This window comes from Aquirufa sp. TARAVU-A1A, from assembly GCF_054558675.1.
Genome location: NZ_JBPXKP010000003.1, coordinates 1 through 57,671, shown reverse-complemented (window position 1 = coordinate 57,671; position 57,671 = coordinate 1). Strand labels below are relative to the sequence as shown.

Here is a 57,671-nt window from a genome sequence, read left to right as displayed (position 1 = left end):
CCGCATGATTTCTGCTTCTTTAGCGGCAGGCGCATTGGGTGCGAAAATCAATGGTTCTGGAGGTGGTGGATGTATGTTTGCGTATGCGCCTTCAAATCCAGAGGCAGTCGTGGAGGCAATTGAGAAGGAAGGAGGAAAAGCCTATATCATCCGAGTGGATGTGGGGACCCAACAAGAAAAAGCAAGTTTATTTTATTAAGATATGAAAAAGAGATTATTGATTTTGGCGGGCGGAATGGCATCGCGTATGAAGAAAGCGATGGCGGAAGGAGCGAGTGATTTAGATCCTAATTTAGTTGCGCAAGCGAATTCGGTAACAAAGGGGATGATTCAAGTAGGGAAGAATGGAAAAACCCTGATTGACTATCAATTATACAATGCGCATTTGGCGGGGATTGAGGAAGTGATGCTCTTGCTGCATCCTACGGATACCGTTTCGCAAGAATATTGTGAGGAATTAATGGCCAAAGATGCTTGTTGGGGCATGAAGATTGTATTTGCACGCCAACAAATCGCAGCGGATCGCGAGAAACCAGCAGGAACTGCAGATGCGGTTTATCAAGCTTTGATGCAACATGCCGACTGGCAAAAAGGACGCGTTATTGTATGTAACTCGGATAATTTGTACAGCGTGAATGCCTTGAAAACTTTGTGGAATTCTCCGGAACCCAATGCGTTAATCTCGTATCACCGAGATAGTTTATTGTATCCTGCGGAGCGTATTTCGGCATTTGCCTTGATTCGTACGGATGAGGCTGGATATTTGTTGGAGATCATCGAAAAGCCCACGGCGGAGCAGGCGGCGGAATTGATGGCTAAGATTGGTCGTTTAGGAGTAAGTATGAATGTCTTTGTGTTTGAGGCATCGACTTTCTTGCCTTATTTAGCGAAGACGCCATTTCACCCTGTTCGTAATGAGAAGGAGTTGCCTACTTCGGTTGTCATGTTTGGAGAAGGTGAGGGGCGTGGTTTTTATGCGATTCCATTGGCGGAAAATGTGCCTGATTTGACTTCGAAAGAGGATATCATGGTGATGCAACAATATTTGGAAGAGACCTATGGGGATTTTTAATTTAGACGCTAGACGCTAGACGTTGGACATTAGTCATATATGCTTGTTTTTGTAGAGACGTAATATTTGCGATAATTTATTTAAGACGCGAAGTATCGCGTCTCTACGTTTTATTAACTCGTAATGAAATATCGTCTAACGTCCAATGTCTAACGTCTAACGTCCAAGGTCTTTTGTTATCTAGGAATTATTTGTACTTTGGTGCAAAACCTATTTAATAAGATGTCCATTGCAATCGTAATCCTGTGTATAGGCCTTTTGGTCTTTCTGATTACCTATTTAAAGGTAAATTCATTTATTGCATTTTTATTAGTCAGTATCTTCAGCGGCATCATGTTAGGTTTACCCTTGCCTGATTTAGCCAAATCGATTCAAAAAGGTTTGGGGGATACGCTGGGTTCTTTGGTGACCATCATCGTATTGGGGGCCATGTTGGGTAAATTAGTGGCTGCGAGTGGAGCGGCCCAACAAATTTCTTCGTCTTTGATTCGCTTATTTGGCGAGAAGCATATCAGTTGGGGCCTCATGGTCACCGGATTTGTAATTGGTATTCCATTGTTCTATAATGTGGGATTTGTTTTGATGATTCCATTAATCTTCGCACTCGTTCAGCGTTATAAGCTAAATCCCTTAATGGCGGGTGTTCCTATGATGGCATCTTTATCGGTGGCACATGGCTATTTGCCTCCTCATCCATCTCCAGCGGCTTTGGTTGCTCAATTTGATGCCAACATGGGCTTGACCTTGACATATGGCATTCTTGTGTCGATCCCGGCGATTATTTTGGCGGGTCCTATTTTTGCGAAGACCTTGGGACATATTCAGCCCCAAATAGCGAAATCGTTTGTATCCCAAGAATTACCAGCTGAAGAGCTTCCGAGTATATCATCTAGTTTTTTGACAGCACTATTGCCTGTATTCCTATTAGTATGTACAACCGCATTGAATTTACAATTAGGAAATGAATCGTCCGCATCGCCGATTTTACATTTTGTAGCAGACCCCGCGATGGTGATGTTGATTGCGATTTGTTTTGCGACTTACACGTTGGGGATTCGTATGGGGAAATCCGTAGAGTCCATCATGAGTATCTATACAGATGCGGTGAAAGATGTGGCCATGATTCTGTTGATTATTGCTGGGGCCGGAACTTTTAAGGAAGTATTGTTGGCCTCAGGTGTTAGCAATGAAATTGCAAATTACCTAGGAACACTCCCGATTCCCCCGTTGGTTTTAGGTTGGTTAATGGCTGCGATCATTCGTGTATGTATCGGGTCTGCCACAATTGCTGGCTTGACGGCTGCCGGAATGATCTTACCTTTAGTTGTAGCAGGAGGGGTAAATCCCAATTTGATGGTATTAAGTATTGGAGCCGGCAGTTTGATGTTTTCTCATGTCAATGATACAGGATTCTGGATGTTTAAAGAGTATTTTAATTTGTCCGTCAAACAAACGATACGTTCTTGGTCATTGATGGAGACAATCGTGTCGATTACAGGATTGTTGGGAGTGCTAGCTTTGAATCAAATACTCTGATTTCTTGGAATAATTAAATTTATTCAAAAATGGATTCTTTTCGATTCCTACGAAAAGTGAAACTATTTTTCCGAATCATAAGTAAATAAGGTTTGATTTGCCCTATTTTCATACGAAAATTCTGAGTTTGGTCAATTTTGCCGTTAATAATTTGGTCAAAAGTTGACTGTTTATTAATATTTCTATAAATTTCCTGCAGATTGATTATTTATCAACAAATTTTTCAACCCTAACTAACAAGTACATGAAAAAAAATTTACTCATGACTTTTTTGTTGGCTTTCTTCTCGCTTACTAGTTTAGTAGCGCAGGATAGAAAGGTAACAGGAAAGGTGACCTCAGCTGAGGACGGCTCAGGTTTACCCGGTGTAACAGTTTCCATTAAAGGAACTGGAAAAGGAACTCAAACAAATGTGGACGGAGAATATACCGTTGCAGTTCCTAATGGTGCTACATTAGTATTTTCTTTTGTAGGATTAAATGCTCAAAGTGTTCAGGTAGGAAGTCAATCGGTTATCAACGTGAAGTTGACGACAGATGCACGCCAATTATCTGAAGTAGTTGTAACGGGTACTGGTACGGCGATCGACAAGCGTTCGACGGCGATTGATGTACAAGCGATTACAGCTAAAAATTTACCTTCTGTTCCATCGGCTTCGATTGATCAGGCGTTGGTAGGTAAAATTGCCGGAGCGCAGATTTCTGCGGTGAACGGTATGCCAGGCCAGCCGGTAAATATCGTTTTACGTGGTATCAACACAATCAACCGTGGTACCAGCCCAATGATTTTATTGGATGGGGTTGAATTAGGAGCTACAGATTTAGGTTCTATTGACTTAAATATCGTTGAGCGTGTGGAGGTTATCCAAGGAGCTGCGGCTGCAACGATTTACGGTGCACAAGGAGCGAACGGGGTTATCCAATTGTTCTCGAAAAAAGGTAAAGCAGGAAAAGTTAACATTGATATTAACTCTTCAGTGATTAACTCGACTCCATTAAACGTGGGAGGTTTGCACAAAGCAACGATGCACGGTTTCAAAACGAATGCGAATAACGAGGTTATTGGTGGTTCAGGAAATCCGTTGACATTGGATCCTACGTATGGTTCTTATTCTGAGAACGTAATTTTTGCAAGTACTGATCCTACGGTATTGATTAACAAGCCTTATGATAAAAACTTGAAATATTATGATCACTTTGGAATGTTCTTTGTTCCAACGACAAACTACACGAACTCACTTGCGATTTCGGGTGGTGCTGATAAAAGTGATTATAGCTTGACATTGTCAAATGCTGATAACGCGGGTCCATTCAAAAATGTGGGTGGTTTAAATCGTACGAACTTGACAGCCAACTTAGGTTTTGAGTTAGCGAAAGGTTTGAAATTGCGTTCAATTACTCAATTAGTATATACGAAGAATACAATCAATGATGGAACGGGTCGTTCAATCATTTATTCAGTATTTAACTCACGTCCATTTGCAAACTATGATTTCAAAGATACTGATGGAAATTATCCTGCGTATTTTGGTGATGCTGTGGGTGTGAATGGTTACAACCCAAATGCGGTTAATACTTATTCTACGACAGATTCAAAGCGTATTGATATTAACCAAAGCTTGAACTTGAACTATGAAGTGAACAAGTTCTTGACATTGGATGCGAAATACGGTATCAACTATCAAACAGAAAATCGTGTTTATACTTACTTGAATCAAACAGGTAACAAGAACATCATGGATCAACAATACTGGATCTACAATTACAATGGTAATGATGCAACAGGTGAGTTGAATAAATATGAGTACACGAAATCATTCCAAAACTTCTTAGCATCTGCTTACATCAAAACAGACTTAGAGAAAGATTTTGGTTTGAACATTCCTTTGCGCACGACGACTCAAGTAGCATTTGACTACCGTAATCGTGAAAACAAAGAGTATGTATCTTATGGTATTGGTTTACCAAACTATACACCATTTAATACTTCGCAAGCAGCTGCAACGTATGTAGCACGTGATTACCGTGAGCCATTCATTACGTATGGTTACTTAGCAACGCAGCGTTTGGATTACGGAACATTAGGTGGTATCTCAGGTGGTTTCCGTACGGACTTCTCGTCTGCGTTTGGAGCGGCATCAACGCCACAAACATTCCCTCGTGGAGATGCTTACTTGCGTATTTCTGAATTAGGTTTCTTCAAGAATTCTAAAATCTCAACTACATTAGAAGATTTCAAAATTCGTGCAGCATATGGTGAGGCAGGTATTCAGCCAAACGCATTTGATCGTTACATCACGTTGAATACGGGTGTTATTGGTTCTGGTAACGCATTCTATTTCCCATTAACACAATCAAATCCTAATTTGAATGTGGAGATTTCTAAAGAATTAGAAATTGGTACAGATATCGGTTTGAATTTAGGTAAGTCTTCTGCTTGGTTGAATTCATTGAACTTCTCAGGATCTTATTGGAAGCGTTCTACGGATAATGCGATCTTTAACGTAGATGCAGCACCTTCAACAGGTATTGGTACGGTAAAAGATAATGCATTCTCATTAGCTTCTTCAGGTATCCAAGCTAGCTTAAATGCTCAAATCTATAAGGATGCGGATTGGACTTGGAACTTCACAACAAACTTTGGTAAGCAAACTTCTGAAATCACAGCTGTTCGTGGTAATGCGGAGGTTGTTGTATTGTCTGCTGCAGGTTCTTCAGGATACGTATTACGTGCAGGCGAGAAAATCGGTCAATTATATGGTTTCATGGGAGTTCATAGCTTAGATGCTAAATTGCCAGATGGAACGGATGCAATTTCAGCTGATAAGCGTTCAGCATATGAAGTAGCTTCAAATGGCTGGGTAGTAAACAAAGCAACTAAGGCGCCATATTTCTCTACGAAAATGTTCAGCTTTGGAGATCCAAACCCTGCATTCAATGCATCGTTTATCAATGAATTATCTTACAAAGGAATTGTAACATTCAACTTACAAGTTGATTTAGTTCAAGGAGCTCACTTGTACAACCAAACAAAAGAGTGGATGTACCGTGATGGTATTCACTCGGATTACCAAGAGCCTATTACAATCAACGGACAAACTGGTGCATGGTCTGCATTCTACCGTGGAGTGTACGCAGAGGTATCACGTAATGGTACTAAGAACTACTTCTATGAAGATGCTTCATTTGCTCGTTTACGTAACCTTTCTATCGGTGTAGATTTAGTGAAAGCTTTAGGTATCAAAGGATTCCGTAAGTTACAATTAGTAGCTTCTGGACGTAATTTGTACACATTGACAAACTACACAGGTATGGATCCTGAAATTTCTTCTGGTGGTAGTAACTCGGCTTGGGATCGCGGTGTGGATCACAACACGATGCCAAACTTACGTTCATACCAAGTACAGTTGAACATTGGTTTCTAATTTCAGAATAGAAAAAGGTATTATTTAAATTTGAAGAACATGAAAAATATAAAAATAACCGCGCTTTCCTTTCTGCTTTTAGGTGGAACGGTGATGTCGTGTAAGGATCAATTGGATATTCAAAATCCAAACCAACCAACGCCAGCTACTGCAGCTTCTGAAGCGGGTATCGTCGCGTTAGCGCAAGGATCTGTTTACAAAAACGGATTTACTTCTGCAGGTAATAAATACTATGATGGAGTTGTAGGAGCATTCTACAACGGTGTTGTGGGTATTCATGAATTAATGGGAGATATCGTTTCTGCGGAAGCGGCTAATACCTACATGAATAACTTGTCGGCACCTGACATGGTTATCTTGGACAATGGAGCACAAGTTCCTAATCCAAACAACCCTGCACAACAAAAAGTATTGTTACGTGCTGTGAATACAAATGCCCAACAAGGTGGTAACCCAGGTTTCCATGAGTGGGCGATGATGTATCAATTGAACAATGCTTGTAATACAATTCTTGAGGCGGTAGATAAGACTACATTCACAGGAGATGCAGCTGCGAAGAAAAATGCGATTAAAGCTTGGGCGTATTTCTGGAAGGGAATCGCTTATTCACGTATTGGTTCATTGTACTATGCTGGTTTGATTGTTAATACAGCGTCTATAACAAACAATACGTATGTTTCGAAAGAAAAAATCATTGAAGAGGCAAATGCAAACTTTGATAAAGCGGCTTCTGCAGCAACTTCATCAGGTTCAAATGCTGATTTTCAAGCGGTATTAACTTCGTTGATTCCAGATTTTTTCCAAAATGATTTAGGTGGTGTACCTTCAGGAGCTCAATGGGTTAAGAATATCAATACCTTGAAAGCACGTAATATCTTGGTAAATACACCTACAGCAACAATGACTGCTGCGCAGTGGGGACAAATTTTGTCTTTAGCTAATGCGGGTGTTGGAGCATCTGATCCGGTATTTGCGGGAACTACGAATGCAAACGGTGATATCTTCTCACCATCGAACTATAACGTGGCAGCACGTGCGGTAGGTTCTAACGCATCAGGTAACACATACAAAATCTCGGAACGTTTGATTCAAGATTTTAATGCAGGTGACCAACGTTTAGCAAACAACTTCAAGCAATATCCAATCTGGATTGGTAATGCTGACCGTGGCAACGCATTCAATACGCGTTGGGCGATTGTTGATAAAGGAGCTGGCTTAGCAGGTGTGATGGTTTATTCAAACCGTACAGCAGGAGCTGGTGTACTTTATTTAGCGGGTAGCTACGAAGAAAACGAATTGATGAAAGCAGAAGCGAAATTGTGGACAGGTGATGTAGCTGGTGCAGCTGCAAGCATCAACGCAGTTCGTGCTTATCAAGGAGCGGGTATTGCTGCAATCACGTCAACTGACGCTGCGACAGTAAAAGAAGAATTACGTAAAGAGCGTCGTGTGGCGTTAGCTTTCCGTGGTTTATCATTCTACGATGCACGCCGTTGGGGTGTTTTAGAAAATGGTCGTACGGGTGCGGTTGTCATTTCAAAAGACGGATCTTCTATCTCAAAAAATGCAACAATCAAGTATAACTACTTAGATTATTGGGATGTACCAGATAATGAGTTGGCAAACAACCCAGCGGGAGCTGGCAGTGCGCCTTTAAAGAATCCAAAATAAGATTCTGCTCTGAACTGATTTATAGGGGTTTCCAAATAGGGAACCCCTATTTTTTTGGTATTTTCTTTGGGCTTTAACGGAAAATTCCTAATTTGCCGGACTAAATGTTTTATTTTTTCATTAATTAAACTAATCAACATGAAAAAACTCTTACTCATTTGGGTTTTAACAATGACTGTTTTCAGTTCATTATTAGCTCAAACAAGGCAAGTAACTGGTAAGGTTACTTCTTCAGAGGATGGTTCTGCTCTACCCGGAGTTAGTGTCAGCCTAAAAGGTACCTCTCGTGGTACAACAACAGGTGCCGATGGTTCTTACAAAATCTCAGTAGGAGATGGAGCTGTTTTGGTATACTCTTTTGTTGGATACAAACAACAAACTATTTCAGTAGCAAGCCAGTCGGCGATCAACGTAGTTTTAGCTTCAGATGCATCTGAGTTAAACGAAGTTGTGGTAACTGCCTTAGGTTTGACTCGTACGAAAAACTCATTACCTTATGCTGCTCAACAAGTAAAAGGAGATGAATTAACTCGCGTGCGTACTGGTAATGCATTCCAAGCACTTTCTGGTAAAGTAGCTGGTTTGCAAATTACACAAGGTAACGCTGTGGGTGGTTCAACCAACGTAGTTATTCGTGGTAACAAATCATTAACAGGTAATAACCAAGCGTTATTCGTTGTGGATGGTGTGCCTATTGATAACACGAACAAGAACTCATCTAACCAGGTAACTGGTCGTGGTGGTTACGATTACGGTAATGCTGCTTCTGATATCAACCCAGACGATATTGAGTCAATGACAGTATTGAAAGGTGCTGCGGCAACTGCTCTTTACGGTTCACGTGCATCGAATGGTGTGATCATGATCCAAACGAAGAAAGCGAAAAAAGGATTAGGATTGTCGATCAACGCTGGTTTAACAGTAGGAACGATTGATAAGACTACATTCCCAACATACCAAAACCAATATGGTGCGGGTTATTCTGATCCATACCAAAAAGATGGTTTCTTGTATTTTGATGCGAATGGTGATGGCGTAAAGGATTACGTTGTTCCTACGGCAGAAGATGCTTCTTATGGTGTGAAATTTGATAATCGTCCAGTTTATACTTGGGATTCATTTGATCCAGCAGGTCCAAACTACATGAAGACTAGCCCTTGGGCAGCTGCTAAAAATACGCCTGTTACTTTCTATGAAACAGCTATTTCTAACAACACAGCGATTCAATTAGACGGTGCTAACGATAAAGGTACTTTCAAATTAGGATTTACGCGTAACGAAGAGCGTGGTACTTTGCCAAACTCATTAGTTTCTAAAAATATTATCAACTTGGGTGGTTCGTATAATATTAATAACAAGTTGACAGCATCAGCAACAGCTAACTTCTCTACTGTAGATGGTTTAGGTCGTTATGGTTCTGGTTACAATGGATTGAACGTGAACCAAAATTTCCGTCAATGGTATCAAACGAACGTTGATATTCAAGATCAAAAAGCTGCTTATTTCCGTAACAATCAAAACGTTACATGGAACTGGGGTGATCCATCAACTCCTGCTGGTTTGAAACCAATCTACACAGATAACTACTACTGGACTCGTTACCAAAACTACCAAAACGATACACGTTCTCGTATTTTTGGAAATGCAATGTTGAACTACAAGGCTACAGATTATTTGAATTTGATGGGTCGTGTAACATTGGATACTTATAATGAATTCCAAGAGGAGCGTACTGCGGTAGGTTCTCAAGCTGCTGCTGGTTATAGCCGTTTAGATCGTACGTTTAACGAAACTAACTATGATTTATTGGCGAACTTCGATAAGACGTTCTTTACTGATTTCAACGTAAAAGCCTTAGCTGGTTTGAACTTACGTAAATCATATGCACGTGCAATTTCAGCTGCTACTAACGGGGGATTAATTGTTCCAGGTTTATATTCAGTAGCTAACTCAAAAGGAACAGTTGCTGCTCCATCTGAGTCTTATACTCCACGTGAAGTATTTGGTTTATTTGGTGGTGTGACATTGTCTTACAAAAACTTCTTGACTTTAGATGGAACTATCCGTCAAGACAAGTCGTCTACATTGCCAGTGGCTAACAATGCATACTTGTATTATTCAGGTGCTGCTAGCTGGAATTTCTCTGAGCACTTCAAGGATTTACCTTGGTTAACTTCAGGAAAATTACGTGTTAACTACGCAACAGTAGGTAACGATGCTCCTTGGGGGGCAATCAGAAACGTATATGATCAACCAGCTCCGTTTGGTTCGACTATTTTGTTCTCTGCACCAAGTACGCAAAACAATCCATTCTTGAAACCAGAGCAAACACAATCACGTGAGATCGGTTTAGAGATGGCATTTATGCAAAACCGTTTAGGATTTGATTTGACTTACTATCAAACAAATACCTTGGATCAAATCATGCCAGCTTCTGTTTCAACAGCAACAGGTTTCTCTTCTACGTATGTAAATGCGGGTAACATTGAAAACCAAGGTGTTGAATTAAGCTTGTTTGCTAACCCAATCAAAACAGCTGATTTCTCTTGGAATGTTAACGTGAACTTCACGAAAAACAATTCATTGGTATTGAGTCTATATAACGGAAGCCAAAACTTACAACTTGCTACTTTCCAAGGTGGTGTGAGTTTCAACGCAACAGTTGGTCAACCTTACGGTATCATCCAAGGAAAAACTTGGAACTTGAAGGATGGTCAAAAGTTGGTTAAGGCAAATGGACGTTATGATATCACAACTACAACGACTAACAACATTGGTAATGTAAATCCGAACTGGATTGGTGGTGTGAACAACTCATTCCGTTACAAAAACTTGACTTTCAACTTCTTGATCGATATCAAGCAAGGTGGTAACGTATTCTCATTGGATCAATATTACGGAGCTGCAACAGGTGTGTTAGCTGAGTCTGCAGGATTGAATGATAAAGGGAATCCTTCTCGTAACTCAATCGCTGATGGTGGTGGGGTAATTATGCCAGGTGTTAAAGCTGATGGTACTCCAAATGATATCCGTGTAGAAAACGAATACGGAACATATGGTTACGCTTACAACCCAGCTGCAGCATTCGTTTATGATGCGAGCTACATTAAATTACGTGAGGCTAACATCGTTTACTCGTTGCCAAGCTCTATCGTTCGTAAATTAGGTGGTGTTAAAGGAGTTGATTTATCGGTATTCGGTAGAAACCTTTGGATCATCCAGAAATTTGTTCCTTATTCAGATCCGGAAGAAAACTTATCTTCAGGAAACATCCAAGGATACCAATCTGGTGCTTATCCAACAACTCGTTCTATCGGATTTAACGTTAAGTTGTTATTTTAATCATCCTAAAATTATATAATGATGAAAAGAATATTAATCGTTTTTGTACCGCTGTTGGTTTTATTTGCAGCTTGTACAAGTGACATCTCTCAATTGAACATTGAGACTAAAAGGCCTGCTGCAGTTCCTGCACCGACCTTGTTTTCGAATGCCGTTAAGACCCTTGCTGGATCTTTGGCATCTGCGAGTGTGAATACAAACGTATTCCGTTTTACAGTTTCGCATTGGGCGATGGCTGTATACCAAGATGAAGCACAATATGATTTCAATACTCGTGCGATTCCAAATGGTTGGTGGACAACAATGTACCGTGACGTTATCGCGGATTTGCGTGAATCAGCTCGTTTGATCAATGCGGATGCTTCTTTGGCACCTGCTGAGAAAGCAAACAAATTGGCGATCTTGGACATTATGGAAGTTTACACATACAGTATTTTAGTTAATACATATGGTAACATTCCATACTCTGAATCAATCAATTCATCTATATTGTTCCCTAAATACGATGATGCAAAAACAGTTACGGCTGATTTGATGACTCGTTTGAACAATGATATCGCGAAAATCAATCCTTCTGCTTCCGCTTTTGCTGCTGGTGAAGATTTAGTTTACAAAGGATCTGCTGCTAAGTGGGTTAAATTTGCAAACACATTGCGTTTCAAATTAGGTATGGTATTAGCTGATGTTGATGCTGCAACAGCGAAAACAGCTGCTGAATCTTCTGATGCTGGTGCAATCTCTGCTGCTGCTGACAATGGATTGTTTACTTTCCTTTCAGCATCTCCTAATCAAAACCCATTATATGTTGATATCGTAACTGGTGGTCGTCAAGATTACATCGCTGCGAAAGACTTAATGGATAAATTGTTAGGTTGGAATGATCCTCGTACATCTGCTTTCTTCTCGAAGAACAATTCAGGTGCTTATGCTGGTGGTATCGTAGGTAAAGCAAATACATTCGTTGATTTCTCTCGTGCTGGCGCGAAAGTTATTGATGCTGCTGCTCCTTACGTATTAGCGGATTATGTAGAAACTGAATTCTTACGTGCTGAAGCAAAAGAAAGAGGATTCTCTGTAGCAGGTACTGCTGAATCTCACTACAATAATGCAATTACTGCATCAATCTTGTATTGGGGTGGAACAGCTGCTGATGCTGCTGCTTATTTAGCTCAACCTGAGGTTGCTTATGCTACTGCTGCTGGAGATTGGAAGCAAAAAATTGGTACTCAAAAATGGATCGCTCTTTACAACCGTCCTTACGAAGGTTGGGTTGAGATTCGTCGTTTGGATCAACCAATTATTTCAAAACCAGTTAACGCTAAGTTGACAAGCTTCCCTACACGTTTCTCATATCCTTCAACTGAGCAAACATTGAATGGTGCAAACTATACAGCTGCTGCTTCTGCAGTAGGTGGTGACTTGTACACGACAAAATTGTTCTGGGATAAGAACTAATCAATTAGTAATTGGTTTATTAAAGGGCGATCCATTGGGTCGCCCTTTTTTATTGCCAAATTTTATTTCGATTTATATGAATAATAACAAATTTTTATAAACAATTCGCTTCTTTTTGAGTTTTAACCTTTAATTTTCGAATTCAAATTCATTAAACTAAACAACATGAAAAAACTAGTACTATCCTGGGTTTTAATGATGGCTGTAGTTAGCACATTATTCGCCCAAACAAGGCAAGTTACCGGTAAAGTCACTTCTTCAGAAGATGGGAGTGGTATGCCGGGCGTTAGTGTCAGTGCCAAAGGTTCCGCGAAAGGAACAAGTACTGCTGCTGACGGTACCTATAAAATCGCAATTGCAGATGGAGCAAGTCTTGTATTCTCTTTTGTAGGTTTTAATTCCCAAACTGTAGCTGTAGGCTCTCGCAGTGTGATTGATGTGCAGTTACAAGCGGATAACCAACAACTTTCTGAAGTAGTTGTGGTTGGTTACGGTACCAAAAAACGCCAAGAATTTACGGGTGCTGCCTCAACAGTAAAAGCTGCAACAATCGCAGAGCGTCCCGTTCAATCTTTCTCACAAGGATTGACAGGTCAAGCTGCCGGTGTAAACATTACGCAGCCCAATGGTTTGTTGAATAACCCTCCGGTAATTCGTGTGCGTGGTTTGAGCTCACTTTCGTTAAGTTCATTTCCTTTGGTTGTTATTGATGGTATACCTATTTCTACGGATAACGTATCGGCCAACTCGACTACGAATAACCCATTAGCTGATATTAACCCTTCAGATATTGAGTCGATTGACGTATTGAAAGATGCCGCTTCAGCAGCTATTTACGGTTCTCGTGCTGGTGCTGGGGTTTTGTTAATTACGACAAAACGCGGTAAATCAGGAAAAGCAAAAGTTTCGATTGATTCTTGGGCAGGTATCTCAGAGGCAGTTCGTTTACCGGATGTCTTGAACGCGCAACAATACATGGATCACAAAAATGGAGCGATTGCAAATGCTTTAGCCATGAACCCAAATGCCATTACAGCATCACAACGTAATGCAGAAAATAAATCTTTCTTGCCGGCATACAACCCTGATGGCTCGTTAATCGATACGGATTGGTACAAAGAAGTTTACCAAACCGCTGTTTCTCAGAATCATAACTTGACAATCAATGGTGGAACTGATAAAACGAATTACTATTTCTCTGCTGGATATTCTGATCAAGATGGTTTCTTGCGTAGCAATAGCTTCCAACGTCGTTCTGGTCGTTTCAATATGGATCACCAAGCTACGAAATGGTTGAAGTTAACAGCTAATTTCAACTACTCGAATACATTCAACAAAGCACCTATGTCGGGTTCAAATGCAGGTGGTGCATTTAATACTTCTGGTTTAGGTCGTATTGCTGTGGCTCAAGTACCTAACTTGCCAGCTTACCTTCCTGATGGTTCATATAACTTAGAGAATAACACATTAGGTCGTTTGAATAACTTATTGCCAGCTCAATTCCCTAACCCAGCTGTAGTTCGTGATTTGGATAAAATTACATCTGAAAACACGCGTTTAATTGCCAATTTAGGGGCTGAATTCCGATTAATGGAAGGATTAACTGCGAAGACAAGTTATTCTTGGGATCGTCGTAACACGGAAAACATTCGTTTCTTCAATCCATACAATGGTGACGGATGGTCTGCTGGTGGTGATGCATATAACAACACCGCTCGTTCGGATAACTGGAACTGGATCAATACCTTACAGTATAACTTGACTTTAGCAGAAAAACATAATTTCTCTGTGATTGCAGGTTCTGATGTGCAAAAGACACGTGTACTAAACTGGGGAGCGCAACGCCAAACATTGGCAGATTACTTCTTCACAGACTTCCAAGGTAACTTTGGAACCAATTTAGCTGCAGGTAATGGTATCTACCAAGTAGCTTATGAAGCATATTTAGGTAGTTTCTCGTATAACTATGCGGGCAAGTATTTCTTGAGTGCCAACTATCGTCGTGATGGTAACTCGGCTTTATCTTCGGAAAACCGTTGGGGTGATTTCGGAGGTGCATCTTTGGGATGGACTGTATCAGAAGAAAAATTCTTCAAGGACTTGAATTTGGGTAACAAAATTACTAACCTACGTTTAAAAGCTAGTTATGGTAAAGTAGGTAATGGTAACGTTCCAAATGCTTACGGTTCTTATTCGACTTTTGGATCAGGTCTTTACGGTGCGGCGCCAACATTGGCATTTAACCAAGCGGGTAACAAGGATTTGAAATGGGAAACTTCAGCACAAACCAACGTTGGTTTAGATATCAGTTTCTTAAATGATCGTATTCAAGTGGAGGCGAACTATTATTACAAGGATATCAACAACTTGATTTTGAACGTACCTCAAGCACCTTCAAAAGGTATTCCCGGAAATACGATTTTAGCAAACGTAGGTTCCATGTATAACAAAGGTTATGAATTAGCTGTTACGGCAACTCCAATTAATAACAATGGATTTGTATGGACAACGAACTTGAACTTTGCTACCAACGAAAACATGGTTACATCGTTAGTTGACGCAAACACGCCAATCTTAACAGCTACTTCGGGTTTAGAGGTTACTTCTATTACGAAAGTAGGTTATTCAGCAGCACAGATTTACGGTGTAAAAACAGCAGGAGTTAACCCAGAAAATGGTCGACGTATCTACATCAAGCGTGATGGAACGAAGGTTCAATATCAGCACTTAGGTGGAGCTTTGGCTTGGACAACATTGGATGGTAAGGCTACAACGTCTCCTTCTTCTGAGCAACAAATTTTAGGAAATACATTACCTACTTTCTACGGAGGTTTCAATAATACATTCCGTTACAAAGGTTTTGATCTAGGTGTGAATTTTACATTCTCAGGAGGTAACTATATCTACAATGGTTCACAAGCAGGTTTGCGTGACCAACGTGTTTGGAATAACTCGGTTGAAGTGTTGACATCTTGGAAGACTCCAGGTCAAGTGACTGAAATTCCAAAGGCTGTATACGGTGACAACGTTTCGAATGGTTCTTCATTCTTAATTGATGCCAATGTTCAAAAGGGTGATTTCTTACGTTTGCAAACAGCAACCTTAGGTTATAAAGTTCCTACGAACTTAGCCTCAATCGGAATCTCAAGCATCCGTGTTTATGCACAAGCAAATAACTTATGGTTATTAACAGCATATACTGGCGTAGACCCTGAAATTTCTTCAAATGGAGATTCTAACCTTGCATCTGGTATTGAGCGTAACTCAATTCCTCAAGGTCGTTCATTTACATTTGGTATTAATATTGGTTTGTAATTTTAACAGATATAGAAAATGAAATTATTCATAAATAAAATTGGAATCTTGTCTATTGCACTTGCGATGACTGTTTCCTCTTGCAATAAGGAATTCCTTAATGCAGTTCCGGAATTGGATTTGTCTGATGCAACGGTATTTAATACACCTGCTCGTGTCCTTTCCCAAGTAAATGGTTTGTATGGTTCTGCCAAAAATGGTAGTTTGTTCGGAGGTCGTTATTTAATTTATAATGATATCCGTGGAGAGGATTGGGTTAACCGTACTACAAACTCGGTTACAGGTTACTCAACTTATCAAGGCAACCAAGATCCATCAGATTCATATTTAGCTGGTTTTTGGATACAAGGTTACTTGACAATTAACCGAGTAAATTTGTTTTTAGAAGGATTGGCAGCTAATCCAAATGCAGTTTCATCTACATTGGCAGCTAATTATCGTGGAGAGGCTAAGTTTTTGCGTGCATTGACTTATTTCTCATTAGTTCAATACTTTGCTAAACCTTATATCTTGGATAAAGGTGCTTCTGCTGGTTTGCCATTACGTTTGAAGGGCTCTGTATCTTCAGCAGATAATGACATGCCTCGTAGTACTGTTGCTCAAGTTTATGCGCAGATCTTACAAGATTTGAATGATGCGGAAACGGAGTTGCCAGATTCATATGGTACTGCTTTGTTGAATACAACACGTGCACACAAAAATGCGGCAATCGCATTGAAAACGCGTGTTAAGTTAGCGATGGGTGATTATGCTGGTGTGATTGCAGATGCGAATAAAATTGTTTCAGCTGCTGCTCCGTTTAAGTCATCTGTTCGTGTTGCACATGCTTTACAAGCGGATGTATCGGCAGTATTTAAAGCTCCGTATACAACGACTGAGTCTATTTTCTCATTCCCAATGGATGCAACAAACGCTCCGGGAACGCAGAATCAATTGGGATACTATTTCAACGCAGGTAATGTGGAATATTATTTAAATACCGGTTCAATTGGTATTTATAACAATCCACAATTTGCAGCAACGGATGATCGTAAAACAAAATTGACTGTCGCTACGACTGCAGTTGCTAAGTTCCCATCATCTACGAAGTTTAGTGGTGTATCTCCTTACGTAGATTTTGTGCCTAATATTCGTTATGCTGAAGTATTGTTAAACCTTGCTGAAGCTGAAGCTGAAACAGGTAACTTAACACGTGCTGTCGCTTTGTTGAAAGCTGTTCACGGTCGTTCAGATGCTTCTTATGTATTCCCAGCATTGGATACAAAAGCTGACGTAATCAAAGCTATCTTAACAGAACGCCGTATTGAATTTTTAGCGGAAGGTTTCCGTGCAAATGATGTAACACGTCGTGGAGAACCTATGGTATCTTTTGGTGCAGGTGCAACCATTCAGCCATCAGATCCTCGTTATATCTACGGTATTCCATTAGTTGAGGTTCAAACGAATCCTAGCATTGGAAAATAATTAATTTAGCGGAGGCGCGATTCTTTGCGTTTTCAAATCAAAAGCCCAAGGATATTTCCTTGGGCTTTTTTGTTTTTATTCATCTCCAGGAGGGTTATCATCAGGTTTAGAGACGCGAAGTATCGCGTCTCTACTTTGAGATAGGGTAAAAAGAAACCCAGCGATTGCTTGCTGGGTTCTCCTGGGTAGACGCGAAGTATCGCGCCTCTACATGTGTATTGAAAAAAAGAAACCCAGCGATTGCTCGCTGGGTTCTTAAGGGTAGACGCGAAGTATCGCGTCTCTACAAACTAACGTCTAAAGTCCAAGGTCTAATGTCTATTCTTACCAAATCTTAATCCGCTCTTCTGGTTTCTTATACAACTTATCTCCTGGCTTCACATCAAATGCCTTGTACCAAGCATCCATGTTGACCGGTGCCCCGATAGCACGAAATTGGGCCGGTGAATGTGGATCCGTTTGAATCATATTAGCAGCTGTTTCGGGTAACGATGAACTTCTCCACACTTGTGCAAATCCTAGAAAAAACCGTTGGTCAGGCGTAAATCCATCAATTTTCGCTTTTGATTTTCCTTGTTTAGTCATTTTGAATGCTTCATAAGCCATATTCAAACCTCCCAAATCGCCAATGTTTTCACCCATAGTTAATTTGCCATTCACATGTAAGGTATCCAAAATGGTATAGGCATCGAATTGTTTACCTAATAGTTCTGTTTTGGCCTTGAATTTCGCCAAATCATCTTTCGTCCACCAATTTCTCAAAGCTCCATCTTTGTCATATTGACTCCCTGAATCGTCAAATCCATGTGACATTTCATGGCCAATTACAGCACCGATACCTCCATAGTTAATGGCATCATCCGCCTTCGCGTCAAAGAATGGGAATTGTAAAATGCCTGCAGGGAACACAATTTCATTCATCACCGGGCTGTAATAAGCGTTTACTGTTGGAGGTGTCATACCCCATTTAGTTCGGTCAACGGGCTTACCGATTTGACTAATGTTCTCTTGGAAGCTCCACGCACTTGCATTTCGCAAGTTTTGGTAAAATGATGACGGATTGATTTCTAATCCTTCATATGTTTTCCAAGTATCGGGATAGCCAATTTTAGGGGTAAATGCATACAATTTTGCCAGCGCTTTTTGTTTGGTTTCATCGCTCATCCAATCTAATTTTTTGATCCGGATTTCAAATGCTTTACGCAAGTTGCTGACTAATTCTGCCATACGAACTTTCGCTTCAGGCTTGAAATATTTCGCTACATATAATTGGCCTAGTAATTCTCCGATGACTCCATCCGTGAGGGATGACATGCGTTGCCAACGTGGCGTTTGAACCTTTTGCCCGCTAATGACTTGGTTAAAAGTAAAGTTTGCTTTCACGAAAGGAGAGCTCAAATAACTAGCTGATCCTTTCAGGACGTTCCAAGTCAAATACGTTTTCCAAGTTTCTAAAGGTGTTTCAATCAATAACTTATTCGCTACTTCGAAGAATTTGGGTGCGGAAACCAACATAGAATCAGGAGCCGTAGTGCCAAAATCTTGGAATGTCATCGCCCAATTAAACGCGGGTGATTTTTGATTGAATTCCGCAAATGAAAACTTATTGTAGGTTTTGTATGGGTCACGCATTTCCACACGTGACATTTGCGCTTCCGCTAATTTTTTTTCCAATTGAAAAATCGATTCAGCATTTGCCTTTGCTTGTACTTCATTCGTGCCTATCAATTGGAATAATGTGCTCACATAACTTTTGAAAGCTTCCTGGATTTTAAGGCTTCGAGCGTCAGATTTTAAATAATAGTCGCGGTCAGGTAAGGACGTACCCCCTTGGCCTAATTGAGGGACCATTTTGTCTACTTGCTTACGATCCTGACCCACATAAAAACTAAATAGGGGCGATGCGGCTCCTGTTTTGCGCAGTCGGGCAATTTCTGTCACAACTTGAGACTTGAATTGAATTGCGTTGATTTGATTCAAATCTGCTTGAATAGGAGTGAAGCCCAGTTTTTCAATGGATAAACTATCCATCGCCGCGGAGTAGAAGTCTGCAACCCGGCGTTCCACCGAGCCAGCCGGAGCATTAGTACTCAGGGTTCCTTCTAGGATTGTTTTAACCGCATTAATGTTGAAATCACGTAATTGATTGAAGGTCCCCCATCGTGTTTCTTTGGCCGGGATGGGATTATTTTTAATCCAATTCCCATTTGCATATTCTGCAAAATCATCGCCCGGTTTAACATTCAGATTCATGTTAGCCCGATCAATAAATTTCGTGGTATTTTGTGCTTCTAATGAAAAAGCACCTAGCATAAACGCTAGGACGAGCATTGCGTATTTTTTTCTCATAAGTTTATAATAGATGAAGTTTTAATAACTAATTTACGAAGCTAAATGTTTTTTATGAAAAAAATCTTACTCTTTGTCTTGCTTGTTTGGGGGCATGCAAGTATCGCTCAGAAACCCGCCATGTCACATGAAAGCATGTGGATGTTGAAGAAAATAGGTACTCCCGCATTAAGCCCTTCTGGGAAATGGGTAGTTTATAGTAGAACGGAAACATCCTATAATACGGAAGAGCAAACAACAGACTTGTGGCTTGCAGCAACGGATGGGTCTTCAGAGCCTCGTAAAATCACGAATTCCAAAGGGGGAGAAGACAATTATTTTTGGCATCCAATTTTACATCAAATCTTTTTTACAGCGAAACGAGAGGGAGATGAAGTAGCTCAATTATATCGTTTGAATTTGGATTTAGGGGGTGAAGCCCAACGATTGACTAGTTTGTCTACAGGAATTGCGACACCTAAAATAAGTTCTGACGGTCGTTTGATTGCGTTCACTTCGCGCGTTTTTGCAACCGCATTTACGGATTCAACCAGTAAGAAATTAGCGGAAGAAAAGAAGAAAATTAAAACCAAAGCACGTGTTTATACCTCTTTCCCCATTCGCTATTGGGACAGCTGGTTGGATGAAAAACAATCACACATTTATGTCATGGATTTATCTGTTGAAAAACCGAATCCTGTTAATGTGTTTTCCAAAATAAGTTTAGTCGAATCCAAAGGATTCCAATTAGGTTCTTTTGCCATTAGTCCAGATTCTAAGCAAATTATCTTTACGGCAACAACCGAATATAATACCACCGCCTACCAGTCTGCGAACTCACATCTATATGCTGTTTCTATTTCTGGTGGTCCCGAAAAACGATTGAGTCAAGATCCTACAGATTATTCTCAAGTTCAATTTGCTGAAGACGGTAAGTATCTGATTGCCGCTGGGCATATGAATGGAAATAAGATCTATTATCTCGAGCATTTGTATCGTTTCGCTTGGCCTTCCATGGAAAATCGCACCGAATTAGCGACGGGTCTTGATCGACCGATTAATGATTGGGAAGTGTCAGGTAATTCTATTTTTGCGAGCATTGAAGATCAAGGAGTTGATCGCGCAATTCAAATTTCGATCGAAAATGGAAATTATGCCAACTTAATTGGTGGTGAAACTGGATCCGTTACAGGTTTATCGGTGGCAGGAAATTCGATAGCTTATACATATCAGCACCTCGCTGCACCAGCAGAAGTGTATGTTTGGAATGCAGGCAAATCAGTTGCCATTTCAAAGGCCAACGATGCTTCGTTAGCAAAATTGGATTTGCCTAAACCAGAGGTTTTTTGGACCAAATCGTCTCGAGGCAAAATGATTCGCAGTGTTATCTTGCGCCCTGCAGGTTTTGATGCCTCCAAGAAATATCCTTTGTTTGTCTTGATGCATGGAGGTCCTGCGAGTTCATTTAAAGATGTATTTGGGTATCGTTGGAATCCTTACGTGTTAGGCGCTCCGGGATACGTGATTGTGATGACAGATTATACAGGTTCCGTTGGTTATGGTGAAAAATTCGCGCAAGACATTCAGTTGGATCCATTCAAAGGACCCGGAAATGAAATTTTAGAAGCGGCTGCCGATGCGATGAAACGTTTTTCATTTATCGATGCGTCACGTCAGGCGGCAGGTGGGGCGTCTTATGGGGGACATTTGGCCAACTGGATGCAGGCGACAACTTCGCATTTCAAATGCTTGATTTCGCATGCGGGTTTGGTGAATTCAGAATCGCAATGGGGTACTTCCGATGTGATTTGGGGTAGAGAATTGATGAATGGGGGAGCACCGTGGGTGCCTACCAAAACTTGGAAAGAACAGAATCCAATGCGCTTTGCAGCTAATTTCAAGACGCCTATGTTATTGACGGTAGGAGAGAATGACTTCCGCGTACCGATCAACAATACCTTGGAAAACTGGAGCATTCATCAGCGATTACAAATCCCAAGTAAATTGATTGTATTTCCTGGTGAGAATCACTGGATCTTAAATCCGGATAATTCGAAGTTTCATTATCAGGAAGTTGGGAATTGGTTAGCGAATTATTTGAAGTGAAATAGTCCGGAGGAAAAGAGTCCGGAGTCCGGAGGGGAAAAGTCCGGAGGGAAATAGTCCGAAGTCCGGAGGGAAAGAGTCCGGAGTACTTAGGGAATGAGTAATAAGCTTATCGCTAGAACATACTCCTATAGACTTCGGACTAATTCCTTTCGGACTTCGGACTATTTCCCTCCGGACTATTCACCTTTCGGACTTCGGACTATTTCCCTCCGGACTATTCACCTTTCGGACTTCGGACTATTTCCCTCCGGACTATTCACCTTCGGACTTCGGACTAATTCCCTTCGGACTAATTCCCTTCGGACTTACAGTTCCACCATCTTTCCCGTTCTCACCGATTCATCACAAGCGAAGGCGATTCTCAAACTGTTCACCGCGTCTTCTACGTGATCTGTTAGATCAACATCCACCTGAATGGCATGTAGGAAATAAGCCTGCTCTCGGTCACATAAACCTTGATGATCGGGTTCATCTGTTAGGTTAATCCATTCATCTGGACGTGTAAATTCATTTTCGGTGTCGATATCCGCGTGATGCACACGAAGGGACTCTGTTTTGGTATGCGATTCCACGGAATCGGATTTACCCTCTCCACTGGCATTCTGGGCAACGATGGAAACGGAGCCTTTCGGGCCGAAAACATCTTTGACAAAATAGGCTGTTTGGGAAATCATCGGGCCCCAACCGGCTTCATACCAACCTACGGAACCATCTTCAAAATGAATTTGCAATTGCCCATAATTGTAATTTCCAGCTGGAATATCTTCTGTCATGCGTGCGCCAATCGCCGAAACGCGAACCGGTTTCGAACGCGTCATTTGGCACATGACATCAATGTAATGCACGCCGCAATCCACAATTGGACTTAAACTTGCCATCAAATTACGATGCACATCCCACATATAGCCATGCGATTGTTGGTTCAAATTCATGCGCATCACCAAGGGTTTCCCCATTTCTTTGGCTACCTCAATGAACTTGATCCATGAGGGATGATGGCGTAAAATATATCCGACAACCAGTTTTTTGCCCGTTTTTTTCGCCACCTCAGCCACGCGAATGGCGCCGGCTAAACTATCGGCAATCGGTTTTTCGATAAACACATGACAACCCGCTTCCATTGCTTCGATGGCATAAGCTTCGTGTGTGTCGGGATACGTGGAGATACATACCGCATCAGGTTTTGTCTCTGCTAATGCGGCCGAATATTCATTGAATAGGGGGTATTTTCCTCCTATTTTATTATTTAAGGTTTCCTTGCTTTTACCTGGGGACACAAGGCCACAAATTTCAAAGTCAGGGGAATGGTGATAGGCTGTCGCATGCGAAGCTCCCATGTTTCCACATCCCACAACGAGTACGCGAACTGTTTTCATAATTTCAGGTTTGAATGTCCAAGTTAACAAGAATGATTATAAAATTCGATTTCTCGTCTTTATAAAATATGCGCAAGATAGGAATCATACTACTGTTTGTTTGTCAGGGTTTGTTGGCCCAAAATACCAAAGGAGTTACGGGTATTCCCGACAGTTCGTTTGCCAATTATTCAGCCTGGAAATCGGCTTTACAATCGGATCCTTCGTTGCGTTTAGCAGAATATACCTCCGGGACAGTGCCGAAAGCTAAATCGATTGTTTACAAAAAAATCGGTGCTCGGAAATTGGTCTTGGATGTTTTTGAGCCACAAGATGCTAAATCTCGTAAGACTTTATTGTTTTTTCACGGAGGTGGCTGGCGAACGGGGCATCGTTCCCAACATACTGCTTTAGCACAAGCTTTAGCTGCCAGAGGCTACCGCGTTTTCTTAGCCGAATATCGTTTGTCGACCGAAGCGCTCTATCCAGCAGCGATGCAAGACGCACAGTCGGCGCTTAGTTATTTACATCTTCATGCAGCTAAACTTCATGTCGATTCGAAACAAATCTTTGTGGCAGGCTATTCCGCAGGAGGCCAAATGGCTGCTTTATTAGGAGCCGTTCAGGATGAAAATCTCTTTGGAAAAGGACAGAAAATCAAAGGGGTCATCGACCTAGATGGGATTTTGGCCTATATCCATCCTGAATCGGGGGAAGGGGATGATCGAGTTCGGACTTCTGCGGCGACCGCTTATTTTGGCTATACCAAAACGGAGAATCCTGCGCTTTGGAACCAAGCATCTGCATTACATCATGTTTCCAAGCAAGATCCACCTGTGTTGTTTGTTAATTCTGGGAATGCACGCATGCATGCGGGAAGGGATGATTTCCGACAAAAAATGACGACTTATGGGATTTTGACCGACGTCTATACGCATGAAGGTTCGCCGCATACTTTCTTGTTGTTTACCAAATGGTTTGATAAAACGGTCCAATTAATGGACCAATTCATGCAGCAGATCACGGTGGCCAAAGATGGCTCAGGGGATGTTCGTACAATTCAGGAAGCAATCAATAAAAGCAGGAATAATCAATCGATTTACATCAAAAATGGCCTGTATCAAGAGAAGGTGTTTGTTGATTCGCTCCGACATGATCTACGATTCATCGGCCAATCGCGTGCCGGTGTTATCTTGAAGTTTACACAGGCGCGTGATATTTGGCGTTGTTCAAATCCGGATGATTACGGTGCGGGTGTGCTGAATATCAAAGGGCATGATTTGAGTTTTGAGCATCTGACGGTGATAAATGATTATGGTTTGATTACGAAGCAAGATGTTACGATTCCATGTTTAAATGAGGCGGGAAAAACGACTGTGAGTACAGTTCAGAAATATGCTTTGCCGAGGGAATCCGGGGAAAAGGATGGCGAAAAAATTGTGCGTGTAGATGGGCACCAATTTGCCGTTCGGACCATGCCGGGTGCCACACGCTTACGCTTTGAACATTGCACCTTTCGTTCGGGTGGCGGAGATACGATGAGTCCTTGGGACGTTAATGCTGGGATGTATTATTTGAACGATTGCGAGATTGAAGGAGGTGTCGATTTGTATTGTCCGCGGGGTTATGCTTTGGCGGAAAACTGTACCTTCATTTGTCATAATATGAATGCGGCGATTTGGCATGATGGATCTGGAGAGGAAGGGGCGAAGTCTGTCCTGAAAAATTGCCGATTTGTGGGTGATGCGGGCTATAAATTAGGGCGTTACCACCGCGAAGCTCAAATGTTTTTATTCAATTGCACCTTCGATAAAAACATGGCCGATGCACCTATTTACCAGTCGGGCGACCGGAAATTAGCCTGGGGGCATCGGGTGTATTATGCCAACTGCCACCGCGAGGGAGGGGATTTCACTTGGCATCAAAACAACACGAATTTCAAGTCGGAGGACATCAATTTTGCCTGGGTTTTTGGAGATAAATGGAAATAAATTTTTATTGTATCAAAAAAATACATTAATTTGTGCTTAACCTCTAAACCTATTATAATTCTCATGGAAAGAAGACATTTCCTAAAGCAATCGAGTGCATATCTTGCTGGCTCACTTTTTTTACCTTCCATTTTCAAGGCTACTCCGCGTCCAATGGGCGTACAGTTGTTTACGCTTTTCATGACTTTAGATCAAGATGTGAAGGGGAACATGCAGAAAATTGCGGATTTGGGGTATAAAGATATCGAGTCGGCATTTAGTCGCATCGGTGGATTTTATGGGATGTCGGCCATGGAATTTTCGGATTTAAACAAGTCTTTAGGAATGAATTGGGTTTCGCATCATGTTATGGGGGCTCCATTTAAGCCTCGTCCAGGATTTGATACGTCGAAGATGCCACGCATGAATAATTTGCGGGACGATGCGCAAGCGATTGTAGATTCATTGAAAGGTACAACCGTGAAGTATTTGGTATGTGCGAACATCCCGGTGAATTCGAAAGAAGAAGTAGCTGAGGCTGTTCAAGTATTGACAAAGGCAGGTAAGATTGCCAATGCAGCCGGATTGACTTTATGTTACCACAACCATGATCGTGAATTTGAGCTTGTTGATGGTCAAAAAGCTTTTGATGTATTTTCAAAGGAGATTTCTGCCGACTTATTGAAGTTTGAATTGGACTTAGGCTGGGCGACAAAAGCAGGTGTAGATCCTGTTGCTTTGTTCAAAGCTCAACCAGGTCGTTTCCCATTGTGTCACATCAAAGATTTTGACGAAGGATTTAAAAACATTGTTCCAGCAGGTTCTGGGATTGTGAATTTCAAACGTATTTTGGATGCTGCTTCAATCGGTGGTTTGAAACATTTCTTTATTGAGCATGATATGCCAAAAGACGCGATTGAAAGTTTAACAATCGGTAAAAAGAATATTGGTCCTTTGTTATAAGGAAATTAGATTAATGATTGATTCTTTGAAAGCGCGAGATGTATGTCTCGCGTTTTTTTATTCCCAAATTGTAGAGACGCGATACTTCGCGTCTACATAACATGAAATATAAGACGCGAAGTATCGCGTCACGACAAATTGAAATAAGACGCGAAGTGTCGCGTCTCTACAAAAAGGATAAATAGACACGAAGTATCGCGTCTCTACAAATTATTTCAATATCCTAAACTGATACGGCGCCAATCCCAAATGGTCATGATCCATGCCCACTTGTAAGGTTTCCCCCGACCATAAATCTTTCACCTGTGCTGGTCTTTGTCCATTCGAATCCATAATAAACCAAGTGATTTCTTGTGGAGCAGAGCTAAAATTAAACAAGCACGTGATTTTCTCCTCGCCGATATAACGAACAAAACCTGCTATGGAATTATTGTGATTTCCCAACCACTGTATATTTTTCAAATCTGCTACGATCGGTAGTGAACGTCTTAATTTGATCAATTGTTGCAAGGCAGTATAAACTTGATTTTCCGTTGTGACTTTTTTGGCTACCGCTTTATTGCGCTCCCAATCGATAATTGGTCGGTGCATCCAGCGATTATCATAACTCTTACCTGGGTCATTCAAATAGCTATAATCATTCGTATAACCCGCTTCATCTCCATAAAACAACATCGGAACTCCGCCTACGAACATACTCATGGCTTGCATTAAGATGATTTTATCAATCGATGTTTGAATCGCAGCTTTGTCGTTCTTTTCAATCGCCGACTCCAATCCGCATAAAGATGCTAATGAACCGGAAAGTCGGGCATCTTGCGTCTTCGGATTAACAGCAAATAAGGCGCCTTTTGCTGGCGAACCCGGCTGCGCGCCGCTGTAATAATTTTTGATATATGAACGATGATCATAAGGCGTGAAACCTGCCTGCTCAATCATGTAGTCGTCATATCCTAAACCAATGTCATCATGACAGCGGGTATAGGTTAACCAAGTTGCACCCAAAGGTTTGCGAAGCAATTCATGTTGGGCATTCTGCATAATTCTTACATCACCGGTCGCCAAAGCATCCCATTGAACCGCCATTTGCGTCGCATTATAAGCAAAATCACATTCATGTGTTGCATAGCGACCCGTACCGAAATATTCCATGATTTGAGCAGGTGCAACAATGGCTTCGCCTAGAATAGCCATTCCCGGAGTAGCTACTTCTGTACACATTTTGATCAATTGCAACAATTGATGCGCCTCGGGAAGGTTTTGACAAGTAGTTCCCACTTGTTTCCAAATGAAAGCCGGTGCATCGATACGAACCACGTCAACACCCAAATTGGCATAGAAAAACACATTACCCAACATCTCAATAAATACCTTTGGATTCGTATAATTCAAATCCCATTGGTAATGATGGAAAACAGTCATGACCCATTTGTCCAACTTCTCATCATAGGTGAAACTTCCCGGCGAACTTTCTGGAAAAATTTCCGGCATTGTTTCCTCCATTTGATCAGGAATCCGGCGATCATCGTACATGTAGAAATACGCTTGGTATTCTTTGATGCCCGATTTTGCCAACTTCGCCCATTCATGGTGGTGAGAAGTATGATTCAGGACGATGTCAATCATCAGATACATGTCCTCTTTTTGAAGTGCCGACTGGAATTTACGTAAATCTTCAATAGTCCCTAAACGATCCTCTACTACGCGAAAATCCTCGACAGCATAACCGCCATCACTCTCTCCCTCAGGACTTTTGAATAATGGCATGAGGTGTAAAAAATTGACACCGAGCTTTTGTAAATAGGGTAATTTGCTAGGCAGGTCATTGATTTGGCCGGCGAAGCGGTCTACATACAAGCTCATGCCCACCAAGTCTTGGCTTAAGAACCATTGTCCTTTTTTCTCCTTTTGCGCATCACGTTTCTTTAAGTCATCGGAACGATCCACAAAAGCTTGGCAAATGGAATTCAGCAAGCTTTGGAATAAATTCGCAGCATGCGGATGATTACCATAGATCGCGTTAAAATGCGATTGAATATCATCGATATTCGCCGTAAAGCGTTCTACGAATTTAGCGTCTTTGATTTTATGCGATTTGACAAGCTCATGGAGCTTATGTTGTAAGGCTGGATTGTACACGGATATTAATTAAAAATGCTGTTGTTCAAATGTTTAAATGCTTCCATTGCTCCCATGTATTCACAGGTGCGCGCGCCAGCTTTGTTGGCATTCTGAATGATTTTATTCCAATCTTCAAAACCTAATTCCGCAGGATTCAACGACGCGTCGTCTAATTGGTATAATACCGCTCCTACAAAAGCATCTCCAGCTCCTGTTGTATCGGTTGGCTTAATTTGGATACTTGGTATAATATAGGTTTTGCCATCAAGTCCCAAAAGCGTTCCATCTTTTCCCAAGGTAATGGTGAATACGCCGGGGATGTTGGCCAATAAATCAGTCGCTGCAGCTTCCAAGGTATTTTTCCCGGTGATCAGCATCGCTTCTTCATCGCTCAACTTCGTGAAATGCGCTTGTTTTAAGTATATCCACGATTGCTTGATGAAACTTTCTTGCTTGTCGCCAAATAATAAATGGCGGTAATTTGGGTCAAAACTGATCGTTTTGCCTTGGTTTTTGGCACATTCTAATAAAAAATAATAGGCTGCATTCAATGGTCCATCCAAGAAAGCCGTTGCCGAACCAAAATGAATAATATGCGTTTCTGTTAAATCAATGGCCGCAACTTCATCGACCGTTAATTGTGCATCAGCGCCCCGATTAAACACGAAATCGCGTTCGCCATCGAGCATCAAAGACACGAAAGCAAAAGTGGTAAAGTGATTGGAATCCAAGTGAACATGCTTCGTGTCCACCTTAAACTCCGACATGACTTGATTTAATTGTTTACCAAAAGGGTCATTTCCGACCTTAGCTGATAAAGCAACAGAACCACCGAGGGCTCCAATCGCAGCAGCAACATTCGTAGGTGCTCCACCTGGTTTTTTTAGGAAATTTTGACCGTCAGATAAGCTACTTCCCTTATCGGTACAAATCATGTCGATTAAGGCTTCGCCAATACACAATACACTCATTAGGCTTTGGTTGGGGATGGTTTAATAAAAGCGGTTGCGAGAGCTGCAATGGCCAACAACGCGCCTGCAAAGGTAATCGCATTTCTTGGATCATTATCCAAAAAGTGCTTTAAAATATATCCAAACGATATATTTTGAAGGATCATCGGGATCACAATCATCATGTTGATGATGCCCATGTAAACACCGTAACGTTCTTTGGGAATGTCACCTACGACCAATAAATAAGGGATACCCATCATACTGGCCCAGCCGATTCCAAAGCCAGAAATCGCAAAGAATAATAAGTTCTTGTTTTCAATGTTTGGAAAGGCGAAAAAACCTGCTGCTGCCAAAAGTAGACAGGTCATGTGAACGGATTTCGCGCCATATTTTTTGGCAAAACCAGCCAAGGCTAACGCGGATAAGAAGGTAACGATATTGTACCAGCCATTGACTAATCCTGTCCAGGAAACGGCTTTTTCGTAGAGTTCGGGATTGTCTTTCGGTGTTGCATTCCAAACGGATAAGGCAATACTTTTCGAAGAATTTTGCCAGTAGCAAAAAAGCGCATACCATTGAAATAGGTAGACTAAGGCTAATTGCCACATGACTTTTGGCATTTCTCCGATCGCATGAAATATCTCCGTAATCGATTCGCCGACACTCACTTTTTTCGTTCGAATTTGTGCTAACTCTTCTGCCGTAGGTTCTATCTCGGAAGTTGTTCGCATACTCCACCAAATAGATCCAATGGAACAAACAGCGCCCAAAAAGAAGGATGCATACACCCAAGTAGGTAAGGAGCCCGTTTTACCAATGAAAATTAAAGGGAAGATGAAAAGCGATAGATTCGCTAAGGTTTGCCCAAAACCCGTGAAAAAACTTTGCATCTGAAAGCCCGTGGGTTGTTGCTCTTCATTCAATTTGTCAGCCACAAATGCCCGGTAAGGCTCCATAGCCGTATTATTTCCCGCATCTAAAATCCATAACAATCCAGCAGCCATCCATAAAGATGAGCTGAAGGGGTATAGTAAAAGACAGATACTGCAAAGTAGCGCACCGATGAAGAAGAAGGGTTTTCTACGACCCCAGCGTGGATGCCAAGTGCTATCCGAAAGCGCCCCAATGAAGGGCTGAATTAATAAGCCCGTCACGGGACCTGCTAAATTCAATAAGGGAATCTCATCGGGGCTTGCGCCTAAAAAATCATAAATGGGATTAACTGCACTTTGTTGAAGCCCGAAGCTATATTGAATGCCAAAAAAACCAACGTTCATGTTGATGATTTGACTGAAACTAAGCGAGGGTTTTTTTAATGACATAGCAATAGGTTTATTTTCAGATTAAATTTAATTAAACCAATCTAATGACCCAAACTGTTCTATACTGTCGGCCTAATATTCTTGCGAAAGTGGATGTATCATGAGTTCATCAATGACCACATGTGCCGGCTGATTCATCACATAATAGATACTATCTGCCATGTCTTCAGGGCTTAACCAAGTCTGATGACTTGCATCGCCTTGGGGTTCCGCGTGGAAATGCGAGTCGACTAAACCAGAGTATATGGTTGATACCTTGATGCCATCTTTTCTTACTTCTTTGCGCAAGGCTTCATTGAAAGCATGTTGGGCATATTTGGAAGCACAATATAATGATCCGCCATCGAAAACACGTTTAGCGACGTCCGAAGCGATAGCAATGATATGACCTTTTTTAGCTTGGCACATGTGAGGCAATACACGTTGGGAGAATAGAAATGTACCTTTCACATTGGTGTCAAAGACCTGATCCCACTTTTCTTCTGTGTAAGAATCTGTTGGGCCAAAGGCTCCCACGCCCGCATTATTAATCATGAAATCAATTTTCCCAAACGTATGTGCCGTTTTTTCGACGGCATTTTGAACAAAGGTTGCATCCGAAACATCCCCAGCGAAATACAAAGGGCGATGTCCCATTTCGGTTATTTCGGCGGCTAGGTCTTTTAATTCGCCTACATTTCGGGCGATTAAACTAACTTGAAAATTATGTTTAGCAAGTAAGATGGCTAATGCACGTCCGATACCTCGTGAGGCACCGGTGATGATGGCGGTAGGGTAGCTGTTGTTCATAATTCAAACATACACATTATTTTGTCTACCTGGACGGGATGTTTGCCGACAAATTTTATCGGTAGTTCGATCGTTCTTATTTTATTGTTATTACTCTCTTATTTTTGATTCATGAAAAGAAAAGCATTTATTATCAAAACAGGTTCAGTTTTGCTTGCTCCTTGGGTGACAGCGGCCTGTATTAAAAATCAAGAGGATAGTTCAATAACTCCCACTACAGCAAATAGCTCAGGGTCATGTAAGTTGACAGACGCCGAGGAAGTTGGCCCATTCCCCTTGTATGAAAAAAGAGATACTGCTATTACACATACAGATATTACCGAAGGAAAAACGGGTATCCCGTTAAATGTTGCCATAATAGTTCGGAATGTTAATAACAATTGTTCAGTCATTGCCAATGCATCCGTAGTGATTTGGCATTGCGATAAGGATGGTTATTATTCAGGTTATGTGAATCAGGGATATTTGGGAAATCAAGACAATACGGCAAAGACATTTTGCCGTGGAATGGCCACAACCGATGCCATGGGTACGGTTAATTTCAAAACGATTTATCCGGGTTGGTATCAAGGGCGAGCAACGCATATACATGCGCAGATTTACGTGGGAGGACAGCTTAAATTATCCACACAAATGGCTTTTCCTGAGGAAATTAACACCCTTGTACATGGTTCAGATTTATACAAAGCTCATGGACAAAATACGACAAAAAACACCAGTGATAATGTCTTTCGAGATTCCTTAATAAGTGATTTAGCTACCGTGACAGCAAATCCTATTATAGGTGGATATGATTTTGTTCATACAATCAATATAGCGGTCTAAAGCGTTTGCTTATTGAATTATTTTTGTATTATTTTATACAATTCTAATCTCAATAAGCCATGAAAAAGGTCAAAGACATTTTAACCAAGAAGGGTGCGACGGTGATTTCGATTCCCTCTGATGCAAAGATTATCGAGGCTTTGCAATTAATGCAAGATTGTAATGTAGGTTCGGTGGTGGTCATGGATCATGGCCAATACCGTGGCATTTTGACCGAGCGCGATTATGCCCGCAAGGTAATTTTATTGGATAAAAACTCTTCAGATACTTCCGTGGCGGAAATCATGTCCACCGACTTGCCGGGTGTTGAGTTAGGAAGTTCGATTGAAGTCTGCATGATATTGATGTCGGAGCGCAATATTCGCTACCTCCCCGTTGTCGAAAATGGGGAAATGATCGGCATTATTTCCAGCAATGATTTGATTAAGGCCACTATCCAAGATCATTTGGAAACCATTGAGCACCTGAAAAATTACATACATGCGTAAACGGATTGCCTTTTTGATCAACCCGTCAAAGCGTGTTCGTTTGCATGCCTATGTACAGTGGGTGAAGTCCTGTGTTTCTTGTGAGCTTTTTATTTTTAATGAGCAATGGCCCAAAAGCTTAGATGAGTTTGATGAGGTCTGGGTAATGGGAGGTGATGGAACGTTCAATTATTTTGTGAATGCATATCCTACTTGCGACAAACCGATCGCTTTATTCAAAGGGGGGACAGGAAATGATTTCTATTGGAAACTTTTTGGAAATATGTCGCGGGAAATGCATTTAAAGGTTGTTTTGGATGCGCATGTGGAAGCAATCGATGCGGGACGGGTCAATGATATGTTGTTTTTAAATGGAGTGGGAATCGGAATTGAAGGGGAGGTGTTAGCTGCCATGGATGCGATTCGTTGGATTGGTGGCGCCCTGGGCTATTATTTAGCCGCGATTCCTGCCTTGTTTCGGTTCAAATCTTATACCATCCAAAAAACGCGTCCCGTTTTTTTGTGCATGGTTTTTAACAGTTCTCGGGCGGGGGGTGGTTTTCATTTCTTTCCAATGGCGTCCGTACAAGATGGATTATTGAATATGTTGGTGTGCGATCTATTACCTATGTGGAAGCGATTGTTTTACATGCCGATTATTCAATCCGGGAAACACATCAATCTCCCCTTCGTGCATTTTTCCAAAATTTCGTCGACTCGGATTGAATGTAATCGTGTGCTGAAGGCGCAAGTTGATGGGGAGGTGTTGGAGTCGGATACGTTTGATTTTACGATTCTTCCTGCTAAATTTAAGTTTATTGTACCTGTTAAACTATAAAATATGCGTATTCAATTATGGGCTGTTTCAGCCTTCGTCATGTTCTCTTTTGCTGTTTTAGGGCAGGAGGCCGACAAGAAAAAAGTCATTCAATCCATTCAAAATCGCTCCGAGCAATACGGGCAAATCGCTCAAAAAATCTGGAACCTTGCGGAAGTGGGTTACAAGGAGAAACAAAGTTCTTTGTTGTTGCAGGAGACTTTACGCCAAGCAGGATTTCAAGTGGAGGCGGGTGTTGCTGAAATACCAACGGCCTTTGTTGCGACGTTCGGACAAGGAAAGCCGGTGATCGGTATCATGGCAGAATATGACGCTTTGCCGGGTTTGTCGCAGGATTCAATCCCAACTAAACGTACGCTCGGCGGAAATTCAGGCCATGCGTGTGGGCATCATTTGTTTGGGACAGGTTCTGTCGCAGCGGCAATTGCGGTGAAGGAATGGATGAAAGAAACCGGCCAAAAAGGAACGATTAAATTATATGGTTGCCCAGCTGAAGAGGGAGGATCCGGAAAAGTTTATATGGTTCGGGCTGGTTTGTTTAATCAGGCCGATGTAATGTTGCACTGGCATCCGAATGATGAGAATACCGTGTCGCCATCTTCATCCTTAGCAAATAAAGCGGGCAAGTTCCGTTTTTATGGCTTATCGTCACATGCGGCAGCATCCCCAGAAAGAGGCCGTTCAGCGTTAGATGCTGTGGAGGCGATGGATCACATGGCAAATATGATGCGCGAACATGTGCCTTCTTCTACACGCATTCACTATGTGATTACAAACGGAGGCAAGGCTCCGAATATCGTGCCTGATTATGCAGAGGTGTATTATTATGTTCGTTCTCCGCAACGTGATGTAGTGATGGATGTGTGGAATCGAATTGAAAAGGCGGCAGAAGGTGCTGCTTTGGGCACAGGGACTCGATATGAAGTGGAATTAATTGGAGGTGTTTATGAGGTTTTGCCAAACGAACATTTAGTTTCTGTGATGGGTTCGAATTTGAAAACAGTTGGAGGATATACACTTAATTCATCCGAGCAGGCTTTTGCGAAACAAATCCAACAAACACCTGGAATGCAAACGGTTGATTTAGCTACGACGAATCAGGTTTTTTTAAACCATCCGGATCCGAGTGGTGGAGGCTCAACGGATGTGGGGGATGTTTCTTGGGTGGTACCTACTGTGGGTTTAGGAGCTGCAACTTGGGTGCCAGGAACCGCAGCACATAGTTGGCAAGCGGTAGCCGCAGGAGGCATGTCGATCGGTCGGAAGGGAATGTTAGTCGCTGCTAAAACGATTGCTTTAACAGCCATTGATTTATTTAAGAAACCGGTATTGATTGAAGATGCACGATTGGAATGGTTGAACAAGCGCGGTACGGAGTTTCAATACAAGAGTTTATTGGGTGATCGCAAGCCTGCCTTGAATTACCGCGATTAGATTATCAGTTTTTTAGGGCAAATTGTCTTGAATAAACCGTAGCTTTTTGCTGCCCTCTCTCACCTTTGGCAAACCTTCAAGGATTGCCAAAGGTAGGCAGCAAGGTCGTCTTCTTCGTTTTGGATTTCATCGATTCATTCAGCCAATAAGACAATTATCATTTTTTGAATTCTGTAAAGTCTGTAAATTCGAATTAAAACCTGCTCAATCGAACATAAATATGAAGCAAGAAAAATACAGTCGCTACGAATTTTTGAAGAAAATGGGCTTTCAGGGCGGTGCTTTGATGGCCGTTTTGGCTTCATGTACCCAACAAGAAGATTCGGTTTTGGAATCCTTGATTGTTAATAAGAATGGAGAAACAGTAGCTGCGCTTGATAGTACAAAAACAAGTGCCGCTGTAAGTACACCAAGTACTTCAACCGGAGGCACTACAAGCGGAGGAACAACGACAGGTGGTTCGACATCTTCTACATCCATGCCGCTGGGAAAAGTTAGCACAGCCGAGCTATCAAATGTGAAAAGCCCTTTAGTTAAATTAGACCTATCAATTTCAAGCTCAGCCGCATTAGCCAACACGGGTGGTTACATTACCGTAAATAATGCCATTGTTATCGGTCGGACAGCTTCTGGTGATTATGTAGCTGCATCGAATTTGTGTACGCACGAACCAAAGCGCAGGGTGATTTTCAATAAAACGGAATATTTCTGTACAGACCATGGCGCTCGATTTTCGTTAACGGGGGCCAATTTAAATACGGTTGCCCGGTCGCCACTAACTGTTTATAAAACTGCCAATGACGGGAAAACCCTCATTGTTTATGCCTAATCATGATGAAACTACTAAGTATTTTATTCTTTAGCCTGCTCTCCTGGATGGGTGATTTTTCGCAAGCGCAAAAAGATGCATCGACACAACAAAAACTGATATTACTGAACTTCTCTGGTTCTGATTGGTGCGGTCCTTGTATTAAATTGAAACATGATGTGTTTGAAAGCGAGGCTTTTGGTCAATATGCGCAAAATAAATTAGTACTTGTACGAGCTGATTTCCCGCGCTTGAAAAAGAATCAATTACCCACTGACCAACAAGCTCGTAATGACCAAATGGCGGAAAGGTATAATCCGAATGGAAAATTTCCGTTAACGGTTTTGATCAACAGTCAAGGAAAGGTTCTGAGGGAATGGGAGGGGTATCAGCCATCGGTTCAGAAATTTATCACGGAAATTTCTGCTTTTCAATAATGCCTTTATTTCAGCGGACTGATTTGTTGATGGGTAACCGATTCGACCTGGGGGTTGTCTCTGAACATGCGGCGGAGGCGAAGGAAGGGCTCGCGGAAGCTGTGCTGGAAATCAAACGAATTGAAGGTTTGTTAACGACATATAATGAGTCAAGTCAGACGTTTCTGATCAACGAAAACGCCGGAATTACTCCTGTGGAAGTTGATCAAGAAGTATATGATTTAATCGCTCGGGCGCAAAAAATATCCCGCTTGACCCAAGGGGCTTTTGATTTAAGTTATGGGTCATTGGATAAACGGTTTTGGAATTTTGACCAGCAAATGACTGAATTGCCGAGTCCAGAAAAATTGGCAGAATCGGTTCGATTGATTGATTATCAAGCCATCGAATTGAATCCCAAAAATCGAACCGTATTTTTAAGAAATAAAGGGATGCGCATTGGATTTGGAGGGATCGGAAAAGGCTATGCTGCGGACCAAGCGAAAAAACGATTAAGGCAGTTGGGGTTTCAGAACGGGGTCGTGAACGCATCTGGGGATATGAGTGCCTGGGGAATGAATGAACATGGAATGCCTTGGCAAGTTGCTATTGTAGATCCTGATGATGCAACTAAAACAGTAGCTACTTTTGATTTAAAAGATGCAGCTGTAGCTACATCTGGGAATTATGAGAAGTTTGTTTGGATCGGTGGAAAGAAGTATTCGCATACGATTAACCCTAGGACAGGTTATCCGATTCAGGGCATTAAAAGTGTTTCAGTTTTTGCCCCTGTGGCGGAATTAGCGGATGCACTGACAACGCCCATTGCAGTCATGGGTGTGGAAGTAGGCTTAGATTTAGTGAACCAATTGAATGGTGTGTTTTGCGTGATTGTTGATGACGCAAATCTGATTTTTCAATCGAATAATATTACAACACGCATAGCTTAATACGATGAAAAAAATCATATTATTGATTGCCCTGGTGGCCAGCCTATCTTCCTGCACGGTGGTGAAGGAATACCAAAAGAGTCGGATTAACGACTCTGAAATGGAATTATCATCGCGTAAAAGCGAAAAGTTTGAGCAGGCATTTTATTTATACCGGGAAGGTGCTTCAGGCGCAAACGGTGGAAAAAGCGGAGGAGGCTGCGGTTGTAACTAAGATAAGATATGAAAAAAGTTGTCCTAGCCATCGGAATTTATTGCTCGCTTTTACACGGTTCAAAGGCTCAGCAGGTTTTTTATAGTAAGAGCCATGCGCAAGAATTTTTGAATGATTCAACAGATTACGTTAAACGAAAACTGAAATTTGAAGAAGCCAACATCGTTACGGGGTATTATGATCAAGATGGGAATAATTCTGCCATAACAGGAGGTATCGGCACGGAGAAATTAACGGATTTGGCTAATTCGCTAGAGTTGCGTTTTTCCAAATTAGATCGATATAATCGTACGCATTCCATTACCGCAGATTTTAATATTGATCAATATACTTCTGCTTCTTCAGATAACATTGATCCCTTGACAATTTCATCCGCTTCCCGAAAGGATACGCATATTTACCCTAGTATTGCTTGGTCTGTCAAAGATGATCTATTGGGTACAACACAAGGTTTGGCCTATTCCTATTCAACAGAATACGATTATAAATCGCATGGATTTACCGCGAGTTATGCCAAATTGTCGAAAGACAAAAATACCGAGTGGTCTTTCAAAGGCGGCGCATTTTTGGATACCTATATGGCTATTTTACCATCCGATTTGAGACCTGCCAATTATCCTTCAGGAGCGCATGGAGACCAACGAGGAATTGATTATAAGCCACGGAATTCATTTAATGCGTCTTTTGCGATTTCGCAAGTCATCAATCAGCGTTTGCAAGTGATGGCGATGATTGAGCCGAGTTTTCAAGAGGGCTTATTGAGTACGCCTTTCCATCGTGTTTATTTTACGAATGGGAATGAGACGGTTGAAAAGTTGCCTGGTACTCGTTTCAAATTGCCAGTTGGTTTCCGACTCAGTTATTTCATGGGGGATAATACGATTATTCGGGCATTTTATCGGGCCTATATTGATGATTGGGGCATGGCGGCACATACGGCCAACTTAGAAGTACCTTATAAAATATCTCCATTCTTTTCGATTAGTCCATTCTACCGATTCAATATTCAGGGAAAAGTTAATTATTTCAAGGCCTATGGTCAACACGCCACAACGGAAACTTTTTATACCTCTGATTATGACCTGTCGAGTTTCACGAGTCAATTCATGGGCGTAGGATTGCGTTTGTCTCCTCCAGGTGGGATCGCGAGTTTAGTCAATTGGAATTCCTTGGAAGTACGTTATGGCTATTATTCTCGCTCCAACGGGATGATTGGGCATAGTATTTCTATGAGTATTAAAATAAAATAGGCTTCGGCCTTTTTTATTTATTTGATTCATCGTAATATTGCAATGTAATAATGAAATCATGGGGATTACTAAAACCGATTTGTTTACTGATGAGCAAAATGCGATCGCGCAAATGGCAAAAGTGTTGGGTCATCCGGCTCGAGTGGCCATTTTGCAATATTTAGTGAAATCAAAAACTTGTATCAATGGGGATTTGATTTCGGAATTGGGTTTAGCTCAAGCTACTGTATCTCAGCATCTTCGGGAATTGAAGGAAATCGGCTTTATTCAAGGAACCATTGAAGGGGTTTCCGTTTGTTATTGCATTAATCCGGATAAATGGGCGGAGTTTAGTCAATTGTTCGGGTCGTTTTTTGAAAATTATTTTGTTTCTCAACAAGCTAACTGCTGTTAATTATGAGCTTTCCACGCATGCATGTGTCACTTTATGTCAGCAATTTGGCGGCATCAGTGAATTTTTATTCAACGTTTTTTGGTCAGCCGGCTACGAAGATCAAGCCGGGATATGCTAAATATGTATTGGATTCTCCTTCGTTAATCATTTCGTTTATCGAAAATCCGGAGCGCGTACAAGCGAATTTTGGACATTTAGGTTTTCAAGTGGAAACGGTGGATGAAATGACGAATCGGCTTGTAAAGGCAAGAGCCCAAGGAATTGTTTCCAAAGAGGAAATCGGCACTTCATGTTGTTATGCCGTTCAAGATAAATTCTGGGCGACGGATCCGGATGGTGTTCAATGGGAAGTTTATTATTTCCATGAGGATGCGGAGTTTAATGACCCGCATTATGAAATGCAAGATGCATCGGCTTGTTGCATGCCACCGACAGCTGAAAAACCTAAACTTAAAATTGCAGAAATTCAATCCGCTAATTCATGTGCCCCGGGTTCGGGATGTTGCTAGGAATTATCAGTATTTGAACCTTTTATATCGTTAAAACCCCGTAGCTTTGGCAAACCTCCAAGGATTGCCAAAGCTAGCGCTAAGAATTACTCGAATTACATGAACAATACCCTGAACGAAAACCTCGAATCCATTTTAGCCTTAGATATCACAGATGAACGTAAAGCCGTTCTGCAGCCTTTGATTGAATACATTAAGTCTAAACGCGAAAAAGAGCAACCGATTCTCCTGAATTTCATCTGCACCCATAATTCGCGCCGTTCGCAATTCGCCCAAATTTGGGCCCAAACAGCCGCAGATTATTTTCAGTTGGCCGCTCAATGTTATTCCGGTGGGGTAGAGGTAACAGCTTGCAATGAGCGAACTGTCGCGTCCTTAGAACGCATGGGTTTCATCGTTTCGAAACACGGACATTCCAATCCGATCTACTTCGTATTACATACCGAGGACTCTCGTCCCATCATTGCATTCTCAAAATTATATGACGATGTCATTAATCCTCACCGTATCTTTGCTACGGTGATGACTTGCTCGCATGCCGACGAGAATTGCCCGTTTATTCCTGGTGCTGAAGTACGCATTCCGGTGCGTTATGAAGATCCCAAAGCCTTTGATGACACGGATTTAGAAGCAGCGATGTACGATGAACGCTCTCGCCAAATTGCGAGTGAAATGTTTTACGTCTTTTCCCGGGTCTAGCTAGTATGGTCACGGACGACCAACCAGCGTCCGTCAATTTTCTTGAGCAATAGTGTAAAATAACCTCCCACATCGCCTAGGCTAGGTCTTTTTAAATTCCAGCGTCCAAGCACCCAGGCAGTTTGGCCAGCTGTTACATCCACTTCTTGAATATCAAAGGAAAGCGTGCCCATTGTTTCCCGATTCGGGTAACTCGTCTGGTAGCGTTTTAGCGTTGCAGCCCAACCTTGGGTAACCCCCGATTTGCCGATAAATTTCAAATCTTCGGTTTTGGCATAATATTCCATAAATTCCTCGATCTTTCCCTCATTCCAAAGTTTTTCCTGCGTATGCAGGACAGAATGGATGTCAGAAGCGTCTATATTTGATTGAGCAATAATAGGAAGACTCAAAAGGATAAAGGCAATCAATTTCATGTGCTGATTTTTTTCTTAAAGTAAGTAATTTTTTGTCGACACATGTTCGAATTTCGTATCAAATTCAAAAGCGGGATTTTTAATTACCGATTATTGTATCATTTTTGTAAAATAATAAATTTAAACCTACCATGAAGCAATTTTTACTAGCTGTTTCGCTAGCATGTACTTCGCTCGCCGCTTTCGCGCAAGCTCCCGATGAAAATCGTTTTGTTAAGTCGGTCCTCGTAGATAAACTCGATGAGCCGATGGAATTTACCTTCTTGCCCGATGGACGAATTGTATTCGTGGAACGTAAAGGAGAAGTCAAACAATATGATCCGGCTACCGGAATTACCAAATCAATTGGTAAAATCGTTACGAATACCAAATACACCAACCGTGCGGGTCAAACGCGTGAAGCTGAAGAAGGTGTGATGGGTGTCGTTGTTGACCCTAAATTCAAAGAAAATCATTGGTTATACATCTATTATGCACATCCGAAAGAGACCAAACACGTCTTGGTTCGTATGGAATTGAAGGATGAAGAATTGTTGGTAGACCAACAAAAAATCATTTTGGAAGTACCTACACAACGTGAAGAATGCTGCCATACTGGTGGAGGAATGGTGTTTGATAAAGCTGGGAATTTGTTCTTGACTGTGGGAAATAACACAAGTAACAGTAATTCGGATGGCTATGCGCCTATCGACGAACGTCCGGGGCAGGCATATTGGGATGACCAACGTGGCGCTTCGAACACAAATGATTTACGTGGTAAAATCTTGCGCATTCACCCAGAAAAAGACGGTACTTATACCATTCCAAAAGGCAATTTATTTGCTCCCGGTACAGCCAAAACACGCCCTGAAATTTATACGATGGGACACCGTAATCCTTGGAGACCGAGTATTGATTCAAAAACGGGATTTTTATATTGGGGTGAGGTAGGGCCAGATGCATCCGTTGATTCGGAAAAAGGACCTCGTGGTTACGATGAATTTAATCAAGCCAAAGGACCTGGATATTACGGTTGGCCTTATTTCATCGGAAATAACCAAGCCTATGCGGATGTGAACTTTGAAACATTAGCGATCGGACCCAAATTCAATCCGGCAGCTCCTGTAAATGAGTCTCCGAATAATACAGGTTTACGTGAATTGCCACCGGCACAAAAAGCGATGATCTGGTATCCATACGGTACTTCTGAGGAATTCCCTTTAGTAGGTTCTTCCGGACGTTCGGCTACGGGCGGTCCGGTATTTCACAAGGCAGATTTCCCAGGCGCGAAACGCGTTTTTCCCTCGTATTATGAGGGAAAATGGTTGATCGTTGATTTTATGCGCGGTTGGATCATGGCTGTTACCTTAGACGAAAATGGTAATTATAAGTCGATGGAACGCTTTATGCCAAATACGACATTCGGCTCTGCCATTGATATGGATTTCAGTCCTGAAGGAGATTTATATGTATTGGAATACGGTTCTGCTTGGTTTAGAGGGAATGAAAATGCGCGTTTGGTGAAAATCGAGTACCAAGGCGGTAATCGTAAGCCGGAAGTTATAGCTTCTGCTTCAAGTAAAGCAGGTGCCGCTCCGTTTAACACAACGCTATCTGCTGAAGGAACGAAAGATGCTGATGGTGATAAATTAACATACACTTGGACTGTGAAAAAAGCGGGCAAATTCGTGAAAAATTTATCGGGCGAAAAAGCTTCCTTGAGCCTAAAAGATGCAGGTAAATATGCGGTAAGCTTGAAGGCAACTGATTCAAAAGGTGCGAGCAATACGGCTGCTTTGGAAATTTTAGTGGGTAATGAAGCGCCGGTTGTGGATATCGATTTCGAAGGAGCCAACAAATCATTCTATTTCGCTGATTCAGCACCGAAGTATAAGGTGAAGGTTACCGATAAGGAAGATGGCGAATTAGAAAAAGGCATCGCTCCAGAATCGGTAGCAGCAACTTTAGATTACATTCCATTTGGTTATGATCCGATTGAAATGTCGCAAAGTCACCGCAAGGCAGATTCGGATTTATTTGCGTCTGCTGGTTTGCGTTTGATCAATAAGAGCGATTGTAAATCGTGTCATCAGTTGAACGTTCGTTCTGTAGGACCAAGCTACAATGAAGTTTCAGTGAAATACAAAGGTCAAAATGTTATCGACCAATTAGCTGATAAAGTGATTGCAGGAGGAATGGGAGTTTGGGGTGAGCATGCGATGTCGGCACACCCTGCGATTTCGAAAGCAGATGCGAAGCAAATGGTGTCATATCTTTTGAGTTTAAGCGAGCCAAAAGCTTCGAATAAAATTGCCTTGAAAGGTGAATTAGCTTTGGTAAAGCCAGAAGGACAAAAAGCATCAAAAGGGGTATTTGTAGTTCGTGCTACCTATTTAGATAAGGGTAACAAGAAAATTGCTCCAGTACAGTCTGAGAAGTGGGTATTCTTACGTGCTCCACAATTGGATGTGGAAAAGGCGGATGTAAGCAAAGGTATTTTGCAATTGATTACACCAGGACGTTCAACGAACATGGTGGGTCAAAATCCTTATTTGGGTTATAAAGGCTTAGACTTAACTGGAATTTCGACCATTGATATTTCAGCGTCTGCACAAGCTCGTACGAATGCAGCAGGTGGTGTGATTGAAATTCACTTAGATTCTCCTACGGGACCGGTGATAGGTAAAACGAATCCCATTGAAGTTTCTCAAGGGGGATTTGGGGGTCCTGCACCTGCGGCAACTCCGGGTAAAGGCGCACCACTAGGAACGCCTGCGGCAGCAGGTACAGCTGCACCAGCACCAGCTGCAGGAACAGCGGGAGCTGCGGCACCTGCGGCTCCGGCCCAACAAGCACCACGTCGTCCAGCTCCGACTTCTCAAAAAGTTGCGATTCAGTCCACTAGTGGAGAGCATGATGTGTATTTTGTGGCGGTGAATCCGAAGGCGACAGACCAACAAATTGTCGTGCAGATTCAAGGAATCGAAATGAAAAAATAGATATTCCAAAAGTAAAATTAGGGCTTACTTGTCTTTGTGATGAGTAAGCCCTTTTTTATGCGATATACATTTGTCCTTCTTTTTATTTCTTCGAGCCTATTCGCTCAGAAAAATATTACTGCAGCTTCCGATGCTACGGCTCCATTGCACGCTTTACAGCCTGATTATCCTACGCATTACGGTGCGGCAAAACCCGAAGAGGTGCAGTCGGTCATCGATCGTGTTTTCAATTACCTCGAAGTTGCAACCCCCAATCATTTTGTGAATAAAACGACGGGTGCTGTTTGGTCACCTAGTCAGCCCTTTGAAGATCAGACGGTTTTCTCTAAAGGTGATTTTCGCCCAATCTCCTATGAATGGGGGGTAACCTATTCAGGTATGTTGGAGTTGAGCCGCATCACAGGTTCTGCCAAATACAAAGATTATGTTTTCAATCGCCTCAACTTAATCGCTTCAGCGATTCCGGCAGCACAAAAAAACGAATCGAAACACGTGTTGCATGGCTTGATTCACCCGCGTGCATTGGATGATATTGGTGCGATGGGAATGGCCGTAATCAAGGCAAAGAAGGCAGGTTTTCAAACTGATATGTCCTTTGTGACCAAACGTGCATCCGATTTTATCTTAAAGGAAGAACATCGTCTTCCTGATCGTACCTTAGTTCGTATTCGCCCTTTGCACCACACGATGTGGTTGGACGATATGTACATGGCGATTCCCGGACTTTTACAGTTGGGCGAATACGAAGAGGCGGTTTTCCAATTCAACGCCTACCGCAAACGTATGTTCAATCCGAATTTGAATATTTACATGCATGGCTATTTGGTGGATGCCGAAGAACATCCCGAGTTTCACTGGGCGCGTGCTAATGGATGGGCCCTATTAACTACATGTGAAATGCTTGAGTTTTTGCCGGCGAATCATCCTGCCCGCCCTGAGATCTTAAAGCAGTTGAAGCTTCATTTAAAAGGTTTGATGTCCTATCAAGATGGAACGGGTTTTTGGCATCAATTAATTGATAAAAATGACTCGTATTTAGAAACATCTGCAACAGCCATTTATACCTATGTGATTGCTAAAGGCATCAACATGGGTTGGCTAGATCCGAAAATTTATGGCCCTGCAGCTTTATTAGGCTGGAATGCAGTCGCTTCCAAAGTGAACGAAAAAGGGCATGTGGAAGGTACTTGCGTGGGAACGGGCTTGGCTTGGGATCCGGCATTCTATTACTACCGACCGATTTCCCCCTTTGCGGCGCATGGCTATGGGCCGGTATTATTGGCAGGATCTGCGATCATGGAATTGGTGAAAACTAAAAATTATCAAATCAATGATTCGGCGGTACATTTGAAATAATCTTATTCTATATTTGCAGGGTGAAATCCACACTAGCCCTTTTTTTGTTTTTTGCGATGCAGCTTCCTTTGATGAATCAATGGGGTGCTGTGGCGTATTACCGGGTTAATCAGGATTATATCGCGAAGAATCTCTGTGAGAATCGGGATAAGCCAATGTTGAATTGTAACGGTCAATGTTACTTAGCGAAGCAATTAAAGGCTGCGGAAGAAAAAGAGCAAAAGTCTAATTCGGAGCGTCTTGAAAAAATGCCCGAAGTTGTTTTGGCTTTTCAATCCATTCAGCCCATTTTTACAGCCTCATTTTTACAAATCCCTGTAGTTGAAGATCATTTCACTACGCCTGTATTCGTGCTTTCTGGCGAATCTAAAGGTCTTTTTCACCCTCCTCGAGCTTAATTAATTTGATTTTTTTACCTGCAATTTTCATTGTGGGCATTATTCATTTTAATTAAGAATTCATGAAAAATAGCTTATTATTCATGGGCTTGCTGCTTGCGTTTGTAGCAAATGCCCAACAACATACCATGAAGGTATTAAATGCGATTACGAATGAGCCTATCGTAGGGGCATCATTGAAACAAGGTTCAAAAATTATTTCCATTTCGAATGAACGCGGAGAATTTAGCATATACGCTATTAGCGGAGAATTTGAAGTGTCGAGTTTGGGATTTGTGACTAAAAAGGTCAATAATTTAGCTTCTCCTATTTTATTGGATGAGTCCACACAAAATTTGGACGCAGTTGTGGTGACGGCTTCCCGACAAGCAGCGAAACGTGCGGAAACGCCTGTGGCAATTCATAAAATTGGTTCAGCACTAATTCAAGATACCAAAGCACTTCAATTAACGGAGATTATCAATAAAGTTCCAGGTGTAGTGATGTTGGACTATCGTAATGAACAACATGGGATGGGGATTCGTCAGCCTTTTGGGACATCTGCTTATTTCTTGTACATGGAAGATGGACTTCCTTTGCGTCCTTTGGGTGTATTTAATCATAATGCATTGATTGAATCCAACTTGCAAGGATTGAATTCCGTGGAAGTAATCAAAGGCCCCGCTTCTTCATTATATGGTCCTGAGGCCGTAGGTGGTGCGATTAACTTGATTACGAAGACAGCACCTGGTATTCCAACGGCACAGGTTGGTATTCAAGTTGATGAGTGGGGGTATAAACGTGTTCAATTCACTGCGGGTGCGCAATTGGGAAAGAAATGGTCAGTCATGACTGGCGGTTATGTTGCGCGTCAAACAGGTTCTTGGGCATCGAATTCAGATTTTGATAAGTCGTCCATCAATGTTCGTTTGGATTATCAGTTTACATCTAAGACAAAACTGTGGAGTTCTTTTGCCTACAATGATTATTTCTCTCAAACGGGAGGTAATATTGACAGTGTTGGGTATTATTCGCGCAGTTATCAAAGTCCGGCTGATTTTACTTATCGTTCTTCTTTCTCTTCCCGCGCTCGTTTGACATTGGAACATAAATGGACTGAAAAAGCCAATTCCAGTTTAACGGCATATTACCGGGATAATGCCTTAGGCCAAAATCCTTCTTATTCGATTTCGTGGACGAGCCCCTCATTAACGGCATCGGGTCAGATCAATCAAAATAGTTTCAAAAGCTTTGGCTTGATGGGGCAACACACCCAAAATTTTAAATTTTTAGATTCGAAATTAGTGGCGGGCTTTTTGTTAGACCGTTCGCCGAATGATTACTGGGCCTATAAAATCAATTTAGCAGCTACGTTACGGGCGGATAAAAAATCGGTCGAGAAATTCACGATTACGCAAGTTTTACCCTCAACTTTCCTCGGAAATTATTCAGCAGTCATTTGGAACAAAGCGGCCTATGCGCAATTTGATCTTCAACCTGTAGAAAAATTACGTTTATCTTTAGGCGGTCGATTTGATCATATGTCTTTTGATTATACAAATTTCATCGACAACTCAATAGGTTCGAAAAGCTATGCGCAATTCTCACCTAAATTGGGTGTAACCTATGAGGCTACTTCCGCGTTAGGCTTCTATGGTAATTTCTCTAAAGGATTCTCGCCGCCGGCTTTATCAGCGGTATTTCGCGCACGTCCAGCAGCACAGGTAACAGCTACGGGTGAGAAATTTTATTTAAGCATCGATCCTGCTGTATTTACAAATTATGAAGTAGGCGGCTGGGCATCCTTGTTTAACAATAAGGTCTATTTTGATTATACTTTTTATCGCTTAGAAGGTAATAATGAGTTGTTAGGTATTCGCCAGCCAGATAATACGACAGATTATCAATCCGCAGGAAAGACCTTACACGAAGGTATTGAATACCAAATTACTTATCGTCCGAATGATTCATGGAATTTTCGCTTTGGGGGGACGAATGCAAAACATACATTTGTTGATTTTGTCTTGAGCACTAAAGCCTCTGATGCTTTGAAAAATGTGAATGGTAAAGAAATGCCGCAGGCTCCCAATTTCATTGCAAACTCAGAAGTAACCTATAAACATAAGGGTATGCGTATTGCTTTGGAATGGCAAAAAATTGGTCCCTGGTACCAAGATCAGGTGAACAAGGTGAGCTTTGAGGGAGTATCGGTCTTCAACTTACGATTGGGTTATCATTACAAGGCGTATCAATTTTTTACCAACATTTTAAATCTTGGAGATTCCTTGTATGCTACCACGGCTACGCGGGGTAATAATGCGACTGATAAGTCTACTTACACGCCAGCAGCGCCACGAACGGTTGTCGCAGGTGTTCAAATTGATGTATTCCAACTATTCAAAAAATGAAAAAACTAATCCTTTTGCTCGTTTTCTTGGCGCAATTTGCTCATGCGCAAACGGTTTCAAATCCTGCTAATCAGGCCTTGGATCCATCTTTTGCTGTAAAATCCAACGGCGATATTGTTTTGTCTTGGGTTGAGAAATCAGCTAATGGAGTGATGTTTTTCCGAAAAGTCAACCAGGGGCCTGCCGAGCAGGTCCCTATTGATAAAAAGGCCTCGACACATGCGGAAGGTATGCCGAAATTGGCCTATAAAGCTGATGGCACATGTATATTATTGTATGAAATGAATCGGCCAACGGCAGCGTCTCGTTTTAATGGGGATTTGTTGTACGCCATGGAGGTAAATGGCGTTTGGCAAAAGCCTCAATACATACACAAAGACACGGCAGCAGGTTTGAGTCATTCGTTTGGAAAGATTATTTCGTTGCCCAATGGCGAGGTGGGAGCCTATTGGTTGGATGTCAAAGTAGGACCGAAGGGCCGAACCTTGGTAACGGCCAGTACAAGTCCTGGAAAGGGATTTGGTGAGATGAAAATTTTAGATCGCCAAACTTGTGAATGTTGTCGGATCGATGCTTTAGCTGATGCCCAAGGAAATGTAGATGTGATCTATCGTGATTTGAATGATAAGGGTGAACGAGATATGGGATATGTGCATTCGTCAGATTTTGGCAAAACGTATACGGAATCTGTGCCTTTATATGAGGACCATTGGCAAGTAAATGCCTGCCCGCATGCAGGTCCTTCCTTGGTACGAGGTGTGAAAGGATTGGAGGCTGCTTGGTATACCGGTGCCGAAGGATCTTCGGGTGTAAAGTGGGCCTATCAGGCTAATAAAAAGATGATTTTACATTTGGCTGGAGATAAAATAAGAATGCCCCAATTAGCATCGAATCCGAAGGGGGAGACAGCCTTGGTGTATGCCGAAATTAAACAAGATGGAGAGCGGTATTATAAGCAGATTGGTCTCATAATTAAGGATGTTTCGGGTCATTTGAAGAAAAGTTATGTGTCTGATTCCACGTATGATTGTTCCTATCCGGCGATTAAGTGGAATGGAATATCATGGGTGATTGCTTTTGAGGCGGTTAAAGAATCCCAACAAACAATTCAGTTGCTTTTTAAATAAGAATGAGTAAAAATTTTGCTGAATCGGCTTATTACATCAAATGAATATTATGCAAAATACATTTGATTTAAGCGGGAAAGTCGCGTTGGTGACAGGATGTAAGAAGGGGATAGGCATGGCCATGGCGATTGGACTTGCGGAAGCGGGAGCTGATATTATTGGGGTTTCGGCTACGCTTGAATTGAATGGGTCTGACATTGAAAAGGCTGTTACTGCATTAGGACGCAAATTTAAGGCTTATCAAGCCGATTTTTCTGATCGGGAATCCTTGTATGAATTTATCAAAGCCGTATTGCGAGATTATCCTCGGATTGACATTTTAGTGAATAATGCAGGGACGATCTTACGGGATCCTGCTGCTGAACATTCCGACGAATATTGGGATGAGGTTCTCGAAGTGAATCTTTCTTCCCAATTTATTTTAAGTCGGGAAATTGGTCGGTCGATGCTGGCCCATGGTTCCGGAAAAATTATTTTTACCGCGTCTTTATTGAGTTTTCAGGGGGGAATCAATGTTCCCGGTTATGCTGCCAGCAAAGGTGGAATTGCACGTTTGACGATGGCATTGGCCAACGAATGGGCGAGTAAGGGAATTAATGTCAATGCGATTGCGCCGGGCTATATTTCAACGGATAATACGACATCATTGCGGGAAGATAAAGAGCGTAGTGCTTCTATTTTAGGTCGAATTCCAGCGGGTCGTTGGGGTGAACCCGCGGATTTCAAAGGCCCTGTGGTGTTCTTAGCTTCCGATGCATCGAAGTATGTGCATGGGACGATTTTGACCGTGGATGGTGGGTGGATGGGGAGATGAGGTAGGAGTTAAGAACTAAGAGTTAAGAACTAAGAGTTAAGATTAAGGCTTAAAATATAAGACAGACTACTAGTGACTAGCGACTAGTGACTGACGACAAATGAGTAACTTCTGTTGATAACGAACACTAAAACCACTTCGGACTTCGGACTCCGGACTTATTTCACTGATATGAAAAAACTTATTCTCCTCGCACTATTGGCACCACTGTCAGTTTTTGCGCAAAAAATCGATGTCAACAAGCAATTCAAATTAGCTGAACAGCAGTATCAACGCATGTTGGCAGATCATCCAGATACTTCGGTAACGGTGCATTCTGCAAAACAGGACGGTACTTACCGGAATTTGCCGTCGAGTTGGTGGTGCTCTGGATTTTTTCCTGGTGCGCTGTGGCAATTGTATGAGCGGTCACATGATGTTCAGTGGGAAAAAGCTGCACGTTTATGGACAGCTGCTGTGGAGAAAGAACAATACAATACGGGTACACATGATTTAGGATTTATGATGTATGATTCCTTTGGGCAAGAATTACGTTTGACCAAAGATCCACATGCCAAACAAGTGTTAATTCAATCAGCAAAATCGTTGGCAAGCCGATTTGATCCAGCGATTGGTTTAATCAAATCATGGAATAGCTTCAAGGGTGGCTATAAATATCCGGTGATTATCGACAACATGATGAATTTGGAATTGTTGTTCTGGGCTTCGCGCGAGACGGGGGATAATCGCTATCGTCAAATTGCTATCACACATGCAGATAACACGATGAAGCATCATTTCCGTCCGGATAATTCGAGTTATCATGTGATTTTGTACGATGTAGATGGAAAGGTTTTGGCCAAAAAACAACATCAAGGTTATCTAGATGAGTCTTGCTGGACGCGTGGACACGCTTGGGCGATGTATGGATATGTGGAAATGTATCGCAATACAAAGGATAAAAAGTATTTAGATTTCGCGCAAAAGATCTCCGATTACTATTTAAATCACCCGAATTTACCTGCGGATAAAATTCCATATTGGGATTTCTATGCGCCGAATATTCCCAACGAAGAGCGTGATGCATCTGCTGGCGCGATTGCCGCTTCTGCTTTGTTGGAGTTAAGTACCTATTCCGGCGAAAAAGGCAAGCGCTATTACGCGGATGCTGTGAAGATGTTGGAGTCTTTATCAAGTCCCGCATATCGTGCCGTATTGGGAGAAAATAACAACTTCTTGATAAAACATTGTGTGGGGGCTAAATCCTTGAATTCGGAGATAGATGTTCCCTTGATTTATGCGGATTATTACTATTTGGAAGGATTATTGCGCTATGAGCGTCACAATAAAAAATAGCATTCCCCGTTCAGCTTTGGCAAACCTTTAAGGATTGCCAAAGCTAAGGAAATGGGCTTGTCAAAGCTAAGCAAAATGCGTACATTTGTGGCTTCATTTTTTATCAAGCCCCATGTCAGTAAAAAAAATCCAATCAGCCTTAATTTCGGTTTATTACAAAGACGGTTTAGCACCGATTATCCAAGAATTACACAAGAACGGCGTTACACTTTATTCAACAGGAGGAACACAATCCTTCATTGAAGATTTAGGTATTCCTGTAATTGCCGTAGAAGATTTAACGGGATATCCTTCCATCTTTGGCGGTCGGGTAAAAACGCTACATCCGAAGGTTTTTGGTGGTATTTTACACCGTCGTGATTTGGCTTCTGATGTAGAAGTTGCCAAACAATACGATATTCCAGCCTTGGATTTAGTGATGGTGGATTTATATCCGTTTGAAGAAACAGTGGCATCAGGTGCTTCAGATGAAGATATTATTGAGAAAATCGATATTGGTGGTATTTCCTTGATTCGTGGTGGTGCCAAAAACTTCAACGATGTGCTAATCGTTTCTTCGCGTGAGCAATACGCGGAGGTTTCAGCGATTTTTGCAGCACATGGTACGACTTCAACAACCTTAGCAGAACGTAGAAGCTTTGCTCAAAAAGCATTTGCTGTTTCATCGCATTACGATGGAGCAATCCAACGCTATTTTGCTGGGGAAATGGCTGATTTGGCTAATTATACAAGCTTACCTGCGAATGGTTTGCGTTATGGGGAAAACCCGCACCAACAAGGTACTTTCTACGGAGATTTGTCGGCCTTGTTTGACAAATTGCACGGTAAAGAATTGTCTTACAACAACCTAGTTGACGTAGACGCTTGCATTACCTTGTTAGATGAATTTGATGAAACGGCTTTCGTGATCATTAAACACATGAATGCCTGTGGAGTTGCTACGGGTCAAACGGTGAAAGAGGCTTATGATAAGGCATTGTCTTGTGATCCTGTTTCGGCATTTGGTGGCGTTTTGGCAACGAATAATGAAGTTGATAAAGCAGCGGCAGAGTCGATTAATCCTTTATTCTGTGAGATCTTGATCGCACCGTCGTTTACTGAGGAGGCTTTGGAGATTTTGAAAACGAAAAAGAATCGCATTTTATTAAAGCGTAATGCGGTTGAGTTTCCAAAGAAAATGTTCAAGACTTTATTGAACGGTGTATTGGAGCAAGATAAAGATTTAGTGATGGAAGGTGTGGCCGATTTCAAAACGGTGACGAAACGCGTTCCTACGGAAGAGCAAAAGCGTGCTTTGGCATTTGCTTTAAAGATCTGTAAGCATACGAAATCGAATACAATTGTATTGGCAAATGATGGCCAGTTATTAGCGTCAGGTGTAGGTCAAACCTCACGCGTGGATGCATTGAAGCAGGCAATTGATAAAGCGAAAGAATTCGGTTTTGATTTGAATGGTGCGGTAATGGCATCCGATGCATTTTTCCCATTCCCAGATTGTGTGGAGATTGCAGGAAATGCGGGGATTGTTGCGGTTACGCAGCCCGGTGGTTCGATTAAAGACCAGGATTCGATTGCCTATTGTGATGCGAATGATATCGCCATGGTGATGACTGGAATTCGCCACTTTAAGCATTAGGATTATTCGTCAAAAATTTATATTTTTAAGGCTAGGATTCAACAATTAAAATCGGGCAAAGCAATGCGCTCGTTCAACTCATTTAAATTACATTATGTCAGAAGCACAAGGTACATCAGCTCAAGATCGGGCAAATTATGGTGCAGATAATATTCAGGTTTTAGAGGGATTAGAGGCGGTTCGTAAGCGTCCTTCCATGTACATTGGTGATACAGGATTTAAAGGTCTTCATCACTTGATCTGGGAGGTTGTCGATAACTCAATCGATGAAGCGCTTGCTGGGCATTGTGATAAAATTAAAGTGACGATCAATACGGACAATTCGATTTTGGTTGAAGATAACGGTCGGGGTATTCCTACTGGTATGCATACCAAAGAGAAACGTTCTGCGCTAGAGGTTGTAATGACGGTGCTTCACGCTGGGGGTAAGTTTGATAAAGATACGTACAAAGTTTCTGGGGGTCTTCACGGTGTGGGGGTTTCCTGTGTGAACGCCTTGTCGACAGATTTGAAGGTGACTGTTCATCGTGAGGGAAAAATTTTCCAACAAGAATATAAAATTGGTGTTCCGCAATATCCAGTTAAGGAAGTGGGGGACACAGATCGTACAGGAACATCGGTATTGTTTAAGCCAGATGAAACCATTTTTACGGTAACAGAATATAAATACGATACAGTAGCGGGTCGTTTGCGCGAATTGTCATTCTTGAACGCGGGTATTCGTGTTCAATTGACGGATTTACGTGAATTAGATGAAGAAGGCAATGCACGTACAGAGGAGTTTTTCTCTGAAGGTGGTTTGCGTGAGTTTGTAACATTCTTGGATTCTACTCGTGAGCCTTTGTTGACTGAGCCTATCTACATGGAAGGTGATAAGAACGGGGTTCCGGTTCAAGTGGCGATGATGTACAATACGTCTTACACGGAAAACGTTGTTTCGTATGTGAATAACATTAACACCATAGAAGGAGGTACCCACGTAGCAGGTTTCCGTGGTGCTTTGACGCGTACTTTGAAGAACTATGCGGATAAGTCGGGGGCATTAGAGAAATTGAAGATTGATATTGCGGGAGATGACTTCCGTGAAGGATTGACAGCCGTTATTTCGGTGAAAGTGGCAGAGCCGCAATTTGAAGGACAGACCAAAACCAAATTAGGTAATGGTGAAGTTTCTGGTGCGGTTTCGGCAGCGATGTCGGATATGTTGGAGTCTTGGTTAGAAGAGCATCCAAAAGAAGCACGTCAAATTGTTGCAAAGGTAATCTTGGCAGCGCAAGCACGTCATGCAGCCCGTAAGGCGCGTGAAATGGTTCAACGTAAAACGGTGTTGGGTTCTAACTCATTGCCAGGTAAATTGGCCGATTGCTCAGATTCGGATCCTGAAACATGTGAGATTTACTTAGTCGAAGGGGACTCAGCAGGTGGAACAGCGAAACAAGGCCGTAACCGTGCATTCCAAGCGATTTTGCCTTTGCGTGGTAAGATTTTGAACGTAGAGAAAGCGCAAGAATATCGTATTTACGAAAACGAAGAGATTAAAAACATGATTACAGCATTGGGCGTTTCCTTTGGAAAAGATGGAGACGAGCGTGCCTTGAACATGGATAAATTACGTTATCACAAGGTAATCATCATGACCGATGCGGACGTTGACGGTAGTCACATTCGTACCTTGATTTTAACTTTCTTCTTCCGTTACATGCGTGAATTAGTGGATCGTGGATGTATTTACATTGCACAACCACCGTTGTATCAAGTGAAAAAAGGTCAACAAGTTCGTTACGTTTGGACAGAAGATCAACGTACGCTTGCGATTCAAGAATTAGCTGGAGGAGGGAAAGAAGAGAGTGTAGGCGTTCAGCGTTATAAGGGTCTTGGAGAGATGAATGCAGAGCAATTGTGGGAAACTACGATGAATCCAGAGTCTCGTACATTGAAGCAAGTAACGGTTGATTCAGCCATTGAAGCAGATTTGTTATTCTCTATGTTGATGGGTGATGAAGTGGCACCACGTCGTGATTTTATTGAGAAGAATGCGAAATACGCGAAAGTAGACGTTTAGTCCGATGGAGGTTGATTTTAAAGCCTATCATTTGCGTGGTATTCACGCAAGCACTGCGGAGGAAAAACAACAGATCAATCAAGAGTTGAAAGATCTTTACGATTCCTTAACAGAAGCTGATAAACGAATATTTAATTTGGAGCTTCAGAAATTCTTGGCCACTGAAATGGGGCGCCTAGGATCTGATTATGAAGCGATCAAAAACCAAATTCCAGAAGCCTAATCATGAGTGATTCAAAATTAGATCAAATTATTAACGAAACAGAAGATTCCTCTCAGGGGAATCTTTTGTCGTTCCTACAACCCAAGAATTGGAAGATTAATTTGATGGCACCTCGTGAAGCAAAGCGCAAGGTCGAAAAGTCCATGCAAAAGGCGCAGGATACCATTGCCAAAGCTCGATTTATTTCACGGGATTTATCCTGGTTAAAGTTTGATGAACGGGTTTTGGATCAAGCGAGAGATACAGAGAAAAGTCTTTTCGACCGATTGAAGTTCTTAGCGATTACGGCTTCTAACCTCGATGAATTCTTCACGATTCGTATTGGTTCATTATATAATTACATCGATTTCGGGAAAGAACGAACAGATTATTCTGGTTTGCGTGAGGTGCCTTTCAAGCAAACATTAATTGCATCTGCACAAGAATTTAGTCAAGAAAAACACCGACTCTTCATCGAAGAAATTCTGCCTTTGTTTCCGGATAATGGATTGATGTTGGCTACATTAGATGATTTGTCGGCCGACGAATTAGCAGATGCGGAGGCTTATTTTCATCGGACAATCTACCCGATGTTGACTCCCATGGTTTTTGACCATACACATACATTTCCTAGTTTATTAGCCAAAACGCTCATTTTTGGTGTCGTTACGGTCGGAATTGCTGATAAGAAAAATGCCAAAGGCAAATATGAAAAGGATCGCAAGATTTCGTTTGTTCAGATACCTTTGAATTTGACGCGTTTATATGTGATTGAGCGGGATGATAAAGTCTTGTTTTTACCTATTGAGCAAATTATTCGTCATTATTTACAAGTTCTTTATCGGAATGTTGAAATCGAGTCGACGACCTTGTTCCGTATTACGCGAAATGGAGATTTCGATGTGGTGGAACATGAAGATGCGGAAACGGATTTTGTGGATGAGATCAAAAAGAAAATTAAGGATCGTCGTTTAGGGCGTGTAACTCGTGTTGAGGTGGAGGAAAATCATTCAGATTTTCTTTTAAGTGAAATGTTGAAACGCTGGAATTTAGAGCTTGCTGATATCTTTATCAAGAAATCCATTCTTGATTTTACGGCATTTTGGCAAATACTTAAACACCCTGAGTTTAAATCGAAAGTCGCTGCGAATCCGGCTGTGGTTCCTCCTTTGGGACTGAAATCGATTCACATAAGTGATATTTTTGAGACGATGAAGCGCGGGGATATCCTCTTGCATCACCCATACAATAATTTTGAACCGGTTATTCAGTTATTGGAGCAAGCAGCTGATGATCCTAATGTTTTGGCTATCAAAATTACGCTCTATCGTATTTCGAAAAATTCTCGGATTGCGTCTGCATTATTACGTGCCGCTGAACAAGGGAAGCACGTTTCCGTGTTGTTTGAGGTAAAAGCGCGCTTTGATGAGGAGAATAATATTCGGGAGGCGACACGTTTACAAAAAGCAGGTTGTTTTGTGATTTATGGAATTCCGGGTTTAAAAACGCATACCAAATTACTACAGGTTATTCGAAATGAAGGATCTCATGTCATGAGTTATGCCCATTTATCATCCGGTAATTACAATGAAGATACGGCGAAACTCTATACCGATTTAGGCTTACTGACTACGGATTCGCGGATTACGCAAGATATCTCGGAGTTTTTCAATGTAATTACGGGGCATTCGATGCCTACGCATTATGAGCATTTAATTACGGCTCCTCGGGATATGCGTAACCGTCTCATCGAAATGATCGAAGAGGAAATTGAAAATCATAAGCAAGGTATTCCGGCAGGTATTTGTTGGAAAATCAATTCCTTACAAGATTTAGAAACGATGGAAGCACTCTATAAAGCTTCCAAAGCAGGTGTGCCTGTATTATTGATTATTCGCGGTATTTGCTGCATTCGTCCGCAACGTTCTGGATTGTCGGATAATATTTATATCAAATCAATCGTAGGGAATTATTTGGAGCATACGCGTTTATATTATTTCCATCGCGGAGGTGAACCGAAAGTTTATGGCGGTTCGGCGGATGTGATGGTGCGAAGCTTTGATCGTCGGATAGAATCTCTTTTTGAAATGGTGAACCCACGTGCTAAGAACATGGCAATTACCATTTTAGACTGGAATTTGCGAGATACCGTGAACTCCTATGAAATGCAGGAAGATGGGAATTATTGGAAGGTAGAAAGTAGTGAGCCATTTAATATTCACCAAGCATTTTATGAAATTACCGAGGAAGATTTGATTGAACAGCTTACCTTTGAAAAATATACCGTCAATTTGACGCAAACTGAAAACTAATTTACACCAACAACAAACGAATGGAAAGATTTACAGGCTTACTGGGGATTGTCTTGATTTTAGGCGTTTCTTTTTTAATGTCCAATAACCGCAAGGCAATTAATTACCGTACTGTAGGTGTGGGGCTATTAATACAAGTAGGCTTAGCCGTTTTTATCTTGAAAACGGAAGTCGGCCAAGCAACTTTCCAATGGTTAGGCGATTCGATTAATACCTTATTAGGTCAGGCAGATAAAGGGGCTCAATTTGTTTTTGGATCTTTGGTTGATCGTAAATTGATGTCACAGGCATTTGGAGCGGGCAATGATTATATATTCTTCTTTAAAGTTGTCCCAACCATCATTTTTGTAGCTGTTCTTGTAAATATGTTTTATCACTTGGGCGTGCTTCAGCGTGTTGTATCCACGATGGGAAAGGGTGTTCACTGGTTGATGGGGGTGAGTGGAGCTGAGGCTTTATCCAATGTAGCTTCGACCTTCGTAGGTCAAGTTGAGGCTCAAATCATGATTAAGCCTTATTTGAAAAACATGTCCCGTCCTAAAATAAGTTGACATAAAATCGACTTATGGAAAAGAATACATCAGAGGATCAAGTCAGACCTCAAAAGCGCAATCAGCGTGATTACAATTTAGGCTTTAAATTATCGGTAGTCGCC

At 41.8% G+C, this 57,671-nt stretch carries 42 protein-coding genes and 1 pseudogene (1 of these 43 running past the window's edge); 36 read left to right on the top strand and 7 right to left on the bottom strand.

Annotated elements, in window-relative coordinates; all coding sequences use genetic code 11:
- The 9 genes from V7S75_RS04730 to V7S75_RS04690 form a co-directional block, all read left to right on the top strand.
- On the top strand, positions 1-199 hold the 3' portion of the coding sequence (locus V7S75_RS04730; protein WP_459512324.1) for a mevalonate kinase family protein. The gene continues 914 nt to the left of window position 1, outside the view; 199 of the gene's 1,113 nt are visible here — the last part of the coding sequence; its start codon lies off the left edge, out of view; it ends in the stop codon at positions 197-199.
- Between the two features lie 3 nt (positions 200-202).
- Positions 203-1,072, top strand: coding sequence for a sugar phosphate nucleotidyltransferase (locus V7S75_RS04725; RefSeq protein WP_459511803.1), 870 nt, complete (start codon positions 203-205; stop codon positions 1,070-1,072).
- A gap of 222 nt (positions 1,073-1,294) precedes the next feature.
- Positions 1,295-2,608 carry a gluconate:H+ symporter gene (locus V7S75_RS04720; RefSeq protein WP_459511801.1) on the top strand — a complete coding sequence of 438 codons (1,314 nt, stop codon included), beginning with the start codon at positions 1,295-1,297 and terminating at the stop codon, positions 2,606-2,608.
- Between the two features lie 244 nt (positions 2,609-2,852).
- Positions 2,853-6,032, top strand: a complete 3,180-nt coding sequence (locus V7S75_RS04715) for a SusC/RagA family TonB-linked outer membrane protein (protein ID WP_459511799.1) — start codon at positions 2,853-2,855, stop codon at positions 6,030-6,032.
- 39 nt (positions 6,033-6,071) lie between these two features.
- Positions 6,072-7,703 carry a RagB/SusD family nutrient uptake outer membrane protein gene (locus V7S75_RS04710; protein WP_459511797.1) on the top strand — a complete coding sequence of 544 codons (1,632 nt, stop codon included), beginning with the start codon at positions 6,072-6,074 and terminating at the stop codon, positions 7,701-7,703.
- A gap of 138 nt (positions 7,704-7,841) precedes the next feature.
- Positions 7,842-11,045 carry a SusC/RagA family TonB-linked outer membrane protein gene (locus V7S75_RS04705; RefSeq protein ID WP_459511795.1) on the top strand — a complete coding sequence of 1,068 codons (3,204 nt, stop codon included), beginning with the start codon at positions 7,842-7,844 and terminating at the stop codon, positions 11,043-11,045.
- Between the two features lie 21 nt (positions 11,046-11,066).
- On the top strand, positions 11,067-12,500 hold the full coding sequence (locus V7S75_RS04700) for a SusD/RagB family nutrient-binding outer membrane lipoprotein (protein ID WP_459511793.1): 1,434 nt from the start codon (positions 11,067-11,069) through the stop codon (positions 12,498-12,500).
- A gap of 165 nt (positions 12,501-12,665) precedes the next feature.
- Positions 12,666-15,815 (top strand): SusC/RagA family TonB-linked outer membrane protein, encoded by a 3,150-nt coding sequence (locus V7S75_RS04695; protein ID WP_459511792.1) that lies wholly within the window; start codon positions 12,666-12,668, stop codon positions 15,813-15,815.
- A gap of 18 nt (positions 15,816-15,833) precedes the next feature.
- Positions 15,834-17,279, top strand: coding sequence for a RagB/SusD family nutrient uptake outer membrane protein (locus V7S75_RS04690; protein WP_459511790.1), 1,446 nt, complete (start codon positions 15,834-15,836; stop codon positions 17,277-17,279).
- A gap of 324 nt (positions 17,280-17,603) precedes the next feature.
- On the opposite strand, the gene V7S75_RS04685 is transcribed toward V7S75_RS04690, so the two are convergent.
- Positions 17,604-19,628 (bottom strand): M13 family metallopeptidase, encoded by a 2,025-nt coding sequence (locus V7S75_RS04685; RefSeq protein ID WP_459511788.1) that lies wholly within the window; start codon positions 19,626-19,628, stop codon positions 17,604-17,606.
- A gap of 54 nt (positions 19,629-19,682) precedes the next feature.
- On the opposite strand from V7S75_RS04685, the gene V7S75_RS04680 reads away from it, so the two are divergent.
- On the top strand, positions 19,683-21,713 hold the full coding sequence (locus V7S75_RS04680; protein WP_459511786.1) for a S9 family peptidase: 2,031 nt from the start codon (positions 19,683-19,685) through the stop codon (positions 21,711-21,713).
- 308 nt (positions 21,714-22,021) lie between these two features.
- Here V7S75_RS04680 and V7S75_RS04675 read toward each other — a convergent pair whose 3' ends face one another.
- The gene (locus V7S75_RS04675) at positions 22,022-23,092 is read right to left on the bottom strand and encodes a Gfo/Idh/MocA family protein (protein ID WP_459511784.1); all 1,071 of its coding nucleotides are present in this window, start codon (positions 23,090-23,092) and stop codon (positions 22,022-22,024) included.
- 68 nt (positions 23,093-23,160) lie between these two features.
- Between V7S75_RS04675 and V7S75_RS04670 the strand changes: the two genes are divergently transcribed.
- Both V7S75_RS04670 and V7S75_RS04665 read left to right on the top strand, forming a co-directional pair.
- Positions 23,161-25,062, top strand: coding sequence for a pectinesterase family protein (locus V7S75_RS04670; RefSeq protein ID WP_459511782.1), 1,902 nt, complete (start codon positions 23,161-23,163; stop codon positions 25,060-25,062).
- 63 nt (positions 25,063-25,125) lie between these two features.
- The gene (locus V7S75_RS04665) at positions 25,126-26,004 is read left to right on the top strand and encodes a sugar phosphate isomerase/epimerase family protein (RefSeq protein WP_459511780.1); all 879 of its coding nucleotides are present in this window, start codon (positions 25,126-25,128) and stop codon (positions 26,002-26,004) included.
- Between the two features lie 210 nt (positions 26,005-26,214).
- On the opposite strand, the gene V7S75_RS04660 is transcribed toward V7S75_RS04665, so the two are convergent.
- From V7S75_RS04660 to V7S75_RS04645, 4 genes are all read right to left on the bottom strand, one after another.
- Positions 26,215-28,143 carry an alpha-amylase family glycosyl hydrolase gene (locus tag V7S75_RS04660; protein WP_459511779.1) on the bottom strand — a complete coding sequence of 643 codons (1,929 nt, stop codon included), beginning with the start codon at positions 28,141-28,143 and terminating at the stop codon, positions 26,215-26,217.
- Between the two features lie 5 nt (positions 28,144-28,148).
- Positions 28,149-29,096 carry a carbohydrate kinase family protein gene (locus tag V7S75_RS04655; protein ID WP_459511777.1) on the bottom strand — a complete coding sequence of 316 codons (948 nt, stop codon included), beginning with the start codon at positions 29,094-29,096 and terminating at the stop codon, positions 28,149-28,151.
- Positions 29,096-30,400 (bottom strand): MFS transporter, encoded by a 1,305-nt coding sequence (locus tag V7S75_RS04650; RefSeq protein WP_459511776.1) that lies wholly within the window; start codon positions 30,398-30,400, stop codon positions 29,096-29,098. Before V7S75_RS04650 ends, V7S75_RS04655 begins: the two co-directional genes overlap by 1 nt.
- Positions 30,401-30,472: 72 nt before the next feature.
- A complete protein-coding gene (locus V7S75_RS04645; protein ID WP_459511775.1) occupies positions 30,473-31,189 on the bottom strand; it encodes an SDR family oxidoreductase in 717 nt (238 codons plus the stop codon).
- 111 nt (positions 31,190-31,300) lie between these two features.
- Here V7S75_RS04645 and V7S75_RS04640 point away from each other — a divergent pair, with 111 nt between their 5' ends.
- From V7S75_RS04640 to V7S75_RS04585, 12 genes are all read left to right on the top strand, one after another.
- Positions 31,301-32,014 (top strand): dioxygenase family protein, encoded by a 714-nt coding sequence (locus V7S75_RS04640; protein ID WP_459511774.1) that lies wholly within the window; start codon positions 31,301-31,303, stop codon positions 32,012-32,014.
- 59 nt (positions 32,015-32,073) lie between these two features.
- Positions 32,074-32,502 carry a CBS domain-containing protein gene (locus tag V7S75_RS04635; RefSeq protein WP_377975170.1) on the top strand — a complete coding sequence of 143 codons (429 nt, stop codon included), beginning with the start codon at positions 32,074-32,076 and terminating at the stop codon, positions 32,500-32,502.
- Positions 32,495-33,319, top strand: coding sequence for a diacylglycerol/lipid kinase family protein (locus V7S75_RS04630; RefSeq protein WP_459511771.1), 825 nt, complete (start codon positions 32,495-32,497; stop codon positions 33,317-33,319). The genes V7S75_RS04635 and V7S75_RS04630 overlap by 8 nt, the downstream gene beginning before the upstream one ends.
- A 3-nt stretch (positions 33,320-33,322) precedes the next feature.
- Positions 33,323-34,753 carry an amidohydrolase gene (locus V7S75_RS04625; protein ID WP_459511769.1) on the top strand — a complete coding sequence of 477 codons (1,431 nt, stop codon included), beginning with the start codon at positions 33,323-33,325 and terminating at the stop codon, positions 34,751-34,753.
- A gap of 220 nt (positions 34,754-34,973) precedes the next feature.
- Complete coding sequence (locus tag V7S75_RS04620) at positions 34,974-35,582, top strand: Rieske 2Fe-2S domain-containing protein (RefSeq protein WP_459511767.1); 609 nt, start codon at positions 34,974-34,976, stop codon at positions 35,580-35,582.
- 2 nt (positions 35,583-35,584) lie between these two features.
- Complete coding sequence (locus tag V7S75_RS04615; protein ID WP_459511765.1) at positions 35,585-35,998, top strand: thioredoxin family protein; 414 nt, start codon at positions 35,585-35,587, stop codon at positions 35,996-35,998.
- Positions 35,998-36,927: an FAD:protein FMN transferase gene (locus V7S75_RS04610; protein WP_459511764.1), complete on the top strand. Its 930-nt coding sequence runs from the start codon at positions 35,998-36,000 to the stop codon at positions 36,925-36,927. The genes V7S75_RS04615 and V7S75_RS04610 overlap by 1 nt, the downstream gene beginning before the upstream one ends.
- Positions 36,928-36,931: 4 nt before the next feature.
- Complete coding sequence (locus V7S75_RS04605) at positions 36,932-37,141, top strand: DUF4266 domain-containing protein (RefSeq protein ID WP_459511762.1); 210 nt, start codon at positions 36,932-36,934, stop codon at positions 37,139-37,141.
- Between the two features lie 8 nt (positions 37,142-37,149).
- Positions 37,150-38,391, top strand: a complete 1,242-nt coding sequence (locus V7S75_RS04600) for a DUF3570 domain-containing protein (RefSeq protein ID WP_459511760.1) — start codon at positions 37,150-37,152, stop codon at positions 38,389-38,391.
- A 58-nt stretch (positions 38,392-38,449) separates the two neighbouring features.
- Positions 38,450-38,785, top strand: a complete 336-nt coding sequence (locus tag V7S75_RS04595) for an ArsR/SmtB family transcription factor (RefSeq protein ID WP_459511757.1) — start codon at positions 38,450-38,452, stop codon at positions 38,783-38,785.
- Positions 38,786-38,787: 2 nt separating this feature from the next.
- Positions 38,788-39,294, top strand: a complete 507-nt coding sequence (locus V7S75_RS04590) for an ArsI/CadI family heavy metal resistance metalloenzyme (RefSeq protein WP_459511755.1) — start codon at positions 38,788-38,790, stop codon at positions 39,292-39,294.
- 99 nt (positions 39,295-39,393) lie between these two features.
- Positions 39,394-39,993, top strand: coding sequence for a low molecular weight phosphatase family protein (locus V7S75_RS04585; RefSeq protein WP_459511754.1), 600 nt, complete (start codon positions 39,394-39,396; stop codon positions 39,991-39,993).
- Here the strand turns inward: V7S75_RS04585 and V7S75_RS04580 are convergent.
- Positions 39,990-40,409 carry a YybH family protein gene (locus tag V7S75_RS04580; RefSeq protein ID WP_459511752.1) on the bottom strand — a complete coding sequence of 140 codons (420 nt, stop codon included), beginning with the start codon at positions 40,407-40,409 and terminating at the stop codon, positions 39,990-39,992. The genes V7S75_RS04585 and V7S75_RS04580 overlap by 4 nt on opposite strands.
- A 131-nt stretch (positions 40,410-40,540) precedes the next feature.
- On the opposite strand from V7S75_RS04580, the gene V7S75_RS04575 reads away from it, so the two are divergent.
- From V7S75_RS04575 to V7S75_RS04520, 12 genes and pseudogenes are all read left to right on the top strand, one after another.
- Positions 40,541-43,387 carry a PQQ-dependent sugar dehydrogenase gene (locus tag V7S75_RS04575; RefSeq protein WP_459511750.1) on the top strand — a complete coding sequence of 949 codons (2,847 nt, stop codon included), beginning with the start codon at positions 40,541-40,543 and terminating at the stop codon, positions 43,385-43,387.
- Positions 43,388-43,426: 39 nt separating this feature from the next.
- The gene (locus tag V7S75_RS04570; RefSeq protein ID WP_459511749.1) at positions 43,427-44,743 is read left to right on the top strand and encodes a glycoside hydrolase family 88/105 protein; all 1,317 of its coding nucleotides are present in this window, start codon (positions 43,427-43,429) and stop codon (positions 44,741-44,743) included.
- 20 nt (positions 44,744-44,763) lie between these two features.
- Entirely contained in the window at positions 44,764-45,141 is a 378-nt protein-coding gene (locus tag V7S75_RS04565; RefSeq protein ID WP_459511747.1) for a hypothetical protein, read from the top strand.
- 62 nt (positions 45,142-45,203) lie between these two features.
- Positions 45,204-47,528 carry a TonB-dependent receptor domain-containing protein gene (locus tag V7S75_RS04560; RefSeq protein WP_459511745.1) on the top strand — a complete coding sequence of 775 codons (2,325 nt, stop codon included), beginning with the start codon at positions 45,204-45,206 and terminating at the stop codon, positions 47,526-47,528.
- Complete coding sequence (locus tag V7S75_RS04555; protein ID WP_459511744.1) at positions 47,525-48,655, top strand: hypothetical protein; 1,131 nt, start codon at positions 47,525-47,527, stop codon at positions 48,653-48,655. The genes V7S75_RS04560 and V7S75_RS04555 overlap by 4 nt, the downstream gene beginning before the upstream one ends.
- A 49-nt stretch (positions 48,656-48,704) precedes the next feature.
- Complete coding sequence (locus V7S75_RS04550; RefSeq protein ID WP_459511742.1) at positions 48,705-49,469, top strand: SDR family oxidoreductase; 765 nt, start codon at positions 48,705-48,707, stop codon at positions 49,467-49,469.
- 171 nt (positions 49,470-49,640) lie between these two features.
- Positions 49,641-50,804, top strand: coding sequence for a glycoside hydrolase family 88 protein (locus V7S75_RS04545; RefSeq protein WP_459511741.1), 1,164 nt, complete (start codon positions 49,641-49,643; stop codon positions 50,802-50,804).
- 112 nt (positions 50,805-50,916) lie between these two features.
- Positions 50,917-52,440, top strand: coding sequence for a bifunctional phosphoribosylaminoimidazolecarboxamide formyltransferase/IMP cyclohydrolase (gene purH, locus V7S75_RS04540; RefSeq protein ID WP_459511739.1), 1,524 nt, complete (start codon positions 50,917-50,919; stop codon positions 52,438-52,440).
- A 94-nt stretch (positions 52,441-52,534) separates the two neighbouring features.
- The gene (gene gyrB / locus V7S75_RS04535) at positions 52,535-54,502 is read left to right on the top strand and encodes a DNA topoisomerase (ATP-hydrolyzing) subunit B (RefSeq protein ID WP_459511738.1); all 1,968 of its coding nucleotides are present in this window, start codon (positions 52,535-52,537) and stop codon (positions 54,500-54,502) included.
- Between the two features lie 4 nt (positions 54,503-54,506).
- On the top strand, positions 54,507-54,725 hold the full coding sequence (locus V7S75_RS04530; protein ID WP_377975139.1) for a hypothetical protein: 219 nt from the start codon (positions 54,507-54,509) through the stop codon (positions 54,723-54,725).
- A gap of 2 nt (positions 54,726-54,727) precedes the next feature.
- A complete protein-coding gene (ppk1, locus tag V7S75_RS04525) occupies positions 54,728-57,016 on the top strand; it encodes a polyphosphate kinase 1 (RefSeq protein ID WP_459511736.1) in 2,289 nt (762 codons plus the stop codon).
- A gap of 20 nt (positions 57,017-57,036) precedes the next feature.
- Positions 57,037-57,561: pseudogene (locus V7S75_RS04520) on the top strand (Na+ dependent nucleoside transporter N-terminal domain-containing protein); the annotation flags it as partial.
- Positions 57,562-57,671: the final 110 nt, after the last annotated feature.

Excerpts from the sequence above, each read along its gene's own strand:
- V7S75_RS04725 (WP_459511803.1), top strand. The coding sequence starts at position 203 with ATGAAAAAGAGATTATTGATTTTGGCGGGCGGAATGGCATCGCGTATG.
- V7S75_RS04720 (WP_459511801.1), top strand. The coding sequence starts at position 1,295 with ATGTCCATTGCAATCGTAATCCTGTGTATAGGCCTTTTGGTCTTTCTG.
- V7S75_RS04715 (WP_459511799.1), top strand. The coding sequence starts at position 2,853 with ATGAAAAAAAATTTACTCATGACTTTTTTGTTGGCTTTCTTCTCGCTT.
- V7S75_RS04710 (WP_459511797.1), top strand. The coding sequence starts at position 6,072 with ATGAAAAATATAAAAATAACCGCGCTTTCCTTTCTGCTTTTAGGTGGA.
- V7S75_RS04705 (WP_459511795.1), top strand. The coding sequence starts at position 7,842 with ATGAAAAAACTCTTACTCATTTGGGTTTTAACAATGACTGTTTTCAGT.
- V7S75_RS04700 (WP_459511793.1), top strand. The coding sequence starts at position 11,067 with ATGAAAAGAATATTAATCGTTTTTGTACCGCTGTTGGTTTTATTTGCA.
- V7S75_RS04695 (WP_459511792.1), top strand. The coding sequence starts at position 12,666 with ATGAAAAAACTAGTACTATCCTGGGTTTTAATGATGGCTGTAGTTAGC.
- V7S75_RS04690 (WP_459511790.1), top strand. The coding sequence starts at position 15,834 with ATGAAATTATTCATAAATAAAATTGGAATCTTGTCTATTGCACTTGCG.
- V7S75_RS04685 (WP_459511788.1), bottom strand. The coding sequence starts at position 19,628 with ATGAGAAAAAAATACGCAATGCTCGTCCTAGCGTTTATGCTAGGTGCT.
- V7S75_RS04680 (WP_459511786.1), top strand. The coding sequence starts at position 19,683 with ATGAAAAAAATCTTACTCTTTGTCTTGCTTGTTTGGGGGCATGCAAGT.
- V7S75_RS04675 (WP_459511784.1), bottom strand. The coding sequence starts at position 23,092 with ATGAAAACAGTTCGCGTACTCGTTGTGGGATGTGGAAACATGGGAGCT.
- V7S75_RS04670 (WP_459511782.1), top strand. The coding sequence starts at position 23,161 with ATGCGCAAGATAGGAATCATACTACTGTTTGTTTGTCAGGGTTTGTTG.
- V7S75_RS04665 (WP_459511780.1), top strand. The coding sequence starts at position 25,126 with ATGGAAAGAAGACATTTCCTAAAGCAATCGAGTGCATATCTTGCTGGC.
- V7S75_RS04655 (WP_459511777.1), bottom strand. The coding sequence starts at position 29,096 with ATGAGTGTATTGTGTATTGGCGAAGCCTTAATCGACATGATTTGTACC.
- V7S75_RS04650 (WP_459511776.1), bottom strand. The coding sequence starts at position 30,400 with ATGTCATTAAAAAAACCCTCGCTTAGTTTCAGTCAAATCATCAACATG.
- V7S75_RS04645 (WP_459511775.1), bottom strand. The coding sequence starts at position 31,189 with ATGAACAACAGCTACCCTACCGCCATCATCACCGGTGCCTCACGAGGT.
- V7S75_RS04640 (WP_459511774.1), top strand. The coding sequence starts at position 31,301 with ATGAAAAGAAAAGCATTTATTATCAAAACAGGTTCAGTTTTGCTTGCT.
- V7S75_RS04635 (WP_377975170.1), top strand. The coding sequence starts at position 32,074 with ATGAAAAAGGTCAAAGACATTTTAACCAAGAAGGGTGCGACGGTGATT.
- V7S75_RS04630 (WP_459511771.1), top strand. The coding sequence starts at position 32,495 with ATGCGTAAACGGATTGCCTTTTTGATCAACCCGTCAAAGCGTGTTCGT.
- V7S75_RS04625 (WP_459511769.1), top strand. The coding sequence starts at position 33,323 with ATGCGTATTCAATTATGGGCTGTTTCAGCCTTCGTCATGTTCTCTTTT.
- V7S75_RS04620 (WP_459511767.1), top strand. The coding sequence starts at position 34,974 with ATGAAGCAAGAAAAATACAGTCGCTACGAATTTTTGAAGAAAATGGGC.
- V7S75_RS04615 (WP_459511765.1), top strand. The coding sequence starts at position 35,585 with ATGATGAAACTACTAAGTATTTTATTCTTTAGCCTGCTCTCCTGGATG.
- V7S75_RS04610 (WP_459511764.1), top strand. The coding sequence starts at position 35,998 with ATGCCTTTATTTCAGCGGACTGATTTGTTGATGGGTAACCGATTCGAC.
- V7S75_RS04605 (WP_459511762.1), top strand. The coding sequence starts at position 36,932 with ATGAAAAAAATCATATTATTGATTGCCCTGGTGGCCAGCCTATCTTCC.
- V7S75_RS04600 (WP_459511760.1), top strand. The coding sequence starts at position 37,150 with ATGAAAAAAGTTGTCCTAGCCATCGGAATTTATTGCTCGCTTTTACAC.
- V7S75_RS04595 (WP_459511757.1), top strand. The coding sequence starts at position 38,450 with ATGGGGATTACTAAAACCGATTTGTTTACTGATGAGCAAAATGCGATC.
- V7S75_RS04590 (WP_459511755.1), top strand. The coding sequence starts at position 38,788 with ATGAGCTTTCCACGCATGCATGTGTCACTTTATGTCAGCAATTTGGCG.
- V7S75_RS04585 (WP_459511754.1), top strand. The coding sequence starts at position 39,394 with ATGAACAATACCCTGAACGAAAACCTCGAATCCATTTTAGCCTTAGAT.
- V7S75_RS04580 (WP_459511752.1), bottom strand. The coding sequence starts at position 40,409 with ATGAAATTGATTGCCTTTATCCTTTTGAGTCTTCCTATTATTGCTCAA.
- V7S75_RS04575 (WP_459511750.1), top strand. The coding sequence starts at position 40,541 with ATGAAGCAATTTTTACTAGCTGTTTCGCTAGCATGTACTTCGCTCGCC.
- V7S75_RS04570 (WP_459511749.1), top strand. The coding sequence starts at position 43,427 with ATGAGTAAGCCCTTTTTTATGCGATATACATTTGTCCTTCTTTTTATT.
- V7S75_RS04560 (WP_459511745.1), top strand. The coding sequence starts at position 45,204 with ATGAAAAATAGCTTATTATTCATGGGCTTGCTGCTTGCGTTTGTAGCA.
- V7S75_RS04555 (WP_459511744.1), top strand. The coding sequence starts at position 47,525 with ATGAAAAAACTAATCCTTTTGCTCGTTTTCTTGGCGCAATTTGCTCAT.
- V7S75_RS04550 (WP_459511742.1), top strand. The coding sequence starts at position 48,705 with ATGCAAAATACATTTGATTTAAGCGGGAAAGTCGCGTTGGTGACAGGA.
- V7S75_RS04545 (WP_459511741.1), top strand. The coding sequence starts at position 49,641 with ATGAAAAAACTTATTCTCCTCGCACTATTGGCACCACTGTCAGTTTTT.
- purH (WP_459511739.1), top strand. The coding sequence starts at position 50,917 with ATGTCAGTAAAAAAAATCCAATCAGCCTTAATTTCGGTTTATTACAAA.
- gyrB (WP_459511738.1), top strand. The coding sequence starts at position 52,535 with ATGTCAGAAGCACAAGGTACATCAGCTCAAGATCGGGCAAATTATGGT.
- V7S75_RS04530 (WP_377975139.1), top strand. The coding sequence starts at position 54,507 with ATGGAGGTTGATTTTAAAGCCTATCATTTGCGTGGTATTCACGCAAGC.
- ppk1 (WP_459511736.1), top strand. The coding sequence starts at position 54,728 with ATGAGTGATTCAAAATTAGATCAAATTATTAACGAAACAGAAGATTCC.